This is a genomic window from Azoarcus sp. Soil_N_20 (assembly GCF_057656155.1).
This window is the reverse complement of sequence record NZ_JBDGKX010000008.1, coordinates 1-56,190: the sequence shown is the minus strand read 5'-3', so window position 1 is coordinate 56,190 and position 56,190 is coordinate 1. Positions and strand designations below refer to the sequence as shown.

At 64.9% G+C, this 56,190-nt stretch carries 55 protein-coding genes, 2 tRNA genes and 1 rRNA gene (1 of these 58 only partly in view); 37 read left to right on the top strand and 21 right to left on the bottom strand.

The window, feature by feature from the left end; translation table 11 throughout:
- The 7 genes in view from AC3A35_RS16705 to AC3A35_RS16675 are tightly spaced (at most 47 nt apart) and all read left to right on the top strand, a layout consistent with a single transcriptional unit that may run on beyond the window.
- Positions 1–938: the 3' portion of a type II secretion system F family protein gene (locus AC3A35_RS16705; protein ID WP_487437323.1), read on the top strand. Its footprint begins 271 nt before the window's first position; the window shows 938 of its 1,209 coding nt (coding positions 272–1,209); the start codon falls outside the window, past its left edge; its stop codon occupies positions 936–938.
- 12 nt (positions 939–950) lie between these two features.
- Positions 951–2,507, top strand: a complete 1,557-nt coding sequence (locus AC3A35_RS16700) for a hypothetical protein (RefSeq protein ID WP_487437322.1) — start codon at positions 951–953, stop codon at positions 2,505–2,507.
- The gene (locus AC3A35_RS16695) at positions 2,507–3,082 is read left to right on the top strand and encodes a hypothetical protein (protein WP_487437321.1); all 576 of its coding nucleotides are present in this window, start codon (positions 2,507–2,509) and stop codon (positions 3,080–3,082) included. The genes AC3A35_RS16700 and AC3A35_RS16695 overlap by 1 nt, the downstream gene beginning before the upstream one ends.
- The gene (locus AC3A35_RS16690; RefSeq protein WP_487437320.1) at positions 3,079–3,501 is read left to right on the top strand and encodes a hypothetical protein; all 423 of its coding nucleotides are present in this window, start codon (positions 3,079–3,081) and stop codon (positions 3,499–3,501) included. The genes AC3A35_RS16695 and AC3A35_RS16690 overlap by 4 nt, the downstream gene beginning before the upstream one ends.
- Complete coding sequence (locus AC3A35_RS16685; protein WP_487437319.1) at positions 3,498–4,751, top strand: hypothetical protein; 1,254 nt, start codon at positions 3,498–3,500, stop codon at positions 4,749–4,751. Before AC3A35_RS16690 ends, AC3A35_RS16685 begins: the two co-directional genes overlap by 4 nt.
- A 38-nt stretch (positions 4,752–4,789) precedes the next feature.
- Positions 4,790–5,443 carry a type II secretion system protein gene (locus AC3A35_RS16680; protein ID WP_487437318.1) on the top strand — a complete coding sequence of 218 codons (654 nt, stop codon included), beginning with the start codon at positions 4,790–4,792 and terminating at the stop codon, positions 5,441–5,443.
- Between the two features lie 47 nt (positions 5,444–5,490).
- Positions 5,491–6,147, top strand: coding sequence for a prepilin-type N-terminal cleavage/methylation domain-containing protein (locus AC3A35_RS16675; protein ID WP_487437317.1), 657 nt, complete (start codon positions 5,491–5,493; stop codon positions 6,145–6,147).
- Positions 6,148–6,153: 6 nt separating this feature from the next.
- Here the strand turns inward: AC3A35_RS16675 and AC3A35_RS16670 are convergent, their stop codons facing one another.
- A complete protein-coding gene (locus AC3A35_RS16670; RefSeq protein WP_487437316.1) occupies positions 6,154–8,121 on the bottom strand; it encodes a monovalent cation:proton antiporter family protein in 1,968 nt (655 codons plus the stop codon).
- Between the two features lie 137 nt (positions 8,122–8,258).
- On the opposite strand from AC3A35_RS16670, the gene AC3A35_RS16665 reads away from it, so the two are divergent.
- The 5 genes from AC3A35_RS16665 to AC3A35_RS16645 all read left to right on the top strand — a co-directional run bounded on the left by AC3A35_RS16665 (position 8,259) and on the right by AC3A35_RS16645 (position 12,248).
- Complete coding sequence (locus AC3A35_RS16665; RefSeq protein WP_487437315.1) at positions 8,259–9,254, top strand: KpsF/GutQ family sugar-phosphate isomerase; 996 nt, start codon at positions 8,259–8,261, stop codon at positions 9,252–9,254.
- A gap of 91 nt (positions 9,255–9,345) precedes the next feature.
- On the top strand, positions 9,346–9,924 hold the full coding sequence (lptC, locus tag AC3A35_RS16660; RefSeq protein WP_487437314.1) for an LPS export ABC transporter periplasmic protein LptC: 579 nt from the start codon (positions 9,346–9,348) through the stop codon (positions 9,922–9,924).
- A complete protein-coding gene (gene lptA, locus AC3A35_RS16655) occupies positions 9,921–10,481 on the top strand; it encodes a lipopolysaccharide transport periplasmic protein LptA (RefSeq protein ID WP_487437313.1) in 561 nt (186 codons plus the stop codon). Before lptC ends, lptA begins: the two co-directional genes overlap by 4 nt.
- A 33-nt stretch (positions 10,482–10,514) precedes the next feature.
- Positions 10,515–11,291 carry an enoyl-CoA hydratase gene (locus AC3A35_RS16650; RefSeq protein WP_487437312.1) on the top strand — a complete coding sequence of 259 codons (777 nt, stop codon included), beginning with the start codon at positions 10,515–10,517 and terminating at the stop codon, positions 11,289–11,291.
- Positions 11,292–11,681: 390 nt separating this feature from the next.
- Positions 11,682–12,248 carry a phasin family protein gene (locus AC3A35_RS16645; protein WP_487437311.1) on the top strand — a complete coding sequence of 189 codons (567 nt, stop codon included), beginning with the start codon at positions 11,682–11,684 and terminating at the stop codon, positions 12,246–12,248.
- A 126-nt stretch (positions 12,249–12,374) separates the two neighbouring features.
- Here AC3A35_RS16645 and AC3A35_RS16640 read toward each other — a convergent pair whose 3' ends face one another.
- The 10 genes from AC3A35_RS16640 to AC3A35_RS16595 form a co-directional block, all read right to left on the bottom strand.
- Complete coding sequence (locus AC3A35_RS16640) at positions 12,375–13,148, bottom strand: lysophospholipid acyltransferase family protein (RefSeq protein ID WP_487437310.1); 774 nt, start codon at positions 13,146–13,148, stop codon at positions 12,375–12,377.
- 30 nt (positions 13,149–13,178) lie between these two features.
- Positions 13,179–13,712 (bottom strand): D-glycero-beta-D-manno-heptose 1,7-bisphosphate 7-phosphatase, encoded by a 534-nt coding sequence (gmhB, locus tag AC3A35_RS16635; protein WP_487437309.1) that lies wholly within the window; start codon positions 13,710–13,712, stop codon positions 13,179–13,181.
- 57 nt (positions 13,713–13,769) lie between these two features.
- Complete coding sequence (gene glyS / locus AC3A35_RS16630; protein ID WP_487437308.1) at positions 13,770–15,872, bottom strand: glycine--tRNA ligase subunit beta; 2,103 nt, start codon at positions 15,870–15,872, stop codon at positions 13,770–13,772.
- A complete protein-coding gene (gene glyQ, locus AC3A35_RS16625; RefSeq protein ID WP_487437307.1) occupies positions 15,872–16,783 on the bottom strand; it encodes a glycine--tRNA ligase subunit alpha in 912 nt (303 codons plus the stop codon). Before glyQ ends, glyS begins: the two co-directional genes overlap by 1 nt.
- 77 nt (positions 16,784–16,860) lie before the next feature.
- On the bottom strand, positions 16,861–18,384 hold the full coding sequence (lnt, locus tag AC3A35_RS16620; protein ID WP_487437306.1) for an apolipoprotein N-acyltransferase: 1,524 nt from the start codon (positions 18,382–18,384) through the stop codon (positions 16,861–16,863).
- Positions 18,384–19,229 (bottom strand): CorC family transporter, encoded by an 846-nt coding sequence (locus AC3A35_RS16615; protein ID WP_487437305.1) that lies wholly within the window; start codon positions 19,227–19,229, stop codon positions 18,384–18,386. Before AC3A35_RS16615 ends, lnt begins: the two co-directional genes overlap by 1 nt.
- 98 nt (positions 19,230–19,327) lie before the next feature.
- Complete coding sequence (ybeY, locus tag AC3A35_RS16610) at positions 19,328–20,083, bottom strand: rRNA maturation RNase YbeY (protein ID WP_487437304.1); 756 nt, start codon at positions 20,081–20,083, stop codon at positions 19,328–19,330.
- Positions 20,064–21,056, bottom strand: a complete 993-nt coding sequence (locus AC3A35_RS16605) for a PhoH family protein (RefSeq protein WP_487437303.1) — start codon at positions 21,054–21,056, stop codon at positions 20,064–20,066. Before AC3A35_RS16605 ends, ybeY begins: the two co-directional genes overlap by 20 nt.
- Positions 21,056–22,405 (bottom strand): tRNA (N6-isopentenyl adenosine(37)-C2)-methylthiotransferase MiaB, encoded by a 1,350-nt coding sequence (gene miaB, locus AC3A35_RS16600; RefSeq protein ID WP_487437302.1) that lies wholly within the window; start codon positions 22,403–22,405, stop codon positions 21,056–21,058. The genes AC3A35_RS16605 and miaB overlap by 1 nt, the downstream gene beginning before the upstream one ends.
- Before the next feature lie 11 nt (positions 22,406–22,416).
- Positions 22,417–22,845: a hypothetical protein gene (locus tag AC3A35_RS16595; RefSeq protein ID WP_487437301.1), complete on the bottom strand. Its 429-nt coding sequence runs from the start codon at positions 22,843–22,845 to the stop codon at positions 22,417–22,419.
- 105 nt (positions 22,846–22,950) lie between these two features.
- Between AC3A35_RS16595 and AC3A35_RS16590 the strand changes: the two genes are divergently transcribed.
- A tRNA-Met gene (locus tag AC3A35_RS16590) sits at positions 22,951–23,027 on the top strand.
- 103 nt (positions 23,028–23,130) lie between these two features.
- On the opposite strand, the gene ahpF is transcribed toward AC3A35_RS16590, so the two are convergent.
- Entirely contained in the window at positions 23,131–24,684 is a 1,554-nt protein-coding gene (ahpF, locus tag AC3A35_RS16585; RefSeq protein WP_487437300.1) for an alkyl hydroperoxide reductase subunit F, read from the bottom strand.
- A gap of 123 nt (positions 24,685–24,807) precedes the next feature.
- Positions 24,808–25,371, bottom strand: coding sequence for an alkyl hydroperoxide reductase subunit C (gene ahpC / locus AC3A35_RS16580; RefSeq protein WP_487437299.1), 564 nt, complete (start codon positions 25,369–25,371; stop codon positions 24,808–24,810).
- A 218-nt stretch (positions 25,372–25,589) separates the two neighbouring features.
- Here ahpC and AC3A35_RS16575 point away from each other — a divergent pair, with 218 nt between their 5' ends.
- On the top strand, positions 25,590–26,372 hold the full coding sequence (locus AC3A35_RS16575) for an ion transporter (RefSeq protein WP_487437298.1): 783 nt from the start codon (positions 25,590–25,592) through the stop codon (positions 26,370–26,372).
- Between the two features lie 63 nt (positions 26,373–26,435).
- On the opposite strand, the gene ftsX is transcribed toward AC3A35_RS16575, so the two are convergent.
- From ftsX to ftsY, 3 genes are read right to left on the bottom strand one after another with little or no spacing between them, the layout of a single operon-like run.
- A complete protein-coding gene (ftsX, locus tag AC3A35_RS16570) occupies positions 26,436–27,332 on the bottom strand; it encodes a permease-like cell division protein FtsX (RefSeq protein WP_487437297.1) in 897 nt (298 codons plus the stop codon).
- Positions 27,329–27,988, bottom strand: coding sequence for a cell division ATP-binding protein FtsE (locus AC3A35_RS16565; protein WP_487437296.1), 660 nt, complete (start codon positions 27,986–27,988; stop codon positions 27,329–27,331). Before AC3A35_RS16565 ends, ftsX begins: the two co-directional genes overlap by 4 nt.
- A complete protein-coding gene (gene ftsY / locus AC3A35_RS16560) occupies positions 27,985–29,148 on the bottom strand; it encodes a signal recognition particle-docking protein FtsY (protein ID WP_487437295.1) in 1,164 nt (387 codons plus the stop codon). The genes AC3A35_RS16565 and ftsY overlap by 4 nt, the downstream gene beginning before the upstream one ends.
- A gap of 154 nt (positions 29,149–29,302) precedes the next feature.
- On the opposite strand from ftsY, the gene AC3A35_RS16555 reads away from it, so the two are divergent.
- From AC3A35_RS16555 to AC3A35_RS16535, 5 genes are read left to right on the top strand one after another with little or no spacing between them, the layout of a single operon-like run.
- Positions 29,303–30,673, top strand: a complete 1,371-nt coding sequence (locus AC3A35_RS16555; RefSeq protein ID WP_487437294.1) for a M16 family metallopeptidase — start codon at positions 29,303–29,305, stop codon at positions 30,671–30,673.
- 53 nt (positions 30,674–30,726) lie between these two features.
- Positions 30,727–32,067, top strand: coding sequence for a M16 family metallopeptidase (locus AC3A35_RS16550; RefSeq protein WP_487437487.1), 1,341 nt, complete (start codon positions 30,727–30,729; stop codon positions 32,065–32,067).
- Positions 32,064–32,603, top strand: coding sequence for a 16S rRNA (guanine(966)-N(2))-methyltransferase RsmD (gene rsmD, locus AC3A35_RS16545; protein ID WP_487437293.1), 540 nt, complete (start codon positions 32,064–32,066; stop codon positions 32,601–32,603). The genes AC3A35_RS16550 and rsmD overlap by 4 nt, the downstream gene beginning before the upstream one ends.
- The gene (coaD, locus tag AC3A35_RS16540; protein ID WP_487437292.1) at positions 32,600–33,091 is read left to right on the top strand and encodes a pantetheine-phosphate adenylyltransferase; all 492 of its coding nucleotides are present in this window, start codon (positions 32,600–32,602) and stop codon (positions 33,089–33,091) included. Before rsmD ends, coaD begins: the two co-directional genes overlap by 4 nt.
- Positions 33,092–33,107: 16 nt before the next feature.
- A complete protein-coding gene (locus tag AC3A35_RS16535) occupies positions 33,108–33,359 on the top strand; it encodes a YfhL family 4Fe-4S dicluster ferredoxin (RefSeq protein WP_487437291.1) in 252 nt (83 codons plus the stop codon).
- A 76-nt stretch (positions 33,360–33,435) separates the two neighbouring features.
- Here AC3A35_RS16535 and AC3A35_RS16530 read toward each other — a convergent pair whose 3' ends face one another.
- Positions 33,436–35,397: a dynamin family protein gene (locus AC3A35_RS16530; RefSeq protein WP_487437290.1), complete on the bottom strand. Its 1,962-nt coding sequence runs from the start codon at positions 35,395–35,397 to the stop codon at positions 33,436–33,438.
- 142 nt (positions 35,398–35,539) lie between these two features.
- Positions 35,540–36,361: a bifunctional DNA-formamidopyrimidine glycosylase/DNA-(apurinic or apyrimidinic site) lyase gene (gene mutM / locus AC3A35_RS16525; RefSeq protein WP_487437289.1), complete on the bottom strand. Its 822-nt coding sequence runs from the start codon at positions 36,359–36,361 to the stop codon at positions 35,540–35,542.
- Positions 36,362–36,544: 183 nt separating this feature from the next.
- Between mutM and AC3A35_RS16520 the strand changes: the two genes are divergently transcribed.
- From AC3A35_RS16520 to alkB, 9 genes are all read left to right on the top strand, one after another.
- On the top strand, positions 36,545–38,254 hold the full coding sequence (locus AC3A35_RS16520; RefSeq protein WP_487437288.1) for a tetratricopeptide repeat protein: 1,710 nt from the start codon (positions 36,545–36,547) through the stop codon (positions 38,252–38,254).
- A gap of 104 nt (positions 38,255–38,358) precedes the next feature.
- Positions 38,359–38,844, top strand: coding sequence for a lipoprotein insertase outer membrane protein LolB (lolB, locus tag AC3A35_RS16515; RefSeq protein WP_487437287.1), 486 nt, complete (start codon positions 38,359–38,361; stop codon positions 38,842–38,844).
- Positions 38,826–39,704 (top strand): 4-(cytidine 5'-diphospho)-2-C-methyl-D-erythritol kinase, encoded by an 879-nt coding sequence (gene ispE, locus AC3A35_RS16510; RefSeq protein ID WP_487437286.1) that lies wholly within the window; start codon positions 38,826–38,828, stop codon positions 39,702–39,704. Before lolB ends, ispE begins: the two co-directional genes overlap by 19 nt.
- Positions 39,705–39,715: 11 nt before the next feature.
- Positions 39,716–39,792 (top strand) — tRNA-Gln (locus tag AC3A35_RS16505).
- A gap of 79 nt (positions 39,793–39,871) precedes the next feature.
- Positions 39,872–40,822 (top strand): ribose-phosphate pyrophosphokinase, encoded by a 951-nt coding sequence (locus AC3A35_RS16500; protein ID WP_487437285.1) that lies wholly within the window; start codon positions 39,872–39,874, stop codon positions 40,820–40,822.
- 80 nt (positions 40,823–40,902) lie between these two features.
- Positions 40,903–41,514 (top strand): 50S ribosomal protein L25/general stress protein Ctc, encoded by a 612-nt coding sequence (locus tag AC3A35_RS16495; RefSeq protein WP_487437284.1) that lies wholly within the window; start codon positions 40,903–40,905, stop codon positions 41,512–41,514.
- 41 nt (positions 41,515–41,555) lie between these two features.
- Positions 41,556–42,227, top strand: a complete 672-nt coding sequence (gene pth, locus AC3A35_RS16490) for an aminoacyl-tRNA hydrolase (protein ID WP_487437283.1) — start codon at positions 41,556–41,558, stop codon at positions 42,225–42,227.
- Positions 42,224–43,315, top strand: a complete 1,092-nt coding sequence (gene ychF / locus AC3A35_RS16485; protein WP_487437282.1) for a redox-regulated ATPase YchF — start codon at positions 42,224–42,226, stop codon at positions 43,313–43,315. The genes pth and ychF overlap by 4 nt, the downstream gene beginning before the upstream one ends.
- Positions 43,316–43,697: 382 nt before the next feature.
- The gene (gene alkB, locus AC3A35_RS16480; RefSeq protein WP_487437281.1) at positions 43,698–44,351 is read left to right on the top strand and encodes a DNA oxidative demethylase AlkB; all 654 of its coding nucleotides are present in this window, start codon (positions 43,698–43,700) and stop codon (positions 44,349–44,351) included.
- Here alkB and AC3A35_RS16475 read toward each other — a convergent pair whose 3' ends face one another.
- Complete coding sequence (locus AC3A35_RS16475) at positions 44,352–45,239, bottom strand: DMT family transporter (RefSeq protein WP_487437280.1); 888 nt, start codon at positions 45,237–45,239, stop codon at positions 44,352–44,354.
- Between the two features lie 345 nt (positions 45,240–45,584).
- On the opposite strand from AC3A35_RS16475, the gene nosZ reads away from it, so the two are divergent.
- The 9 genes from nosZ to AC3A35_RS16430 all read left to right on the top strand — a co-directional run bounded on the left by nosZ (position 45,585) and on the right by AC3A35_RS16430 (position 54,631).
- Positions 45,585–47,528 (top strand): TAT-dependent nitrous-oxide reductase, encoded by a 1,944-nt coding sequence (gene nosZ, locus AC3A35_RS16470; RefSeq protein WP_487437279.1) that lies wholly within the window; start codon positions 45,585–45,587, stop codon positions 47,526–47,528.
- Positions 47,529–47,709: 181 nt separating this feature from the next.
- On the top strand, positions 47,710–49,872 hold the full coding sequence (locus AC3A35_RS16465) for a 4Fe-4S binding protein (protein WP_487437278.1): 2,163 nt from the start codon (positions 47,710–47,712) through the stop codon (positions 49,870–49,872).
- A gap of 33 nt (positions 49,873–49,905) precedes the next feature.
- Positions 49,906–50,334: a transcription regulator gene (locus AC3A35_RS16460; protein WP_487437277.1), complete on the top strand. Its 429-nt coding sequence runs from the start codon at positions 49,906–49,908 to the stop codon at positions 50,332–50,334.
- Between the two features lie 41 nt (positions 50,335–50,375).
- Entirely contained in the window at positions 50,376–51,641 is a 1,266-nt protein-coding gene (locus AC3A35_RS16455) for a nitrous oxide reductase family maturation protein NosD (protein ID WP_487437276.1), read from the top strand.
- Positions 51,613–52,566, top strand: coding sequence for an ABC transporter ATP-binding protein (locus AC3A35_RS16450; protein ID WP_487437275.1), 954 nt, complete (start codon positions 51,613–51,615; stop codon positions 52,564–52,566). The genes AC3A35_RS16455 and AC3A35_RS16450 overlap by 29 nt, the downstream gene beginning before the upstream one ends.
- A gap of 10 nt (positions 52,567–52,576) precedes the next feature.
- On the top strand, positions 52,577–53,404 hold the full coding sequence (locus AC3A35_RS16445; RefSeq protein ID WP_487437274.1) for an ABC transporter permease: 828 nt from the start codon (positions 52,577–52,579) through the stop codon (positions 53,402–53,404).
- A gap of 36 nt (positions 53,405–53,440) precedes the next feature.
- Positions 53,441–53,983, top strand: a complete 543-nt coding sequence (locus AC3A35_RS16440; RefSeq protein WP_487437273.1) for a nitrous oxide reductase accessory protein NosL — start codon at positions 53,441–53,443, stop codon at positions 53,981–53,983.
- Between the two features lie 4 nt (positions 53,984–53,987).
- Positions 53,988–54,260 carry a hypothetical protein gene (locus AC3A35_RS16435; protein WP_487437272.1) on the top strand — a complete coding sequence of 91 codons (273 nt, stop codon included), beginning with the start codon at positions 53,988–53,990 and terminating at the stop codon, positions 54,258–54,260.
- Positions 54,257–54,631 carry a toxin-antitoxin system TumE family protein gene (locus AC3A35_RS16430; protein ID WP_487437271.1) on the top strand — a complete coding sequence of 125 codons (375 nt, stop codon included), beginning with the start codon at positions 54,257–54,259 and terminating at the stop codon, positions 54,629–54,631. The genes AC3A35_RS16435 and AC3A35_RS16430 overlap by 4 nt, the downstream gene beginning before the upstream one ends.
- A 700-nt stretch (positions 54,632–55,331) precedes the next feature.
- Here the strand turns inward: AC3A35_RS16430 and AC3A35_RS16425 are convergent.
- Positions 55,332–55,763 carry a c-type cytochrome gene (locus tag AC3A35_RS16425; RefSeq protein WP_487437270.1) on the bottom strand — a complete coding sequence of 144 codons (432 nt, stop codon included), beginning with the start codon at positions 55,761–55,763 and terminating at the stop codon, positions 55,332–55,334.
- Between the two features lie 258 nt (positions 55,764–56,021).
- Positions 56,022–56,135, bottom strand: a 5S ribosomal RNA gene (gene rrf / locus AC3A35_RS16420).
- Positions 56,136–56,190: the final 55 nt, after the last annotated feature.

Genomic DNA, 56,190 nt, shown 5'->3' with positions numbered 1-56,190 from the left:
CCGCACACACCCGCATGCGCCAGATGGTCGCCAGCCTGCTCGAGGAGATCGAGGGCGGCCTCACGCTGTCGGACGCGGCGGCGCACCACCCCGCAGCATTCGACCCCGTGTTCTGCGGTCTGCTGCGCGCAGGCGAACATACGGGGCAGCTCGCCCCGGTGCTCCGCCAGCTGGCAGACGCCCTCTCCCGCGAGGACGAACTACGCGCTCATGCCCGCAAGCTGGCGATCTATCCGGTCATCGTCGGCTGCATCCTGTTCGCGGCCATCGCGGTCGCCCTCATTTTCGTCGTGCCACAACTGGCCAGCCTGTTCCGCAGCATCGGCCAGACGTTGCCCCTGCAGACCCGCATCCTGATCGGGACTTCGCACTGGCTGACCCACCATGGCTGGATGGTCATTGCCGCCGTGCCGCTGGTAGTGGGCGGCCTCTCCCTTGCGATCGCCGCCGATCCCGGCCTGCGCCTGAAGATCGATGCATTGCGACTGCGCCTGCCGCTCGTCGGCGCATTGCAGCACAAGATCGCGCTGGCCCGGGTGGCGAGCGTGTTCGCCATGCTCTACGCAGCCGGGATCACCGTGCTCGACGCGCTTCACAGCGCCGAAAGCTCGACCGCCAACCGGGCAGTCCAGAGCGCCCTGCGCGCTGCCGGCGCCCGCATTGCCGATGGTCATGGCATCGCCGTCGCGTTCGAGGATGCCGGCTTGTTCCCGCAACTGGTCACCCGCATGCTGCGCATCGGCGAACAGACCGGAAGCCTCGACACCGCGCTGGGCAACATCGTGTACTTCTACGAGCGCGACGTCCGGGAGTCGATCGAGCGGCTACAGACCGGCGTCGAGCCGATACTCACCCTGATCCTGGGTGCACTGATGCTGTGGATCGTGTTCGCGGTGCTCGGTCCGGTGTACGACATCATCACCCGGCTGCCGGTTTGAATGGAGCTCCTCATGTCCGCACAGACCCTGCTCGTCATCGATGCCCAAGGACTGAAGGCCTGGCAACACGCTGGCCGCACCGTCGAACGCTGCGCCCAGTTCGACGGATTCGACGAAAGCAGCGCGAACCACTTTCGCGAGTGGCTGCATTCCCGCGCCGGCCGCAGTCGCTATACGCTGCTCGCCGATCTGGCAGAGGAACGCTTCGCGCTGGAACGGCTGCCCCGGGCGGGCCTTGCCGACAGCCGCGCCATGATCCGGCGCAAACTCGGGCAACACTTCCCGGACACCGGCTTCACCACCAGTCTGCCCCTGGGCGGCCAGGACAGTGGCGCAGCACTGCGCCGCGTGCTGCTCGGTGCGCTGACGCGTCCGGCCCTGCTGACGCCGTGGATTGGCGCGCTGACCGCCGCGGGAGCGATCGTCACCCGGCTCACCAGCACTCCGCTGCTGCTCGATCAATGGAACCGTCGTCGACTTCGACAGACCGGGCAGTTCGTGCTGCTGATGCTTACCGCATCGGGCATGCGCCTGACCCTGTTCACCCAGGGGCGCTTGCGCTTCTCACGCGTCGTGCCGCCGCGCGGCGACTCACTGTCGGAATGCCAGCCTTCCTATGCCGCCGAACTGGCCCAGACGCGGTCGTATCTTGCGGCTCAGCACCTCATCGAACACGATGCGCCGCTGCCGGTCACGGTGCTCGCCGCCCCCTCCGACCTGCCGATCCTGAGCACGATCGTCGACGCCGAAAAAGGGCTCGAGGCGCGCTTTGTCGACCTCCGCACCCACCTGCTGCGCAGACCGCGGATGGCAACCACGTCGGGTTCGGACGCGACGCCGCTGATGGTGCAACAACTCATGCGCAGCCCGCCGTCCGCCCATTACACTCCGTCCGCGCTGCACCGCGAGCACACCGTGCGCCGCCTGCGCACCGGCATCATCGGCGCGGCCACCCTGGCGAGTGCCGCTTGCCTGCTTGCGGCGGGCGCAAACCTGCTCGAGTCTGCAAGCCTCGAGCGGAAGGCCGCCGCACTCGAGGAAGAGGAGCGGGCGCTGACACGGGAGATCGACGCACTCGTCCGTGAGCGGCCGTCGGTTCCCGTATCGGCGGCCGAGGTCGACGCGTGGCTGCTCAGCCTCGAGCGCCACACAGCGCGCGCCATTTCGCCAGTGGTCATGCTGCAGCGAATCAGCACCCTGCTCGAGGCATTTCCCGCACTGCGACTCGACAGCCTGCGCTGGCGCCCGGCGGAGCTGCCGCGCGATGGCCTGCTGCTTCCCCCGGAACCGACGGGCGGCACAAGCGCCTTCGTCGTTGTCGACCTCGGCGCAAGCCTCCCATCGGGCCCGGTCCACGATCCGGATGAAGCGTACCGGCGCAGCGCCACCCTGATCGACCGGTTGCAACACGACCTCGGTCCGCAACTGCAGGCACGCCAATTCCCTTCGACTGCGGGCGATCCGGCCCGGTCGCAAACCGCCCCCGCGCCGGCTGCCGTCGACGAGCGCCATCACCTCGCGCTGCGGTTTGCATTGCCCCTCCCGGGCATGGCGGTCGAGGCCAGGTGATGGACATGCGCCTCCCAGCTTCGCTACACCGCCCGGCGGCGATCTGCGGTGCGCTGCTGATGATCGGATTGGCATCGCTCTGGCTTTCGTTGCGGGCAGTGGACGATGGGCGCACCGCGCTTGCCCTCGCCGCGGCGAAGCGTCAACAGGCCACCGACCTGTTGCTGCGCACAAGAGCGGAAACCGACGCAATCCGGCAAGCGTTCGCGCACCTCTCGGCACTGCGCCTGACTGCCGGTACTGACGGCGCACAGGGATGGCATGGCGCATTGGCCAAACTGCAGGGCGACCCGCGTCTGTTCGCGGTCGCGATTCGCGAACGGGGCGGCGCCACCCGGATACCGGGTCCGGAGGCACTGCCGACCGGCCGCGTGCAAGGCCTGACCGCGGAAATCGAACTACTCCACGAAGAGGGCCTTCCCGCCATTCTGGAAGTCCTGTCCGAGACCCACGTTGCGACCGTCATCCCGCTCGGCTGCTCGATCGAGCGCCTTGTCTCGACCGCTCCGGCCCTGCGTGCCCACTGCGAGTTCGACTGGCTCACGGTGCACCCGGCGATTACACCCAGCTCATGAAGCACGGCAAGATTCTCCTTCTCCTCGCCTTGGTCCTGTCGGCACGGGGTGTCGCCGAAGCGGCCGACACGCTTCCCGGGCGACTGTTCTTCACCGCTGCAGAACGACGGATGCTCGAGCACGCCCGCCAGCATCCGGAGCCCGCGAACGCTCCCGCCGCGGACACACCGCCGGAGGCAATACGGTTCGACGGCATGGTGTGGCACAAGGACGGCCTGGTTGCGCTGTGGATCGACCGCAACCTCGTCCCCGCCGACAGGCATCTTCGCCCCGACCCGGAGACTGGCCAGCTTGAGGTCATCGGCCGTGGCGGTCAGGTCGCTCGACTGGACGCGGGCGAGCAATGGTCTCCGACCGGGGTTGCCGTTGATCGACCTCCCATCCGGATCACGCACAGCCGCCCGGAATCGGGCAGATGAAGCCCCCTGGTCAGCCCGCGGGTTCGCAACGCGGCACGGTCCTGATCGCCGTCCTGCTGACCGTCGTGCTCGGCGCGGCCGGCATCGTGTTCGTGTCCGGAGATCCCGCCGCACGGGCCCGGATCCGGGCGCAGGCGCGCAGCACCGTCGCGCTGGCGCAGGCGAGGACGGCCCTGCTCGGCTATGCGATCAGCTATGCCGAGCAACACCCGGGCCAGGGCTACGGCTACCTCCCCTGCCCGGACACCGCCAATACCGGCTCGGCACCGATCGGCGCCTGCCATGTACGTGACCACGGCGCGCTCGGCCGCTTCCCCTATCGCACCCTCGGACTCCCCGACCTGCGTGACGGCTGGGGAGATTGCCTCTGGTATGCGGTGGCCGGCAGCGTCAAGAACAATCCAAAGGCGCTCGTCCTCAACTGGGACAGCCCCGGCCAGTTCGAGGTCGTCGACAGCCGCGGCCAACACCTGATCCCGCAGCCAGCACGTGCCATCGCCGTACTGCTCGCCCCAGGCCCGCCGCGCACGACCCAGTCACGCCCCTCCGCCGGCGCCAAGCCGTGTCCGGGCAGCCCGTCAACCGCAACCGACATCACCGCCTTTCTCGACCAATCCTATCCAGACGACATCGTGGGCAACCGGACCTTTGTCCAGGGCCTGGCCGATGCCCACGACAACAACGACCTGATGACCTGGCTCACCATCGACGAACTGTTCGATGCCCTGCGCCGGCGCAGCGATTTCCCCGATTTCGTGAACGCAATGCTCGATCGTGGAAGCGCCGCCTTCGCGACCTGGAGCACCGACCCGAGCGTACTGCCGACCCATGCCGAGCGGATCGACGGCAACCGGATCGCGGGAAGTCTTCCCGATGCCGCGACGCTGGGCATCCCTTCGCCGTTTGCCGACCCTCACGACAACTGGCGCGATCAACTGCGCTTTGTGGCCTGTGCCGACGGCGGTGCCTGCCTTGCCGCCGACCTGACCGACTCGGCCGGCAACCCGCTCAATCCGGCCCACGAAACCTGCCGCGCCGTGCTGCTGTTCGGCGGCGAACGCATCCGCCACGGGAATGAGCGGCAGTCGCGGGCCACACCGGCGGAGCGGGCCGATCCCGCACAGTATGTCGAAGGCGCGAACCGGTCGAGCCTCGCCACCGGGAGCGGCAGCTTCAGCGGTCACCGCCGGTTCTCGGTGCCCGACCCGTCCACGCCGGCCTCGGCTGATGTCGTCCGATGCATCCCGTGACGCGCCGCCCCGTCCCGGCTCAGCCCCGACGCCGCTCCGTGCGCGGCTTCACCCTTGCCGAAGTGGCCATCGTGCTGGTGATCCTGACCCTGCTCACCGGGACCCTGCTCGCCCCGATCGGCGCACGCATGGAGGAAAGGTCCCGGCGCGAGACCGCGACGCGATTGCTCGACATCGAACAGGCCCTGATCGGCTTCGCCATCCTGCACGGTCGCCTGCCCTGCCCGACCACCGAGCCCGACCCGGCCAGCCCCGGCTACGGGCTGGAACAAAATCCCCCCTGCAACCACGCGATCGAAGGCTATCTGCCCTGGCGCACGCTGGGCACCCACCCCGTCGACGCCTGGGGCAGCGTCCGCGACAGTGCCTCGGCCCCGTGGACCGGTCACTGGCGCTATCGCCCCGACACCGGTTTCACCAATGCCATCATCACCCCCGCGACCACCACCCAGAGCAACATCCAGTTGCGCGATCACGCCGGCAACGCGCTCACCACGGTCAGTAGCTCGCGTGCCGCCGTCGTGTTCTATTCCACCGGCGCAAACCGAACCGCGGACGGCCTCAACGCGAGCCACTCCGCGAGCTCCCCGGCATACCAGGCCGGCGAGCTTGCCAGCGGTTTCGACGACCAGGTGCACTGGATCGGGCACCCCTTTCTCGTTGCCCGCCTGGCACAGGCCGGGAGACTGTGAGCAGCGACCGAAACGCGTTTTTCCATCACCAAGGAAGGAGCAACACCGTGAAAGCTAGAAACACCGGGTTCACCCTGGTCGAGATCGCCATCGTGCTGGTCATCATCGGCCTGCTGCTGGGCGGGGTACTGAAAGGGCAGGAATTGATCAACAGCGCCAAGGTAAAGAATCTTGCTCAGGATTTCCGCACCGTTCCGCTCTTCATCTACGGCTACCAGGACAAGTTTCGCGCCCTGCCGGGAGATGACTCGCGTGCGCAGACCCACGTCTGCCCCAGTTCGGGCACCGGGTGCACCGCCAATGGCAACGGCAACGGTCGCATCGACGGCGGATGGGACGACACGGTCACCGCAACACCCAGTGAGGCGGTGCTGTTCTGGCAGCAGACACGGCTGGCCAACCTGGCCGGCGGACCCACTGCGACGACCGACCCCAACTACCTCCCATTGAACACCGACGGCGGCAGGATCGGCGTGCAAGGCGGCGGAACAGGTGCACCGCTGGGCGTTCCCGGCAGCTACGTGGTGTGCTCGGCCGGCATCCTCGGCAAGTATGTCCGCCAGCTCGACGCCACACTGGACGATGGCGACCCGGCGACCGGCGCGATGCGTGCCGGCACGACAGGCGCCGCCACCCTCGCTCCGATCAGCGCCACCAATCCGCTGAACGAAGCTACCGCCTATGTCGCCTGCCTCGGCGTCTGAGCGCTCTCAAAAGCCCTTGAGCAGACGCTGCTCGGCCGCCTCCAGCCCCGCCGGGAGGCCGAGCAGCACGATCACATCGCCTTCCACGACCCGGGTCTCCGGCCCCGGCGAAAGCCCCCGAATGCCGCGCCGACGCACCGCCGGCACCGTGACCGCGATCTCGTCGAAGCGGAGATCGCCGATCGTGCGGCCGATCGCGGCGGCACCCGGCGGGACCGACACCGAATGCAGGCGAGCCAGACTGGCGTCCGGCTCGCCGATATCGGTGGCACCATGGAAGAAACCGCGCATCAGCGTGTAGCGCTGGTTGCGGATGTCGCGGATCCTCCGTACCACCCGATTCAGCGGCACCCCGATCAGCGCGAGCGCATGGGATGCCAGCATGATGCTGCCCTCGAAGGCCTCGGGCACCACCTCGGCCGCCCCGCCGCGCGAAAGCTTGTCCATGTCCGCTTCGTCGGTCGCGCGCACGACGATCGGCAGATCCGGGCGCAGCGCATGCGCGTGATGCATGACCCGCAAGGCCGCCTCGGCTTCGCCAAACGAGATCACCAGCACGCTCGCGCGCATGATGCCGGCCGCCATCAATGTCTCGCGCCGGGCGGCATCGCCGTACACCACGGTGTCGCCTGCCGCGCCGGCCTCGCGCACGCGCTCCGGATCGAGATCGAGCGCGACGTAGCTGACATTCTCCTGCTCCATGAAACGCGCCATGTACTGCCCGCTGCGACCGTAGCCGCAGACGATGATGTGCTTGTCGCTGGTCAGCGACTGCGCCGCGACCCGGGTCAGCTCCATCGATCGCATCAGCCACTCCGAGGCGACAAAGCGCAACACCAGTTTGTCGCTGATCTGCACGATCAGCGGCGCAAGCAACATCGACAACACCAGGGCTGCCACGGTGGTCTGCAGCAAATCGGCGGGCATCAGATCCAGACCGACAATCTGCGACAACAGCACGAAACCGAATTCGCCTCCGGCACATAGCCACAGTCCCGAGCGCATTGCCGTGCCCGGCGGCGAACCGAACGCCTTGGACGCGGTGAACACGATGCCGAACTTGCCCACCAGCAAGGCCGCAACCAGCCCGATCACGGCCGGCAGATGCTGCAGGATGGCCACCACGTCGAGAAACATGCCCACGGTGACAAAGAACAGCCCCAGCAGCACATCGCGAAAGGGCTTGATGTCCTCCTCCACCTGATAGCGGTACTCGGTCTCGGAGATCAGCATGCCGGCAAGAAAGGCCCCCAGCGCGAGCGACAGCCCGACCAGCTCCGACAACCATGCCAGGCCGAGCGTGATCAGCAACACGTTCAGCATGAAGAGCTCGCTGGAACGCCGCTTCGCCACCACCGTAAACCACCAGTGCATCAGGCGCTGACCGAACACCAGCACCAGTGCCAGCAACGCCGCCGCCTTGAGGGCTGCCAGCCCGAGGGTGAATGCCAGCTCCTCGGGCGGACGCGACAGCGCCGGCAGCAGGATCAGCAAGGGCACCACCGCGATGTCCTGAAACAGCAGCACACCGATGGTTTCGCGCCCGTGACGGCTATCGAGTTCGAGTCGATCGGTCAGCAGTTTCGACAGGATGGCGGTCGACGACATGGCCAGCGTCCCGCCCAGGGCAAAACTCGCCACCCATCCCAGACCGAACAGACGCCCGGCAAACGTGGTCAGCACGATGCTGGCCACCACCTGCGTCGCCCCCAGGCCGAACACGATGCGCTTCATCGCAAACAGCCGTGGCAGCGAAAACTCGAGACCGATCGAGAACATCAGGAACACCACGCCGAACTCGGCGAGATGGCGGGCTCCGGCCGATTCCTGGACCAGGTTCAGCGCATGCGGCCCCACCATTGCGCCGACCAGCAGATAGCCCAGCACCGGGGGCAGGTTGATGCTGCGAAAGACGCCCACCAGCACTACCGCAGCGGCCAGCAGCAGCAAGACGAGTTCCAGCGTATTGAGCATGGGGGCCCGATCGAGTTTGACGCCTGAACCCGGCGAGAGGTCCGGCTGTTATACAATCGCGGCCAGTTCCACCCGCAGGCGCTGTCGTTGGCCGGCGAGTGCCGCATTTTTCATATCAGTTTAACCGCTTCGTCCTCATGAACCCAATCGTTCCGGATTCCGCATCGCTTGCGCGTGCCACCAGCCTTGGCCGGCGGGTGCTGGAGATCGAGGCTGCCGCAGTGGCAGCGCTGGCTGGTCGTCTCGGCGCCGAATTCGAGCAGGCGATTGCGCTCATCCTGCAACGCCAGGGCCGCGTCATCGTCAGCGGCATCGGCAAGTCGGGGCACATCGCGCGCAAGCTCGCGGCAACCCTCGCCAGCACCGGAACACCGGCCTATTTCGTGCATGCTGCAGAGGCCGCGCACGGCGACCTGGGCATGATCACGCCCGACGACATCGTCATCGCACTGTCGAACTCGGGCGCCAGCGAAGAGTTGCTGATGATCGTTCCGCAGGTCAAGCGGCGCGGCGCAAAGTTGATCGCGATGACCGGCAATCCCGACTCGCCCCTCGCCCGCGAAGCCGATGTCCATCTGGACGCCGCGGTCAGCGAGGAGGCCTGTCCGCTCAATCTGGCCCCGACCGCGAGCACCACCGCTGCGCTGGCGCTCAGCGATGCACTGGCGGTTGCGCTGCTCGACGCACGCGGATTCGGAGCAGACGATTTTGCCCGCTCGCACCCGGGCGGCAGCCTTGGCCGGCGCCTGCTGACCCATGTCCGCGACGTCATGCGCCCTGCCGATCGGGTGCCGGTCGTCGACGCTCAGGCCACCCTGAGTGACGCCTTGTTGGCGATGACGCGCGGTGGAATGGGGATGACGGTCGTCGCCTCGGCCACTGGCCAACCGGAAGGCATCTTCACCGATGGCGACCTGCGTCGGGCGCTCGAGCGCGGGATCGATTTCCGTCACGCCAGGCTGGCCGAGGTCATCAACCGCAACCCGCGCTCGATTGGTCCCGACGCCCTCGCCGTCGAGGCAGCCGAAATGATGGAACGGCTGCGCATCAGCCAGCTCCTGGTGGTCGATGCCGACGGCAGGCTCAGCGGCGCCCTGACCACCCACGACCTGATGCTGGCCAGGGTGATCTGATGCAGACGCCAACCGCGCCCGCCAACAATCGCCCGCTCCGGACCGCGATCGACATCCGGGTGTGGCACCCTGTCCGGCAGGGCTGAACAGCATGCAGGCAACTTACCGCCTTTACCCGATCGTCGCCGTCGCCCTCCTCGCCGCGGGATCGATCTGGCTCGAACGGCTGACCCGGGAACCGGAAACGAGAGCTGACAAAAGCGATCGCCGCGGCCCCGACTTCATCGCCGACCAGACCCGCATCGTCGGCTTTGGCAAGGACGGCAGCCGACGCTACGCCCTGGTCGCCGAGCGCATGACCCACTTTCCGGACACCGACGTGACCAAGGTCGAGCACCCCCGACTCGAGATCGCCTCCGGCCAGCGCCTGTTGAAGATCCGCGCCGACCAGGGCGAAGTTTCCGCCGGGGGCGAGCGGGTCGACTTCTCCGGCGCCGTCGACGCCCAGCGCGAAGGCAGTTCCGGCGAACCGGCAATGACCTTCGCATCGGAGCGGCTCGCGGTGTGGCCGGACGAACATCGTGCCGAAACGACGGCCCCGGTCAGGCTGACCCAAGGGCTCACCACCGCCCACGCCAACGGTCTGCAAGCGGACAACCTGTTTGGCACCCTGGACCTGATCGGCCAGGCCCGGGTGAACATCCCCCGCCGCCAAGGGAACACCCCATGAGAACCATACTGCGCATCAGCCTGCTGACCTTTGCCCTGAGCTGTCAGCCGGCTCTGGCCGAACGGGCCGACCGCGACAAACCGGTCAACATCGAAGCCGATCGCGTGACCGTAGACGACCGCAGCAAGGTGCATATTTTCGAGGGAGCCGTCATCCTCACGCAGGGAACGCTGATGATCAAGGGTGACAAACTGGTCGTGACGCAGGGCGCGGACGGCTTCCAGAACGGCGTGGCCACGGCTTCCGCCGGACGCCTTGCCTCCTTCCGCCAGAAGCGCGACGGCAGCGACGAATACATCGACGGCGAGGCTGAACGGATCGAATACGACAGTCGCGCCGAAAAGGCAAAGTTGTTCAACCGCGCGTATGTGCGCAGTGGCGGGGACGAAGTGCGCGGCAACTACATCGAATACGATGCGGTCAGCGAGAACTATCTTGTCGCCAACGTCCCGGGCAGTACCCCGAGCACCGCCACCCCTGGCCGGGTGAAGGCCACGATTCAACCGAAGGGCGACAACAAGCCCGAAACCGGCGGCGCCAGTCCGGCCGCCCAATAACAAGCAACAAGCCTCAATCCCGAAGGAGAATACATGGCTTACGAACTGATCATTGTCGAGACCCGCGGGCGCGTGGGTCTGATCACCCTCAACCGCCCGAAGGCACTGAATGCGCTGAACGACAGTCTGGTCGACGAGGTCGGTCAGGCACTGGACGGCTTCGAGGCCGACGACAACATCGGCGCCATCCTGATCACCGGCTCAGAAAAGGCTTTCGCGGCAGGCGCCGACATCGGTGCAATGGCGACCTTCTCCTACATGGACGCGTACAAGACCGATTACATCACGCGCAACTGGGAGCGGGTCAAAACCTGCCGCAAGCCGGTGATCGCGGCGGTGGCCGGCTTTGCCCTCGGCGGCGGTTGCGAACTGGCGATGATGTGCGACTTCATCATCGCCGCCGACACCGCAAAATTCGGCCAGCCCGAGGTCAAGCTCGGCATCCTGCCGGGCGCCGGCGGCACCCAGCGCCTGCCGCGCGCAGTGGGCAAGGCGAAGGCGATGGACATGTGCCTGACCGCCCGTTTCATGGATGCCACGGAAGCGGAGCGTGCCGGCCTGGTGTCGCGCATCGTTCCCGCCGACAAACTGGTCGACGAGGCGCTGGCCGCGGCCGAAACCATCGCCGGCTACTCGCTGCCGGTGGTGATGATGATCAAGGAATCGGTCAATCGCGCATTCGAGAGCAGCCTCAACGAAGGCCTGCTGTTCGAGCGCCGGGTATTCCACTCGGCCTTCGCCCTCAATGACCAGAAGGAAGGCATGGCGGCCTTCGTCGCCAAGCGCAAAGCTGTTTTCAGGCACGACTGACATGCGGGCCGGCCTGCGCGCCGGCCTGCCTCGTGATTTCCGCTCAAGGGAAGATCACGCCATGCCAAACCGACTCCGTGCCCCGCCGGTTTCGTCCTCCGCCCATTTTCATCTCCATGCAACATCGGGGCAACATCCTGATGACTGCGTCCAGGGCACACGCACCGTCGCCTGACGCAACGCACCTTGTCGGCTGCAAAGAGCACATCATCGAACCGTAAAGCACTGAATATCAAGTCAGAATCATTCTTGTGCAACGCACCAAAAAAGTGTTGACACGGCGATTCTTCTGCCTATAATTCAGTCCATGCTGCAACGCAACATCGCGGCAAGCAAGAACCCCCGATGCCTTTGCAAAACCCGTTTGACGCAATCACCAAGGAGATGACCATGTCCGTATTCACCACCCCCGAGCAGTTCGCCGAGACCAACAAGGCCAACATCGAAACCCTGCTGAGCCTGGCCAACAGCGCCTTCGCCAACGTCGAGCGCCTGGCTGCCCTGAACCTGAACACCGCCCGTTCGGTCCTGGAAGACAGCGTCGCCAGCACCAAGGCCGTGCTGGCCGTCAAGGACGTGCAGGAACTGCTCGCCCTGCAAAGCTCGCTGACCCAGCCGCTGGTCGAGAAGGCCGTTGCCTACGCCCGCAGCGTCTACGAGATCGCTTCGCAGAGCCAGGAAGAACTGTCCAAGGTGCTGGAAGGCCAAGTCGCCGAAGTGAACAAGGGCGTTGCCGCTGCCCTCGACAAGGCCGCCAAGTCCGCTCCGGCCGGTTCCGACGTTGCCGTCGCCGCCGTCAAGTCGGCGATCGCCGCTGCCAACAGCGCCTACGACAGCTTCAACAAGGCTGCCAAGCAGGCCGCCGAGATCACCGAAGCCAACGTGGCTGCCGCCACCAGCGCGACCGTCAAGGCCGTGAGCACCACCACCAAGGCTGCTTCCAAGAAGGCTGCCTGATCGGTTTCAGCTTCGCTGAACGAGAATGGCCCCGCACTGCGGGGCCATTTTTTTGTCTGCCGATTCTGCCTGCCCGAGCGCACGACCCATCGTCGTCGCGCCCGCGCTCGTCACGGCACCGGGGGTTCAGCGTGCGTGAGGCTCCTCGCTGGTTTCCGGCGCAGGTTCGGCAGTGGTCTCCGCGGCATAGTGATGCGGAAAGAGCCGACGCATCTCGGCTTCGACCCAGGCCTCCGCGCGGGCATTGATCTCGTCCACCTTGACCCCCTTGACCTCGATCACCGGGCCGATGCTGACCACGATTTCGCCCGGACGCTTGAGGAAGGCATTGCGTCGCCAGAATTCGCCGGCATTGTGTGCCACCGGCACCACCGGCACGCCGGCGCGCTTGGCCAGGATCGCCCCGCCGGGCTTGTAGCGCAGCGTAGCGCCCGGCGCCACACGTGTCCCTTCCGGAAAAACGACGACCCACAGGCCTTCCTTCAGTCGCTCGCGGCCCTGCTCCACCACCTGCGACAGCGCATCCTTGCCCGCCGCACGGTCGATCGCAATCCCGGGGATCTGTGCCAGGCCCCAGCCGAAGAAGGGCACGCGCAGCAACTCGCGCTTGAGCACGAAACACAGCGGCGGAAAGATCTGCTGCAGGGCGATGGTCTCCCATGCCGACTGGTGCTTCGACAGGATCACCGCTGGCCCAGGAGGCATGTTCTCGCGTCCGACCACTCGGTAGCGAATCCCCAGCACGACACGGATGACCCACATCATGATCGGCACCCACGACGTGATCATGCGGTGCCGGGTCATCGGCGGGAGCCAGAAGACGAGCATTCCGCAGGTGGCATACGGTACGGTGACGATCGTCAGGACGATGGCGAACAGGACGGAACGAAGCAGGATCACAGGGCGCGCTCGAAAAAATGCGGGAGGAGCTCAGGCCGTCAGCTCGGCGACCACGGCTGCGAGGTCGGGAAAAACGCGGGTCGCGGCCGGCAGCTGCGGTTCGTGCTGAGTCTTCACGCCTTTTCCGGTCAGCACCAGATAGGGCTTGCAGCCGACCGCGGCACCCGCCTGCAGATCGCGCAGGCTGTCGCCCACCGCCGGCACGCCGGTCAGATCCACATTGAAGCGCTCACCGATCTGGACAAACATGCCGGGCTTGGGCTTACGGCAGTCACACGTCGAATCGGCCGCGTGCGGACAGAAAAAAATCGCATCGAGGCGGCCGCCGACCTGAGCCAGGCTCTTCACCATCTTGTCGTTGATCGCGTTGAGCGTATCCATGCCGAACAGGCCACGACCGATGCCGGACTGATTCGACGCCACCACGACCCGCCAACCCCACTGGTTGAGGCGGGCGATGGCTTCGAGCGAGCCCGGAATCGGCTTCCACTCGTCCGGCGACTTGATGAACTGGTCGGAGTCGAAGTTGATGACTCCATCGCGATCCAGAATGATCAGCTTCATGCGCACACACTCCGCATCGGGAAAAAGGCGATCCGGCCCGGCCGGATCGCCGGTCGCTCAGGCCGACAGCCGGGAAAGGTCGGCGACCTGGTTCATCAGCCCGGCAAGCTGGGCCAGCAGGGCCAACCGGTTGTGCCGGGTCAGCGGCTCCTCGGCCATCACCATCACCCCATCGAAGAAGGCATCGACCGCGGATCGCAAACCCGCCAGCACACACAGCGCCTCGGTGTAGTTTTCGTTCGCGACGTGCGATCGCACCACCGGAGCAATCTCGTTGAGCTGATGGAACAGCGCCTTTTCGGCGTCTTCCTGGAGCAAGGCGACGTCCGGCTCGCCGGGACGGGTCTCGGTCTTCTTCAGGATGTTCACGATGCGCTTGTTGGCGGCCGCGAGCGCCTCCGACTCGGGCAGCGCGCGGAAGGCCTCGACCGCATCGAGCTTGGGCGGCACCAGGTCGATACGCGCCGGACGCAGGGCCAGTACCGCCTCGGCCACCGCGGCATCGCGCTCACCGCCGCTTTCACGCAGCAGATTCTTGAGACGCTCGAGCATGAAGTCCTGCAACTGGGTCGCAAAGCCGTCGGCCGTGAGCACCCCTGGCCGGAACCCTGCAGCCGCAGTCTCGATCAGGTGCGGCAATTCCAGCGGGAGCGGCGTTTCCATCAGGATACGCAGCACCCCGAGTGCGGCACGACGCAAGGCGAACGGGTCGCGGTCGCCGGTCGGTACCATGCCGATACCGAAGAAACCGACCAGCGCATCGAGCTTGTCCGCCAGCGCCACCGCGCACGCCACGTTGCCTGCGGGCAGCGCGTCGCCCGCGAAACGGGGCAGGTAGTGGCCCTGCACCGCGTCCGCCACCAGCTCGCCCTCACCGTCATGAAGCGCGTAGTAGCGCCCCATGATGCCCTGCAGCTCGGGGAACTCGCCCACCATGTCGGTGACCAGATCGACCTTGGCCAGACGCGCTCCGCGTCTGGCCGCTGCCACGTCCGACGACAGCAGCGCCGCGATCCGGCCGGCCAGCACCTCGAGCCGGTCGACACGCTCGAGCTGGCTGCCGAGCTTGTTGTGGTACACGACGGCGGCCAGTCGCGGCAAACGGGCGGCGAGCTTCTGTTTTTTGTCCTGTTCAAAGAAGAAGCGTGCGTCCGACAAGCGCGGGCGCACCACACGCTGATTACCGGTGACGATGTTGGACGGGTCCTTCAGGTGCATGTTGGACACGATCAGGAAGCGGTTCAGCAGCTTGCCGGCAGGGTCGAACAGCGGGAAGTACTTCTGATTGGCGCGCATGGTCAGGATCAGACATTCCTGCGGTACGGCGAGAAATTCGGCCTCGAACTCACCCACGTACACGGTCGGATGCTCGACCAGCGCGGCCACCTCGTCGAGGAGGTCGGCGTAGTCGCCGATCGACGCCTGCTGACGTGCGGCTTCGGCGACCAGCTGACGCTCGATCTCGGCGCGCCGCTCGGCAAACGCCGGGATCACCTTGCCCTCGGCAAGCAGGGTGGGCTCGTAGGCGTCGGCCGAGGCAATGTCGATTTCGCCACGGCTCATGAAACGGTGACCGCGGGTGGTACGGCCGGACTCCAGGTCGAGCACCCGGCCCGGCACGACATCGGCGCCATGCAGCATGACGAGCTTGTGCACCGGACGCACGAAGGTCGCGTCGCCATCCCCCCAGCGCATCACCTTGGGAATCGGCAACGCCTTGACCGCATCGTGCACGATGCCCGCCAGCACGTCGGCCAGCCTGGCCCCCGGCACCACGGCGGTGTGGAACAGGGTTTCGGCCTTGCCGTCGATGCGTCGCTCGAAGCCCTCCACTGCAGCGACCGGAATCGCCCTCGCCTCCATCTTCTTGAGCAGCGCAGGCGTCGGCCTACCCTCGGCATCGAGTGCGACCGACACCGGCATCAGCTTCTCGGTGACTTCCTTCGGCGCCGCGGCGGCGCTGACCCCCGCCACGGTCACGGCCAATCGGCGCGGGCTGGCAAAACTGCGCACGACGGCGGCGGCCGGGGCAAGCCCGCGCGCCCGCAGACCCTCTGCGATCTTGCCGGCAAAGGTCTCGCCCAGGCGAGGCAGCGCCCTCGGCGGCAATTCTTCGGTCAGGAGCTCGACGAGCAGCGTATGAGTGGCAAAGCTGGTCATCACGCGGCCTCCTTGTTGTTCAGCATCGGGAAGCCGAGCGCCTCGCGGGACTCGAAATAGGCCTGCGCCACCGCGCGTGACAGATTGCGAATGCGGCCGATATAGGCGGCCCGCTCGGTCACCGAAATCGCGCCACGAGCGTCGAGCATGTTGAAGTTATGCGCGGCCTTGAGCACCATTTCATAGGCCGGCAACGCCAAGCCGACTGCCATCAGCCGCTTGGCCTCGGACTCGTAGTTGGCAAACAGCGAGAACAGGAAGTCGACGTTCGAATGCTCGAAATTGTAGGTCGATTGCTCGACCTCGTTCTGGTGATAGACGTCGCCGTAGGTCACCTTCGAACCGTCCGGATAGACCGACCAGACCAGGTCATAGACGTTCTCGACCCCCTGCAAATACATCGCCAGCCGCTCGAGCCCGTAGGTGATCTCGCCCAGCACCGGTTTGCAGTCGATACCCCCGACCTGCTGGAAGTAGGTGAACTGCGTCACCTCCATGCCGTCGAGCCACACCTCCCAGCCCAGTCCCCAGGCGCCGAGCGTGGGGTTCTCCCAGTCGTCTTCGACGAAGCGGATGTCGTGCGCATTGGGATCGATGCCGAGTGCGCGCAGCGAATCCAGATAGAGTTCCTGGATGTCCAGTGGCGACGGCTTGAGGACGACCTGATACTGGTAGTAGTGCTGCAGCCGGTTCGGGTTGTCGCCATAACGCCCGTCCTTGGGCCGGCGCGAAGGCTGAACATAGGCGGCATTCCACGGCTCTGGGCCGATCGCACGCAGGAAGGTGGCGGTGTGCGAGGTGCCCGCACCCACTTCGAGGTCATAGGGTTGCAGCAGCACGCAGCCGCGATCGCCCCAGAATTGCTGGAGCGTCATGATGACTTGCTGGAAGGTCGGTTTCTTGAGGGACATGGTCTCGGGCGGCAAGGCCGCGCATCGAACGCAAAGCGTGGGATTTTACTGGCATTCGCGCTCGCGCGGGCGGGCGATCACAAGCCCGACGGCGAGCATCGGCGCAGATGTTCGGGACGCCGCCGCACCATGACCAGGATCAACCAACCCGTTGCCAGCATCAGCACCGGCCAGTTACCCCCGCGCGCATACGGGGTCAGCCCGCGATAGCCATGGATCTCCAGCTCCAGCACACCACGCTCGAATGCGGGCAGCGAGCCTTCAACCGATCCGTCGGGCTGAACCACCGCAGTCATGCCGGTGTTGGTGGCGCGCAGCATCGGGCGCCCGGTTTCGAGCGCGCGCACGCGGGCGATCTGCAAGTGCTGTGGCTGCGCCAGCGAATCGCCGTACCAGGCGAGATTCGACAGATTGAGCATCAGCGAGGCCTCCGGGAGGCTGCGGATGATCTCCGCGCCAAACAGGTCCTCGTAGCAGATGTTCACCGCGATGCGCTGGCCGAGGAGCGCCATCGGCAACTGCCGGGGGTCGCCACCGGTCTGGTCCGACATCGGAATGTCGGCGAGCCGATAGAACCAGCCGAAAAGCGGTGGCGAATACTCGCCGAAAGGCACCAGGTGCTGCTTGGCGTAATGCTGCCGCGGCCCGTCTCCGATACTGATCGCGGCGTTGTAGATCCGCCCCTGCGGATCACCGGTGAACGCCCCGAGCACCAGCGCCCCGCCACGCGCACGCACCGAATCGCCGAGGAGCTCGAGGTAGCCCTCGGGCAGGCGCTCGACCAGCGTCGGCAAGGTGGTCTCGGGGAGCACCACAAGATCGGCCCGACTCTCTTGCACCAGCCTGAGGTTGGTCTGCAGCACTGCGGCAAACTGATCGGGGCGCCACTTCAACCCTTGCTCGACGTTGGTCTGGATCAGCGCCACCGACAGCGGCTCGCCCTCGGCCTCGGTCCAGGCCATTCGCCCCAACCCGGCACCGAGCAGCCCCACTCCGACCACCACGGCAACCGCTCGCCACGCACCACGCCACTGCCGCAAGGATGACAGTGCCAGCAGTGCGGCGATGAAAGCGAGCACGGCACCAACCCCATATACACCGATCACGGGCAGGAAGCCGGCCAGCGGACTGGGAGGCGTCTGTGAATAGCCGCTCGCAAGCCAGGGAAAACCGGTGAACACCACCCCTCGCAGCCACTCGGCGATCGCCCACAATGCGGCAAAAAGCAGCGCCCGGTACGCGACGCCCCCCGACCGCAGGCGCACATACAGCCCCCCCACCAACGCCGGGTAGAGCGCCAGGTAGAGACATAGGAGCAGGATCGCAGCTCCGGCCACCGGCATCGGCATGCCGCCGTAGCGATTGAGCGCCACATAGAGCCAGGAAACCCCGCCCAGGAACGCCCCCAGCCCCCAGCCGAGTCCGAGGATGAAGCCGGATCGCACCGACGGCGCCCGGTCCAGCACGCTCGCAAGCAGCGCGAGACTCAACAATGCAACCGGAAAAAAGTCGAAGGGCGCAAAAGCCAGTACCGCAGCGGCGCCGGCCGCGATCGACAACAGCAGGGCGGGAGGCGACCACCGCCCCGGACGTGCCGCCATCAGTTCCCGATGACCTCGGGTGCAAGCGGCACGCGCTCGACCAGCAAGGTATGGACGCGCCGGCTGTCGGCACGCAACACCTGGATCTTGAGGCCCTCGAGCACCACCGCCTCGCCGCGTTTGGGCAGGCGCCCAAGCTGGCGAATCACCAGTCCGCCAACGGTATCGACTTCCTCGTCGCTGAAGCGGGTGGCGAAGGCGGTATTGAAATCCTCGATCTCGGTGGTGGCCTTGACCCGATACCGGCCGCTGTGATCAAGCCGGATGTTGTCACCGATCTCGTCGAAATCGTATTCATCCTCGATGTCGCCGACGATCTGCTCGAGCACATCCTCGATCGTGACCAGCCCGGCCACGCCGCCATATTCGTCCACCACGATCGCCATGTGGTTGCGGCTCACGCGGAACTCGCGCAACAGCACGTTGAGGCGCTTCGACTCGGGCACGAAGACCGCTGGACGAAGCATGTCGCGCAGGTCGAACTCGCGCCCGGCGAAGTAGCGCAGCAGATCCTTGGCCAGCAGGATGCCGGCGACATCGTCCTTGCTCTCCCCCACCGCAGGAAACCGGGAGTGGGCCGTATCAACGACGAAGTCCGCGATCTTGTCCATCGGATCGTCGATGTGGATGACATCCATCTGGGCGCGGGGAATCATCACGTCCCGCACCTGCATGTCGGACATCTGCAGGGCGCCCTCGATGATCGACAGCGCATCAGCATCGAGCAGACTGCGCTCGAAGGCCGAGTGGAGCAGCGCGAGGAGTTCATCGCGATCTTCCGGTTCGCGCGAGAGAAGGGCCGAAAGTCGCTCGAGCAATGAAGGCTTACTAGGGGTGCTGTCCATGTTGACGCTGGGTAAGGAATAAGGTGTGAGCACTCACTAGCATGAATCGTGCATGGAGTCGCTCACACCTTGGACCTCACCCGTCGCTTGCTCCGGTTTCATGCATAGGGATCAGCATAGCCCAGGGTACGCAGGATGTCCCGTTCGCGTGCTTCCATGAGCACCGCCTCGGCCTCGACTTCGTGCTCGTGGCCCTGCAGATGCAACATGCCATGAACCACCAGATGGGCAAAATGCGCATCGACGGGCTTGCCCTGCTCCGCCGCCTCGCGCACCACCACCGGCACGCACAGCACCAGATCACCCGTCAGCGGTGCGCCCTCGACGCCCGGCACGCCATCCTCGTCCGCGTAGACGAAGGTCAACACGTTGGTTGCATAGTCCTTGCCGCGGTAGTTTCGATTGAGCTCACGCCCTTCGGCCTCGCCCACCAGGCGCACCGTCACCGCGACATCGCCCAACAATGCAGCCTGAGCCCAGCGCCGAATCTGATGCTTCTTCGGAGCGCTGAGCTTGTCACCGCCATCGAGCACCTTCTGCACGACGAGATTGAGTATCGGCGGCGCCTCGGTCTGCGCTAGATCGAGTTCATCGGCGGGCAGCATGTCGTGGTGCACATCGACGCGCAGCGTCAGCACATTACATCCGCCGGGTTGCACACTGATGACGGGCACCTCGGATTCGCTCGCGGTATCGGCCTCGATCTCCAGGTCGCCCCAGCCCGGCTCGGGGAAGGACAGCGATAGCCGCCGGCCGTCACCGAGATCGATCTCGATGCGCTCGGCCCTGACCCTGCTCGCCTTGCCCTCGGCATCGAAGGCGACGATCTTCGGGCTAGCTTCCTGCCTTGGCATTGTCCTTCTTCCTTGCGGCTTCGGCGCGCGCCACGCGCGCCGTCTGATTGTCATAGGCTTCGACGATGCGCGCCACCAGCGGGTGGCGTACCACGTCTTCCTTGAGAAACTCGATGAACGCCAGCCCACGCACCTTGCCGAGGATCTCGCGCGCCTCGAGCAAGCCACTGCGACTGCCGCGTGGCAGGTCGACCTGGGTCAGGTCACCGGTGACCACCGCCTTGGCCCCGAAACCGATCCGGGTAAGAAACATCTTCATCTGCTCGGGCGTGGTGTTCTGCGCCTCGTCAAGGATGATGAAGGCATTGTTCAGGGTGCGCCCGCGCATGAACGCGAGCGGCGCGATCTCGATGCTGCCGCGCTCGAACATCTTGGTGACGCGCTCGAAGCCCATCAGGTCGTAGAGCGCATCGTACAGCGGCCGCAGATAGGGATCGACCTTCTGCGCCAGGTCGCCGGGCAGAAAACCCAGGCGCTCGCCCGCCTCGACCGCCGGCCGGGTGAGAATGATTCGCTCGACCAGATCGCGCTCCAGCGCATCGACCGCGCTCGCCACCGCGAGATAGGTCTTGCCGGTACCGGCCGGGCCGATGCCGAAGGTGATGTCGTGATCCTGGATCCGGTGCAGATACTCGATCTGACGCGGCGTGCGACCATGCAGATCGTGCTTGCGCGTCATCAGCGCCGGTGCCGGCGGCGCCACTGCCGCCCGGGTACCGATCTCGATCAGGGCCAGCTGTACATCGGCCAACGCCAGATGCTCGCTCGCCTGGACATAGAACTCCTTCAGCGCCTGCTCGGCCAGACGCGATTTTGCAATCGGGCCGGTGAGGGTGAAATGTTCGCCGCGACGCGCGATGGTGATGTCGAACGCGGTTTCGATCTGGCGCAGGTTCTCGTCCAGCGTCCCGCACAGATTGGCCAGTCGCTGGTTATCGACCGGCTCGAACGCAAACTCGAGGCTGCGCGCCATCAGGACTCCCTGGTCACGATCTCTCCACGCAGGCTGTGCGGGAGCGCGGCGGTGATCCGGACATCGATGAACTCTCCGACCAGGCGGGCACGGTTCGGTGACGCGGCGACGAAGTTCACCACCCGGTTGTTGTCGGTACGGCCGGCGAGTTCGTCCGCATTCTTCTTCGACGCCCCTTCGACCAGGATGCGCTGCACGCTGCCCACCATCGCCTGGCTGATCACCTGCGCCTGCTCGTCGATCCGCCTCTGCAGGCGCGCCAGCCAGCGCAGCTTGGTTGCCTGCGGCACCGGATCGTCCAGGTCCGCTGCCGGCGTCCCGGGGCGCGCACTATAGATGAAGCTGAAGGACGAGTCGAAGCCGACCTCGTCGATCAGCTTCATGGTCTTCTCGAACTCTTCCTCGGTCTCGCCCGGGAAGCCGACGATGAAGTCCGACGACAGCGACAGGTCCGGTCGCGCCGCGCGCAGCTTCTTCACCACCGACTTGAACTCGAGCACGGTATAGCCGCGCTTCATCGCCGCCAGCACCCGGTCCGAGCCGGACTGCACCGGCAGATGAAGGTGCGACACCAACTTGGGGAGCCTGGCGTAGGCGTCGAACACGCGCTGCGTCATCTCGCGCGGATGCGACGTGGTGTAGCGAATGCGCTCGATCCCGGGGAGCTCCGCCACGCATTCGAGCAGGAAGGCGAAATCGCCCTCGTCGCCTTCCGAGCGCACCAGCTCGCCCCGCCACGCATTGACGTTCTGGCCCAGCAGGGTGACTTCCTTCACCCCCTGCGCCGCCAGCCCTGCCACTTCGGCGAGGATGTCGTCGAGTGGCCGGGAAACCTCTTCGCCCCGGGTATAGGGCACCACGCAGAAGGTGCAGTACTTGGAACACCCTTCCATGATCGACACGAAGGCGCTCGAACCCTCGACCCGCGCCGGGGGCATGGCATCGAATTTCTCGATCTCGGGGAAGGAGATATCGACCTGTGCACGCCCGCTTTTCTTGCGCGCCGCGATCAGCGCCGGCAGTCGATGCAGGGTTTGCGGACCAAACACCACGTCGACGTAGGGCGCGCGCCTGACGATCGCCTCGCCCTCCTGGCTGGCGACACAGCCGCCCACGCCGATGATCAGGTCGGGATTCCGCTGCTTGAGCAGCCGCACCCGGCCCAGATCATGAAACACCCGCTCCTGCGCGTTCTCGCGCACCGAACAGGTGTTGTACAGGATGATGTCCGCCTCTTCCGGATTGTCGGTCTTGGTCAGGGCCTCATCGGCACCGAGCACGTCCGCCATCTTGTCGGAGTCGTACTCGTTCATCTGGCACCCGAAGGTGCGGATGTAGAGTTTCTTCATTGGGGGGGGCTTCACTGCTTGGGGTCGGGCGCAGCGATTTCCTCGGGGGTCAGAATCCACACCCGATGAATCTGGCCATTGTTGTCGCTCAGCGCCCGCACCTTGTACTCCCCGGCCACATGCGAGGGCAGGACGATGCGGTTCTCCGAATCGCGAATCTGGGCGCCAGGGCTGAGCAATCTGGCGTCGCTGCCAAGCTTGACCTGAGTGGTTCCGGAAAAGCTCATCACCACCCTTTTCGCCCCTGCGGGGAAGGGGCGGGACATGGAAGCAAGCGCCTGCTGGACACTCAGGCAACCCAGGACAAAACACAAGACGAGGCGAAAGACGCGCACGATTTCCCGGCCGGACCGATGGGACATATCAAGGCTGCGAATGATCACCGATCGCCTGCCCGATGTCAATGCAAAATCCTTATAAATCAAGCCTTCCAGCCCCACTCCCGTGCACCGGAGCGGCCCATCCCCATGTATTGGCGACAGAAGTTCCTGATCCCTGCTTATTGACGACCCACCCTCGCAGCAGCTATAGTCGCGCGCTCTGTTGGTGATGTAGCTCAGACGGTTAGAGCGATGGATTCATAACCCATAGGTCGGCGGTTCGATTCCGCCCATCACCACCACCAAATTAAAAGGCCTGCAGCAATGCAGGCCTTTTCGTTTGCGCACTCCAACTAAGTCGGCCGGAACTGACTTCCATACCGCCCGCGGACAGTCCGACGTCGACTATGCCACGACCGAAGTCCGGATCAGGTGATCGAAAGCGGTCAGCGCAGCCTTCGAGCCTTCCCCCATGGCGATGATGATCTGCTTGTAAGGCACCGTGGTGCAGTCACCGGCGGCGAACACACCCGGCACCGAGGTATGGCATTTGTCATCGACGATGACTTCGCCGAAGCGGCTCAGTTCGATCGTACCCTTGAGGAAATCGGTGTTCGGCAGTAGGCCGATCTGCACGAAGATACCCTCGAGCTCGATCCAGTGCGTATCGCCCGATACCCGATCCTTGTACATCAGACCGTTCACCTTCTCGGTGCCGGTCACCTCGGTCGTCTGCGCGCTCTTGATCACGGTGACATTGGGCAGGCTGTAGAGCTTCTTCTGCAGCACGGCGTCGGCACGCAAATCCTCGGCAAACTCGAGCAGGGTGACCTGCGCAACAATGCCAGCGAGGTCGATCGCGGCCTCCACACCGGAGTTGCCACCGCCGATCACCGCCACCCGCTTGCCCTTGAACAGCGGGCCGTCGCAGTGCGGGCAGTAGGCCACACCCTTGCCGCGGAACTCGTGCTCGCCCGGCACGTTCATCTCGCGCCAGCGCGCGCCGGTGGCGAGGATCACCGTCTTCGCCCTGAGCGAAGCGCCGTTTTCAAGCTGCACTTCGGTCAGCTCGCCAGGCACGAGCTTGGCGGCACGCTGCAGGTTCATGACGTCGACTTCGTACTGCTTGACGTGCTCCTCGAGCGCGGCAACCAGCTTCGGTCCCTGGGTCTCCTTGACCGAGATGAAGTTCTCGATACCGAGGGTGTCCATCACCTGGCCGCCGAAGCGCTCGGCGACGATGCCGGTACGGATGCCCTTGCGCGCCGCGTAGATGGCGGCCGCCGCGCCGGCCGGGCCACCCCCGACGACGAGCACGTCGAACGGCTCCTTGGCCGAAAGCTTTTCCGCCACGCGCTTCCCGGCACCGGTATCGATCTTGGCGAGGATCTCGGCCAGTTCGAGACGGCCCTGCCCGAAATGCTCACCATTCAGGAACACCATGGGCACGGCCATGATCTTGCGCGCGTCGACTTCGTCCTGGAACAGCGCGCCGTCGATCATGGTGTGACGGATATTGGGATTGATCACCGCCATCAGATTGAGTGCCTGCACCACGTCCGGACAGTTGTGGCAGGACAGCGAGATGAGGGTCTCGAATTCGAAACTGCCCTCGATGTTGCGGATCTGCTCGATGACCTCGGCTTCGGCCTTGGGCGGATGACCACCGACCTGCAGCAGCGCGAGAATCAGCGAGGTGAATTCGTGGCCCATGGGCAGGCCGGCAAAGCGCACGCCCATGTTGGCACCCTTGCGGTTGAGCGAGAACGAGGGCTTGCGCTCGGCATCGTCACGCACTTCGGTGACCGAGATCTTGTCGGAAAGGCTCTTGATATCATTGAGCAAAGCCTGCATTTCACGAGACTTGTCGCCATCGTCCAGCGAGGCCACGATCTCGATCGGCTGGGTGACTTTTTCCAGGTAGGCTTTCAACTGAGTCTTGATGTTGGCGTCGAGCATGGTGATTTCATCCGTGAAAGTGAGCTGTATCCGCGGTAGCGGCGTACATAAAACACAGCCGGCACGAGGCCGGCTGTCGAGCAGCAAGCCCGGACGGGGTACGCCCGGGTGTGCACCAGCGGCTTAGATCTTGCCGACGAGGTCCAGCGACGGAGCCAGGGTGGCTTCGCCCGGCGTCCACTTGGCGGGGCACACTTCGCCCGGGTGGGAAGCCACGTACTGGGCGGCCTGCACCTTGCGCAGCAGTTCCTTGGCGTCGCGACCGATACCCAGGTCATGGATTTCGGCAACCTTGATCTCGCCTTCCGGGTTGATCACGAAGGTACCGCGCAGCGCGAGGCCCTCTTCCTCGATCATGACGTCGAAGCTGCGGCTGATCGCGCCGGTAGGGTCGCCGAGCATCGGGTACTGGATCTTCTTGATCGTGTCCGACGCGTCGTGCCAGGCCTTGTGGGTAAAGTGGGTGTCGGTGGAAACCGAGTAGCACTCCACACCCAGCTTCTGGAATTCGGGATAGACGTCGGCCAGGTCGCCGAGTTCGGTCGGGCAGACAAAAGTGAAGTCGGCCGGGTAGAAGAAGACGACAGACCACTTGCCCTTCAGGTCTTCGCTGGAGACCGGAACGAACTTGCCATTGTGATAGGCGGTGGTCTTGAACGGCTGGATAACGCTGTTGATCAGGGGCATCGATGAATCCTCCGTGGGTTGATGAAAGTACGACGATCAAATGATAGCCCTTCGAGCAAAATTGCTCTAATTGATAATAGAGATAAGGTCGATCGTTTTTCGCTATCGATCATAGAGGCTTTATAATTTTCGTGGATACCCTGTCCGACCGGAACCCCGGCCGCACACGACGCATCCAAGGCAGCGCCTCATCCCGTCAAACATCGATAGCAGAACTCATGACCGCACTGCGCACCTTCCTCGAAACCCGTCGCTTCCAGGGTTTCATCATCACCGTGATCATCATCAATGCGATCACCCTCGGCCTGGAAACGTCCACCACGGTGATGGGCGCAGCCGGCGGCGTGATGCTTGCACTGGACCGGATCGCGCTTGCCATCTTCGTGATCGAAATCGTGCTCAAGCTGATTGCGTACCGGCACCGCTTCTTCAACAGCGGATGGAATCTGTTCGACTTCACCATCGTGGCGATCACCCTCGCCCCGACCGGTGACGGCATGTCCGTGCTGCGCGCGCTGCGTATTCTGCGCGCCCTGCGCCTGGTGTCGGTGGTACCGTCGATGCGCAAGGTGGTCAATGCCCTGCTCCGCGCGATCCCGGGCATGACCTCGGTGCTGACCCTCCTGCTGCTGGTGTTCTACGTGTCGTCCGTGATGAGCACCAAACTGTTCGGCGCGGACTTCCCGGCGTGGTTCGGCACCATCGGGGCGTCGTTCTACACCCTGTTCCAGGTGATGACGCTCGAGTCATGGTCGATGGGCATCGTGCGCCCGGTGATGGAAGTGCATCCCCTGGCATGGATCTTCTTCGTGCTGTTCATTTTGCTGACGACGTTTGCCGTGCTCAATCTGTTCATCGCGATCGTGGTCGATGCGATGACCGTGGTGGAACACACGGAACAGGAAGAGACCCGGGAGTTGGTCAATATCGACCACGACGAGTTGATGCGCGAGATGCGAGCGCTCAGGGCGGAGATCGCCGCGCTGCGAAAGGGCACATGAATTCACAATCGCGTCTGCCGCCGCAGTGCGCGCTTCAGCCTGCCGCTGGCAACCGCCGCCCCCTCAGTCCGTGGCCAGATGCCGCCTGACCGAGATCTCGGCACCCAGCCAGCCCAGAAATGCGGCAAACAGCACGATGGCCACAGACTCCGGCCAGCGCGGGCCGGACAGCAAAAATATCGCACCGTACGACTCGGCGAGCGTTGCCACCGGCGCCTCGAGCGCCTTCACTCCGATCCATACCGCGCCGAGCGCAACCAACCCGCCGAGCATGCCCTGCAAGCCCCCGAACCAGTAGAACGGGCGGCGGATGAACGGATCGGTTGCACCGAGCAGACGGCTGACCTGGATCTCGGTACGCTGGGTGAGAATCTGCAGGCGGATCGTATTGAAGGTCACGATCACCAGCGCAAATCCGAGCAGGCCGGCGAGCATCAGCACCGCCGAACGGCCGAGACCGAGCAGCGCATGTAGACGCTTGACCCAGCCCGAATCGAGCTGTACATGCGCCACCCGCGGCCACGTCATCATCTGTGCCGACAAGGCGTCGAACTCGGCGGGATCCTCGGTGCGCAGGGTGACGACGAAGGCATCGGGCAGCGGATTGGCGGTGAGCCCCCCCAGCACGTCACCCAGACCGGTACGCTCGAGTTGATGCAGCGCCTGATCGCGCGATACGAACCGGAAGCTCGCCAGCCGGGGTTCGGCCTTCAGCCGTGTCTCGATCGCGCCGGCGTCGGCCTGACCTGCGTCGTTGTCGAGAAACACGCTGATCTCCGGCGTTCCGGACACGCCGCGCGCCAGCGAGGCGATGTTGTCCAGCAGCAGGTAACCGCCGGCCGGCAGCGACAGCGCAATGCCCATCACCAGGGCCGACAGCAGCGTACCGAGCGGCTGGCCCGCCAGCCGTCGTATCGCCAGGGCGATCGCGCGCCCGTGCAGATAGAACCAGTTGCTCATGCGGCCTCCGTGAGCAGCCCTTTGGCCAGGGTCAGGCGCCGCGGCGCCGATTCGGCGAACAGGGATGCGTCGTGGGTCGACACCAGCACCGTGACGCCGGCCCGGTTGAACGACTTGAACAACGCCGCGATCTCGGCCGCATAAGCCGGGTCGAGATGCGCGGTGGGTTCGTCGGCGATCAGGATCGACGGGCGATTGACGATCGCGCGCGCAATTGCCACCCGCTGCTGCTCGCCACCGGACAGGCCGACCGGCATTTCCTTGCCGCGACCGCCGAGACCGACCTTGTCGAGCGCCGCGGCCACCCGCTTTGCGGCGTCGCCCTGCGGATGCCCGGTAATCACCAGCGGCAGCAGGACGTTGTCGAACACGGTGCGATCGAACAACAGGCGGTTCTCCTGCAGCACCAGCCCGAGGTTCCGGCGCAGATACGGAACCGCCCGCCTGGGCAGGCGTGACACGTCCTGGCCGTTGATCCGCACCGTACCCGCGGTCGGCCGCTCGATCGCCGGAATCAGCTTGAGCAGCGTGCTCTTGCCCGCACCCGAATGGCCCGACAGCACGACCAGCTCGCCATGGCGAATCTCGAAACTGACCCCGGCCAGCGCGGTGTAACCACCGGCATAGCGCTTGGCAACATCCTCAAAAACGATCATGCGCGCTCGCTGGCAGCGCCACCTGCGGCACCGGGGATGGGCTCGAACAGGGCATCGACGAATTCGCGCGAGTTGAACGGCTGCAGATCGTCGATCCCCTCGCCCACGCCGATGAAGCGCAAGGGCTTGGGGCACTGGCGGGCGATGGCGGCGATCACGCCGCCCTTGGCGGTACCGTCGAGCTTGGTCACCACCAGACCGGTCACCCCGATCGCGGTATCGAAGGCCCTGACCTGAGCGAGTGCGTTCTGGCCGATGTTGGCGTCGAGCACCAGGATGACCTCATGCGGTCCGGTGGGATCGGCCTTAACGATCACCCGACGGACCTTGGCGATCTCTTCCATCAGGTGCAACTGGGTGGGTAAACGCCCGGCGGTGTCGGCCAGCACCACGTCGATCCCGCGCGCGCGCGCCGCGTTGATCGCATCGAAGATCACCGCCGCCGCGTCCCCGCCATCCTGCGCGATCACGGTGACATTGTTGCGCTCGCCCCAGGTCGTCAGCTGCTCGCGCGCCGCAGCGCGGAAGGTGTCGCCGGCGGCCAGCAGCACGCTCTTGCCCTGCTGCTGGAAGTACTTGGCGAGCTTGCCGATCGAGGTCGTCTTGCCCGAGCCGTTGATCCCCGCAATCATGATGATGTAAGGCTTGTGGCCGGAAACATCGAGCGGCTGTTCGAGCGGCGCGATGATCCGATGCAGACCATCGGCCAGCGCCTGCTGCAGCTGATCGGCAGTTTCCAGCCGGTCGCGCTTCCAGCGCAGGCGCAACTCGTCGATCAGGTGCTGCGTGGCATCGACCCCGCAATCCGCCATCAGCAGCGTGGACTCGAGCTCCTCGAGCAGATCCTCGTCGATCTTGCGGCGGCCGAACAGGCTGGCCAACCCGCCACCGAACTGCTGCCGGGTACGTGCAAGGCCGTCCTTCAGGCGCTCCGCCCACGAGCGTTTCGACACCGACGCGGCGGCAGGCGAGTTCACGGCTGCCGGAATGCTGTCCATGAATGCCTGCTGGTGCAGTTCCGCCACCGGTTCCGTCACTGCCGCGGCGGGCACAGCGGCTATGGATTCGGATTCTACCTGCGCGGGGGCTGGCGGCTCGGCTGCGGAAGGCGTTGCCGCCGGTGTATCGGTCTTGCCGGACTTCTTGAAGAAACCAAACATGGGCACTCGGGTCTGAGGGGTCGTTCGGAAGGGCGCCATCGCAGTGCACGGGCGCTGCGATCCGGATAAGGCTAAGATGCGGCTCCGCGTCGATCCGGCTGAGTTGCCGAAACGCGCATGGCGTCGCGAATTCTATCAGATGCAGGACATCCCCATGTTTCACCAGACCTTTCTACGCATGTTGTTTGCCGTCGCCGGGGTCCTACCGGCAATTGCCGCCCACGCCGGCACTTACGAAACCGCGCTCGCCAACGGCATGCGGGTGATCGTCAAGGAAGACCGCCGGGCGCCCTCGGTGGTCCATATGGTGTGGTATCGCACCGGCTCGATGGATGAGCCGGAAGGCGTTTCCGGCGTGGCTCACGTGCTCGAGCACATGATGTTCAAGGGCACCGAGAAGGTCGGCCCCGGCGAGTTCAACAAGCGGGTTGCGGCCATCGGTGGCCGTGACAACGCCTTCACCAGCAAGGACTACACCGCCTACTTCCAGCAGGTTCCGCCGACCCACTTGGGCGCGATGATGGCGCTGGAGGCCGACCGCATGCGGAACCTGATCATCACCGATACCGAGTTCGCGCGCGAGATCGAGGTGGTAAAGGAAGAACGCCGGCTGCGCACCGACGACCAGCCGCGATCGCTCGTCTATGAGCAACTGATGGCAACCGCCTTCCAGGCTCACACCTATCGTCGCCCGGTGATCGGCTGGATGACCGATCTCGACGCGATGAAGGCGGCCGACACCCGCGAGTGGTACCAACGCTGGTATCGGCCCAACAATGCCTATCTGGTGGTGGTCGGCGACGTCGACCATCAGTCCGTGTTCGGCCTCGCCCGCCAGCACTACGGCAAGCTCAAACCGACGACGCTGCCGGAACGCCGGATCAGCAACGAGCCCGAGCAGCGCGGCACGCGCAAGACCGTGGTCAGAGCCCCGGCCGAGCTGCCCTACCTCGCGATGGCCTGGCAAGTTCCCGCACTGCGCGACCCGGCCGGCGACCGCGACGCCTATGCGCTGCAGGTGCTTGCGGCCATCCTCGACGGCTACGACGGCGCCAGACTCAATCGCCGGCTGGTACGCGACAGCCGGATCGCGACATCGGCAGGCGCCGGCTACGACGGAACCGGCCGCGGCCCTTCGCTGTTCCTCCTTGACGGCGTGCCCGCGGCCGGCCACACCGTCGAGGCGCTCGAAGCCGCATTGCGCGCCGAGTTGCAGCGCATCCGCGACGAGGGGGTGAGCGAGGCCGAATTGAACCGGGTCAAGACCCAGGCGCTTGCGTCCGAGGTGTATAAGCGCGATTCGCTGATGGGCCAGGCGATGGAGATCGGCTACCTCGAGGCCGCCGGGCTTTCGTGGCGCGACGACGAGCGCTTGCTCGACGGCTTGCGCCGGGTCACCGCCGACGAGGTCCGTGCCGTGGCTCAACGCTACTTCGGTGACGACGCCCTCACCATCGCCCGGCTGGATCCGCAGCCGGTCGGCGAAAAGCGCGCACGCTCGCCGTTCGCCCCCACTCGGCACTGAACACACCAGGACGACAGCCCGCCATGACTGCACGCTTTCCCATTGCAACAGCAATGCTGCTGCGCAACGGCCTTGCCATGCTCGCAGGCCTCCTCGTGCTCGCAACCCCGGCTCATGCCGGCCCGCTGATCCAGCAATGGACCGCCTCGACCGGCGCACGCGTCCATTTTGTCGAAAGCCGTGCCCTGCCGCTCGTCGACATCCAGATCGACTTTGCTGCCGGAAGCGCGGCCGACCCCGCCGGCAAGGCCGGGCTTGCCGGGCTGACCAGCGCCCTGCTCGACGCGGGCGCGGGCGACCTCGACGAACAGGCCATTTCCGACCGAACCGCCGATATCGGCGCCCAGATCGGTGGCGGCACCGACAACGATCGCACCAGCCTGTCGATCCGCAGCCTGTCCTCGGCCGCGGAGCGCGACGCTGCCGTCGAACTCGCCGCCACCCTGCTCGGCCAGCCGAGCTTTCCGGCGGCCATCCTGGAGCGCGAGCGCGGGCGGGCGATCGCCGGGCTGCGCGAGTCCCTGACCAAGCCGGCCACCCTGGCCGCGCGCAGTTTCAACCAGACCGTCTATGCCGGCCACGCCTACGGCAACAACGCCACGCCCGAGTCGCTGGGCGCGATCGGTCGCGACGACCTGGCGGCGTTCCACCGCGACCACTTCGCGGCCCGCCATGCCTCGGTCACCATCGTCGGCGACGTCGACCGCGAGACGGCAGAGCAGATCGCCATCCGGCTGACCCGGACACTGCCCGCGGGCCGCGATATTCCGCCGACGCCCCCGCCTGCGCTCGGCGCGGCTCGGACCGTGCGCATCCCCCACCCGTCGGCCCAGGCTCACATCCTCATCGGGCAACCCGGCCTCGCACGCGAGGACCCCGACTACTTTCCGCTGCTGGTCGGCAACTATGTGCTCGGCGGCGGTGGATTCGTCTCCCGGCTGACCCATGAGGTCAGGGAGAAACGCGGCTTCGCCTACAGCGTATACAGCTATTTCGCCCCCCAGCGGGTTGCCGGGCCGTTCCAGATCGGCCTGCAGACCCGGGGCGGCCAGACCGAGGATGCGCTCGAGGTCGTGAATGCGACCCTGACCGCCTTCATTGCCGACGGCCCGACCGATAAAGAGCTGCAGGCGGCCAAGGACAACCTGATCAACGGTTTCGGCCTCCGTCTCGACTCCAACCGCAAGATCCTCGACCATGTCGCCATGATCGGCTTCTACGGCCTCCCACCCGACTGGCTCGACCGCTATCCGCGCGCGGTCGCCGCGGTGACCCGCGAACAGGTGCGCGATGCATTCACCCGCCGCATCCGTCCCGAGCATCTGATCACCGTCATCGCCGGTGGCGATGGCGACAGCACCGCAGCCGGGGCCGCGGGCGCACCCTCCCGATGAGCCGGGTCCGCATCGTCGGCGGCGCGTGGCGTTCGCGCCTGCTCGACGTCACCCGCGTACCCGGGCTGCGCCCCACCCCTGACCGGGTGCGGGAAACCCTGTTCAACTGGCTGGGCCAGGATCTGGACGGGCTGTCCTGTCTGGATCTGTTTGCCGGCACCGGCATTCTCGGCTTCGAAGCGGCTTCCCGCGGCGCAGCGAGCGTGGTGATGGTGGAGCAGAATCCACGCGCACTGGATGCGCTGCATCATGCCGCAGAAACCCTGCACGCGTCGCAGGTAGAGATCATTCGCGGCGATGCGGTAAAATTCCTGACATCCACCACCCGGAAGTTCGATGTGGTGTTTCTCGACCCGCCGTACCGACAGGGCTGGCTCGAGCGTGTGGCGCCTCTGATCGGCGGCGTGATGCAGCCGGAAGGATGGCTCTACGCCGAGTCGGAAGCGCCGCTGACCGATCTGGGCGGGTGGCACGCAGTGAAGCGGGGCCACGCCGGACAGGTTCATTTCCATCTCTTGCAAGGGACGCAGGAATGAAGGATACGCTGGCGGTATACCCGGGCACGTTCGACCCGTTCACCCGTGGCCACGAGGATCTCGTGCGACGGGCGGCGTTGTTGTTCGACCGGGTCGTGGTGGCGGTGGCCCAGAGTCACGGCAAGGGCCCGATCTTCAGTCTCGATGAGCGGGTGGAGATCGCACGGGACAGCCTGAAGGCATTCCCGAACGTGACCGTGACGGGGTTCGACGGCTTGCTGATGGATTTCCTGCAGGTGCAGAACGCCAGGGTCATCCTGCGCGGCCTGCGTGCCGTGTCCGACTTCGAGTACGAGTTTCAGATGGCCGGAATGAACCGCAAGATGTACCCGGACGTCGAAACCGTATTCCTGACCCCTGCCGAGGAATACATGTTCATCTCTGCCACCATGGTGCGAGAGATCGCCCGACTGGGCGGAGATGTAAGCAAGTTCGTACAACCCACCGTGCTTGCACGATTGCAGCAGAAAGTGAATTCAAAGCGATAGCGAGGAAGCAACCAATATGTCATTGATTATTACCGACGAATGCATCAATTGCGACGTCTGCGAACCGGAATGCCCGAATGGCGCGATCTATCAGGGGGAAGAGATCTATGAGATCGACCCCAACAAGTGCACCGAATGCGTCGGCCACTTCGACGAACCGCAGTGCCAGCAGGTCTGCCCGGTCGACTGTATTCCGCTCGACCCGGACCACGTCGAGACCAAGGATCAGCTGATGGAAAAATTCATCAAATTGACGGCCAAGAGCTGACGCCTCCGCGGCGGACAGCGGTGCAGAAAAAAGGCGAGTCGCAAGACCCGCCTTTTTCGTTCCCGCCCGACACGACTCACGCAGCCATGCCTACCGGCACCGGATCGATCAGCGCAGCGCCACCGAGCGCGGCGGCGATGTCTCCTTCGAGCCCGCGCAACTCGTCGAGCAGCGCAAGCACGCCAGCCTCCGCCTGCTTCAGTTCCTCGACCCGGTCTTCGAGGGTATCGGTCGCCTGATGGATGCGCTTGACGCTTTCGAGCCGGCGCTTCAGCTGTAGCTGATACTCGCGCACCTGGGTTTCCAGCGGCGACATCACCGCGCGCAGCCACTGCTCCACATCACGGTTGGCCAACTCGAAGGTGCGACGCGCCTGGACCGCAATGGTCTCGAAAAACTTCTGGGTCAGGGTGTGCTTCTCGGTGGTCACCAGGGTCAGCGTGGTATTGATCTGACGGTTGAACGCCTTTTCCAGCCGATCGAGCTCGGCCTCGTAGCGCTGCGTAGAGAACCCCTCGGGCGAAGTCAGCTTGAGCCCGTGCTCGACGCTGAAACGCCGGTACATCGAATCGAGCATCCGGGTGATCTCGGCGATCTCGGTGGTCGACTGGTTCAGATTGCTGCGCAGGTGTTCGAAAAAACCTTCCATGGCGTGGCGCAATCCCTTGCTGAAGGTCGACTCGAGCATCGCCTCGCGCGTGCGGCGGGTTTCGTCGCGCAGCGCATCCATGCCGAGATGGGCGAGCAGGTTATTGGTCAGGTTCGAGAACACCGAGCGGACCGCGTAGTACTTCTGCAGCCCCTCCTCGAACTCCTCCTTCTCGATCCGGATCTTGCGCATCATGTATTCGATGACGTTCTGATTCTTGCCGCGCAGGTCGGTCAGTTCCTGCAGTTGTTCGCGCACGCCGGACAACCTTGCCTGCAACAGCGAAGTGGTCTGAAGTACCAGATCCCCGGTCTCGCCAAGGGTGTTGTGGCGCACGATCTCCTGCTTGGTCGGCAACAGGTCTTCGGTGAGGGCACGCTCCAGTTCGGGCAGACGACTGCGCGCGAGCAAGGATGCATCGCCATTGATTCGCCCGACCAGGCCTTTCTGCGCCGACACCGGGAACACCACCTCGGGCTCGATCTCGAGCATGTCGGCGACGGACCGGACCTGACGGTCGATCTCGGTTTCGATCCGCGCCTCATCGCGCAAACCATCCCACAAGCCGTCAATCTTGTTGAGTACGACCAGGCGGCCCTTCTGCCTGCCCTGCCCGGTACTGACGTAGTCCCGCCATACTGCAAGGTCGCTCTGGGTCACACCGGTATCGGCCGCCAGGATGAACAGCACCGCATGCGCATTGGGCAACAACGACAGCGTGAGCTCGGGCTCCGCGCCGATGGCGTTGAGACCCGGAGTATCGAGCACCACCAGCCCCTGCTCCAGCAACGGATGCGGAAACTGGATGACCGCGTGACGCCAGCTCGGCACCTCCACCAGCCCGTCGCTGCCCGGCTTCAGTCCCTCTTCCCCCTTGGGGTCGACCTTGAACCCGAGGCGGGCGGCCTCGGTCTGGGACACCCGCTCGACCTCGCCCACGCGCGCGAGCGCGCGCTGGAGCTCGATCGCAGATCCGGTCTGCAGCGGCACCACCGTCCATTCGTCCACCGTGCGCTTGAGTTCGCTCACCGGCGCCTGCAGTGCACGCGTGCCGATCGGCAACAGCCGCAGCTCCGGTACCGCCCCGGCCGACCACTGCAGTTCGGTCGGGCACATCGTGGTTCGCCCGGCGCTGGATGGCAGGATGCGGTCGCCGTAGTCGGAAAAGAAGATCGCGTTGATCAGTTCGGACTTGCCACGCGAGAACTCGGCCACGAAGGCGATGGTGAGCTTGTCTTCGCGCAGGCGATCGACCAGATACTGGAGGCGCAGGTCGGCCTGCGCATCGCCGACGTCATTGCGCGACAGCCAGTTGCGCAGTCGCACCACCGATTCCACCGCCGTTCCGCGCCAGCGGCTGTAGGCGGAAAACTGTTCAGCCAGAGTCATGATTTCATCATCCGTTCTTCCGGTACGTTCGGAAGTTTCAGTCTTAACGCTATCAGCATAGCGCCGATCGAAGACGCTTGCCACGGCATCGCGCCGATACCGGACAGCCGGCCGGTAGCGGGCGACGGACGCTGCAGGCCCTTCAGCGGCCGCGGCGCTGGCATTGTGGACAATAGAAAGTGGCGCGCTGCGCGCTGACAATTCGCCGGATCGGCGTACCGCACACCCGGCACGCCTCATCGTCGCGGCCATAGACGAAGTACTGTTGCTGAAAATACCCGGGCTGGCCATCCCCGCCGACAAAATCGCGCAATGTGCTGCCGCCGGCCTCGATCGCGGCAGCCAGCGTTGCCCGCACTTCGCAGGCCAGTCGCCGATAGCGCTCCAGGCCGATGCGCCCGGCCGCCTCGAGCGGATGGATTCGTGCCCTGAACAAGCTCTCCGACGCGTAGATGTTGCCGACCCCCACCACTCTCTTGCCATCCATCAGCACATGTTTGACCGGAGCACGCAAGCCGCGACTGACCCGATACAGCCAGTCGCCGTCGAACAGCTCGCCCAGCGGCTCCGGACCCAGCCCGGCGAGCAAAGGATGCGCCACGGCCGGTCCCTGCTGCCACACGACCAGACCAAAGCGGCGCGGGTCGCGCAGGCGCAGGGCGCGATCGCCGAACACGAAATCGACGTGGTCATGCACACCTGCCGGCTCGGCCGGATCGATCACCCGCAGGCTGCCGGACATGCCCAGATGCACGATGACGCTGCCGGCACCGAAATCGAACAGCAAATACTTGGCACGCCGGGACACCCGGTCGAGAATAGTTCCGCACAGCATCTCGCCCAGGGTCGGAGGTACCGGCAGGCGCAGATGCGAATTGCGCACGACCAGCGCGCTCAGCGCCCGCCCTTCGACATGAGGACGGACGCCGCGGCAGGTCGTTTCGACTTCGGGCAGTTCAGGCATGAGTGCTCCATCCAGATCGATCCGCGCATGGGCAGCTTGCCGGTGCGGGGTCAAAGTGCCTACCATGAGGCGAACCGAATTCCAGGTCAGTCATCCAATACATTACATTTGCAGCGCGATGCCGGCCACCGGACCGCACTGCAAAGCCGCTCAGCCGATCCACGGAACCCGCCGGACAGCCCTATGAATCGCACCATCGCCCGCCAGATCGCCCGCCTGGGCATGACCCTTGCCCTCGGTCTGTCGCCGGGCGCGCTGGTCCTTGCCAACGAGTCGCCGGCGGTAGCAGAACTACCGGGACAGGAGCTCACGCCGCAGACACTTTACCGCTTCCTGCTCGCAGAGGTCGCCGCTGCGCGTGGCCAGCTCGACGTCGCCGCGCAGCTTTATCTCGACCTTGCACGCAGCACCCGCGACCCGCGCATCGCCCGCCGCGCCACCGAAATGGCCCTGTTTGCCCGCGACAGCGAGTTGGCGGCCGAAAGCGCACGCGTATGGGTCGAAACCGACCCCGGCTCCGAAGAGGCCAAGCGTCTGCTGGCCGGCGTGATCAGCGGTCATGGCGGCCGCCTGGAAGACGTCCAGATCCAGCTGGCACGGGCGCTTGCCCAAGCCCCCGGCAGCCTCGCCGCCAACCTGATGGGACTCAACCGGGCACTGACGCGGCTAGCGGACAAGGCCGCCGCGCAGACGATGGTCAATCGCCTCACCGAACCCTATCTGGAGCACCCCGAAGCGCATTTTGCCCGCGCTCAGGCCGCAGCCATCGCCGAGCGTCAGATGGAGTCGCTGGCCGCGATCGACACCGCACTGTCGCTGCGCGCCGACTGGGAGCCCGCCTTGGTGTTCAAGGCCCAGTTGCTGATGCAGGCGGGCGCCAACGCCGAAGCCAGCCGACTCCTCCAGGAGGCGAGCGCGCGGCAGCCCGACAACCGCAACCTGCGGCTCGCCCATGCGCGCAGCCTGGTCGGCGCAAAACAGTTCGAAGCGGCCCGCGCCGAATTCCGCAGCCTGCTTGCCAGCACACCCGACGACCGTGACTTGCTCTACGCCGTGGCCCTGCTGTCGCTGCAGCTCGACGAACCGGACACGGCCGAGCCGCTGCTGGTGCAGGCGCTCGAGGCAGGGCATCCCGACGCCGACACCATCCGCCTGCATCTCGGCCAGATCGCCGAGAAGCGCAAGGATGGCGCGGCCGCACGGAAATGGTTCGATTCGGTCGGCGCCGGCAAACAGCAGGCCGAAGCGCGCATTCGCAGCGCGCAGAGCCTGGCCGCCGAAGGACGGATCGAAGATGCCCGCCACGTGCTGCAAGCGGCGACCGACGAGGACGGAAGCCGGCGGCGCTTCCTGCTCGCCGAAGCCCAACTGTTGCGCGAAGCCAATCGCGCGCCGGAGGCGTTCGACATCATCGACGCGGCACTGCAGCAGGCTCCGGACGATACCGACCTGCTCTACGAATCGGCGATGCTGGCCGAGCGCCTCAACCGTCTGGAGGTCATGGAAGGCCGCCTGCGCAAGGTGATCGCCCTGGCTCCCGATCATGCTCATGCGTTCAACGCTCTCGGCTACTCCCTGGCCGACCGCGGCCAGCGCCTGGAGGAAGCCGAGACCCTCATCTCCCGTGCCCATGAACTGTCGCCGGATGATGCATTCATCATTGACAGCCTGGGCTGGGTGCGGTTCCGCCGTGGCGACAACCGGGGCGCCCTGACCCACCTCGAGCGGGCTTACGCCATGCGCCCCGATCCCGAGATTGCGGCCCACCTAGGCGAAGTCCTGTGGCAGCTCGACCGTCGTGCCGACGCCGAACGACTGTTCGACAGCGCGCTTGCCGCCCATCCCGACAACGAGACCCTGCGCGGCACCGCCCAGCGCCTGCGCAATCCGTGACGGCGCACGCGATCCGCCCGCCGCTCCGTCGCTTCCACGCGCTCGTTTGGACCATGCTGCTCGGAGCGTGTGCGCCCCTGCAACCATTATCCGAAACGGTGGCCGTGGCACGTCCGACCCATGTTCAGTTCGAACTCGAGGGACGTCTTTCGGCCACCGATGGCGAACGTGCGGCGAACGGCCAGATCGAGTGGCAACATGCCCCCATGGCCGACCGGTGGACCGCCCTCAGCCCGCTCGGTCAGATCGTTGCGCGTCTCGACAGTACGCCCGCGGGCGCCGAACTCGTGCTCGCCGATGGCCAGCGCCATCGGGCGGAGAACGCCTCGACGCTCCTGCCCGCACTGCTCGGCACCGAGGTTCCGCTCGCGCCGCTCGCGGGCTGGCTGCAGGCCAGCCCGCGAGCGGGCGCCGAGGTACGCGTCACTGACCAGCACGGTCGCCCCGCCCTCGTGATCGACCAGGGCTGGCGCATCGACTATGCCGAGTACCACGACGCCAGCCCCGGCGCCCTCCCCCGCCGACTGGAAATCTCCCGCGGTGAAACCCGTATCCGTCTCGTGATCGACCGATGGACCCTGACCCCCTGAACGCCGTGCCGCCCACCGCCAATCGCAAGCTGACCGGCTGCCTCGCACCCGCCAAACTCAACCTGTTTCTGCATGTGACCGGCCGCCGGCCCGACGGCTATCATCTGCTGCAGACCGCCTTTCGCCTGTTGGAATGGGGCGACAGTCTCGACTTCGCACGCCGCGACGACGGACTGATCCGCCGCGTGTCCGACCTTGCGGGGGTTCCCGCAGAGACCGATCTGGTGGTCCGAGCCGCGCGCCGGCTGCAGCATGCAACGGGCTGCTCAGCAGGCGCCGACATCGCCGTCACCAAGCGCCTGCCGATGGGCGGCGGGCTCGGCGGGGGCAGCTCCGATGCCGCCACCACCCTGATCGCACTCAACCACTTGTGGGGCACCGGGCTGAACCGCGAGCAGTTGCAGGCACTGGGGCTCGAACTCGGCGCCGACGTGCCGTTCTTCATCTACGGACAGGATGCATTTGCCGAAGGGGTGGGCGAAAAATTGCAGCCCCTGACGCTCGCGCCGGCCTGGTACGTTGTTCTTTCACCCCGGACCAATGTGCCGACCGCCGAAATTTTTTCGGCGAGGGACTTGACGAGAGATAGCGCCCCCATCAAAATAGCGGACTTCACAGCGAGCTCTACCCGGAACGACTTGCAGGAAACTGCATGCAAACGCTACCCGGAAGTGAGAAAAGCAATCGATTGGCTGGCGCAATTTGCACCGGCCCGGATGACTGGCTCGGGCGCCTGTGTGTTTGCGGAAGTCGATTCGGAAGCGGAAGCTCAGCGTATCGTCGATCGATGTCCGCCGCACTGGAAAGCCTGGAAGGCTTCTAGCCTGGCACGGCATCCGATGCATTGCCTGATCGGGTGAACAGGTTTTATTGGGGAGTCGCCAAGTTGGTCAAGGCACCGGATTTTGATTCCGGCATTCGAAGGTTCGAATCCTTCTTCCCCAGCCACATAACGACGGGCAGGCCTCTGGCCTGCCCGAGTCGTTTTTGAAGACGGCTTCATTCTATCGGCATCGGAGATTCGGTCATGCCCTACGGCAGCCTGATGGTCTTCACTGGCAACGCCAACCCCAAGCTCGCAGCGGATGTGGTTCGGCGACTGGGCATTTCCATCGGTTCGGCTACCGTTGGCCGCTTTTCCGACGGCGAAGTCAATGTGGAATTGCTCGAAAACGTACGCGGCAAGGATGTCTTCATCCTCCAGCCGACCTGTGCGCCCACCAACGAGAACCTGATGGAGTTGCTGGTCCTGGTCGATGCGCTCAAGCGTGCCTCCGCCGGCCGCATTACCGCAGCAATCCCCTACTTCGGCTATGCCCGTCAGGATCGCCGGCCGCGTTCGGCCCGGGTCCCGATCACGGCCAAGGTGGTGGCCAACATGCTCCAGGCGGTCGGCGTCCAGCGCCTGCTGACCATGGACCTCCATGCCGACCAGATCCAGGGCTTCTTCGACATCGCGGTGGACAATGTCTATGCCGCGCCGGTGCTGTTGGCCGACCTCGACAAGCAGAAATACGACAACCTGATGGTGGTCTCCCCCGACGTCGGCGGCGTGGTCCGCGCCCGCGCCTTCGCCAAGCGCATGGAGTGTGATCTCGCGATCATCGACAAACGCCGGCCCAAGGCCAACGTGTCCGAGGTGATGAACATCATTGGCGAAGTCGAAGGCCGCACCTGCGTGATCATGGACGACATCGTCGACACCGCCGGCACCCTGTGCAAGGCCGCCGGCGCACTCAAGGCCAACGGCGCCAAACGCGTGCTGGCTTACTGTACCCATGCCGTGCTGTCGGGCGCGGCGGTGTCGCGCATCAACGACTCCGAACTGGACGAACTGGTCGTCACCGACACCATCCCGCTGCGCGAGGATGCCAAGGCCAGTACCCGCATTCGCCAGGTTTCGGTGGCCTCGTTGCTGGCCGACACCATGCTGCGGATCAGCAACGAGGAATCGGTTTCCTCGCTGTTCATGGACTAAAGTTCTGCCCGCGGCGTGCCGCGGGCTTTTTCATCTCCGCCTGGTCGCGGGCGGAGACTTCATCAACTGGAGTAGCAAACATGCAAATCACTTTCAAGGCCACCAAGCGCGAACTGCAGGGATCGAGTGCGAGCCGCCGCCTGCGTCGTGCCGGCCAATTGCCGGGTATCGTCTACGGCGGCGACAAGCCTGCCCAACCGGTGCTGATGAACCACAACGAGCTGTTCCACCTGCTCAAGAAGGAAGCTTTCCACGCGTCCGTACTGAGCATCGACATCGACGGGGCCAAGGAAGCGGTGCTGCTGCGTGACACCCAATGGCACGCCTTCAAGCAGCAGGCCATGCACCTCGACTTCCAGCGTGTCGATGCCGGCCAGGCGATCCACATCAAGGTGCCGCTGCACTTCATCAATGGCGAGGCCAGCCCGGCGGTCAAGCTCGGCGGCTGCATCATCTCCCACGTCCTGACCGAACTCGACGTGAAGTGCCTGCCGGCCGACCTGCCCGAGTTCATCACCGTCGACCTGTCGGCGCTCGAAGTCGGCCAGTCGATCCACGTCTCCCAGCTGTCCCTGCCGGAAGGCGTGGAAGCGGTGCCGCACGGCGAAGGCGACGGCGTCGTGGCCAGTGCCCAGCAAACCCGTGGCAGCCTGTCTGCCGAAGGCGAAGAAGAAGAGGAAGCCGCGTCCTGATGCCGGCTTCTTCCTGCCGGGATGCCCGGGCGTAGACAGCGATGACGAAAGCGGCCCTGCGCGCGCCCCGTCTCATTGTCGGCCTCGGCAATCCCGGTGCCGAATATTCCGAAACCCGGCACAACGCCGGGTTTTGGTTTTGTGAGCGCCTCGCCGCCCAGCTCGGCGTGCGCTTCACGTACGAATCGCGCTTTCACGGCTGCGTCGCCAACGCCCGCGAGGCGGGAATCTGGCTACTGATGCCGCAGAATTTCATGAATCGCTCCGGTCAGGCCATCGGCGCGCTGGCCCGCTTCTACCGCATCGAGCCGGCCGATATCCTCGTCGTCCATGACGAGCTCGACATCCCCCCGGGGCAGCTGCGGCTGAAGTTCGGCGGCGGCCTCGGCGGCCACAACGGCCTGAAGGACACCTCCGCCCACCTCAACACCAACGACTACTGGCGCCTGCGCATCGGCATCGGCCATCCGGGCGACCGCAACGAGGTGGTCAACTACGTGCTCAAGCCCGCCCGCCGCGAGGAGCAGACACTGATCGACGAAGCCATCGATCGCGCCCTCCTGGCCTGGCCGATCGTGGCCCGCGGCGACTGGAACACCGCCACCCAACGACTGAACGCCCGGCCTGCCGCGCCCAAGCCTTCCAAGCCGCCTCGGCCCGCCGCGGCCCCGACCGGCGCGCCCGACCACTCCAAGGACGAATCCCAGCCATGAGCCTGAAATGCGGAATCGTCGGCCTGCCCAACGTCGGCAAGTCGACCCTGTTCAATGCCCTTACCAAGGCCGGCATCGATGCGGCCAACTACCCGTTCTGCACGATCGAGCCCAACGTCGGCATCGTCGAGGTGCCGGACCCGCGCCTCGCCGCGCTGTCCGCGATCGTCAAGCCGCAGAAGATCCAGCCCGCCATCGTCGAGTTCGTCGACATCGCCGGCCTGGTCGCGGGGGCGTCCAAGGGCGAGGGCCTGGGCAACCAGTTTCTGGCCAACATCCGCGAAACCGATGCCATCGTGCATGTGGTGCGCTGCTTCGCCGACGACAACGTGGTCCACGTCGCGGGCAGTGTCGACCCGCTCCGCGACATCGAGATCATCGACACCGAACTTGCGCTCGCCGACATGGCCACGGTGGAAAAGGCCGTCAACCGCTACAAACGCCCCGCCGCTGCGGGCGACAAGGAAGCCCGGGCCCTGGTCGCGGTGCTCGAGAAGTGTTTGCCGCAACTCAACGAAGCGCGTCCGATCCGCGCGCTCGACCTGGCCAGGGAAGAGTGGGCCCTGCTCAAGCCCTTCTGCCTGATCACCGCCAAGCCGGTGCTCTATGCCGCCAACGTCGCCGAAGACGGCTTCCAGGACAATCCGCATCTCGACGCCGTTCGCGCCCATGCCGCGCAGGAGGGCGCCCAGGTCGTTCCGCTGTGCGCCGCGATCGAAGCCGAGATCGCCGATCTCGAAGATGCCGACAAGAAGGATTTCCTCGAGTCCATGGGCCTCGAGGAGCCCGGCCTCGACCGACTGATCCGCGCCGGCTACCAGTTGCTCGGTCTGCAGACCTACTTCACCGCCGGGGTCAAGGAAGTACGTGCGTGGACCATCCACGTCGGCGACACCGCCCCGCAGGCCGCGGGCGTGATCCATACCGACTTCGAGCGCGGCTTCATCCGCGCCCAGACCATCGCCTTCGACGATTTCATCCAGTACAAGGGTGAAGCCGGCGCCAAGGAAGCGGGCAAGATGCGCGCCGAAGGCAAGGAGTATGTGGTCAAGGATGGCGACGTGCTGAATTTCCTGTTCAACGTCTGACCCGAGGTCCGCCGCCGAATGAAAGGCCCTGTTGTACAGGGCCTTTTCCATTTCAGCACGGTGCCCATCGTCGTTATCACCGCCAGCGTGCCGTCACGACACCGGAACGCCGGCCTTCAGACGACCGCTGCACTGCACCCGCGCCCGAGTTCGATACCGCGAACCGAGGTGCCAGGTCGCGCGCCCCCGGCTAAAGTGTGAGCATCAATCCTTAACATGCGCCCGAGCAGCCCGCAGCCATGAGCGAAGATACAGGACGAAGGACCACGACGCGCATTCCACACCACGCCGCCGTGCCGAAACGCAATTCGGCGGACGGCACCATGATGCATGCAGACGTCGCCGGACGCATCGGTGCCCTCCGAGCGCGTGAGGCGCAGCAATGACTGCCGATCTGTTCGCCGGACTCGAAGACACGGCACAGCGCGAACAGATGCTGGCACCGGGCGCCGTGTTGCTGCGCGCGTTCGCTGCGCCGGCGGCGCAAACGCTGCTCGCCGCGGTCGCGAGCGTTACCGCCCGGGCCCCGTATCGCAATATGGAGACGCCAGGCGGACTCCGCATGTCGGTAGCGATGAGCAATTGTGGCACGCTCGGCTGGGTAAGCGACCGGCGCGGCTATCGGTACACGGCACTCGATCCGGACAGCGGCCTTCCGTGGCCGCCGATCCCGGCGTGCCTGCTGCGTCTGGCTGGCGACGCTGCCGCGCAGGCCGGGTTTCCCGGCTTCGTGGCCGACGCGTGCCTGATCAACCGCTACGCGCCGGGCACCCGCCTGTCCCTGCACCAGGACCGTGACGAGCGCGATTTCGATGCGCCCATCGTTTCCGTCTCGCTCGGCATCCCGGCGATCTTTCTGTTCGGCGGCCTGCGGCGCACCGACCGCGCGCTACGCGTGCCCTTGCTCCACGGTGACGTGGTGGTGTGGGGCGGACCGGCACGGCTGCGCTTTCACGGCGTCTTGCCGCTCAAGGAAGCCACTCACCCCGTGCTCGGCGCGCATCGCATCAACCTGACCCTGCGCAAGGCCGGTTGATCAGAACATCGCCTTCAGCGCCCCCCGGATCCAGTTCCAGCGGCTCATCACCAGCGCCAGCGAGATCAGCCCGCAACCGGCAAACTGGATCCCGCTCATGGTTTCACCAAACCACCATGCGGCCACCAGTGCCGTCCACATCGGCTCCAGCATCAGGATGATGGCGGCGTGACTCGGCGTGGTCAGGCTCTGGCCGTGCAACTGGACGAGAAAGCGCAGGGTGGTGGCGATGATCGCGCTGGCGAGGAGCCAGAACAGAATCGGGGTCGGCACCGCTTTCGGCCAGGTTTCGACCAGGATCGAGGCCGGCAGGATCAGCACTCCGACCATCAGCACCTGGATCGCACTCAAGGCCAACACCGGCACCCCGCGCACGACGCGCGAATTGAGGTTGAACAGGAAGGCGAAGATCAGTGCCGCGGCAAAGAAGAACCACTGCCCGGCCTCGACCCGAAAGCCGTGGGCGAGCGACAGGCAGGCGAACCCGGCGAGCGCCACCGGCAATGCGACCCAGGTGCTCGCCGGCGGGTGCTCACCGAAAAAGAGGCGGGCAAACACCGGCACCAGCACAATGCCGAGGCTGGCAATGAAGGCGCCCTCGCCGACGTGCGATGCATGCTGCAAGCCCATGATCCACAACGCCATCGCCGCGGCGAAAAACACCCCGACCAGCGCCGCACGACCCAGCGCATTGCGATTGAGCGCCCGCAACTGAGTCCAGCTGAAGGCCGCCAGCACCACGCCCGCGAGCAGAAAGCGCGTGCCCACGAACTGTAGTGGCGCCAGGCCCGCCAGCGCTTCCTTGGAGAATACCCACCCGGCCGCGGCCAACAGGGTGGCGGCGAGCAGCAGGAGGTCGGCCCTGAGCGGGTGCGGGGGAGAAGTCATCGAGGTCGAGAACGAGCCTGTCATGAAAAAAATGGGCCATGCATGCTATCCCATCCGCGCCGACCGCACTGAAATGACGCCAAGGCCGACCATCGTATCCGGTCCTTCGGCGCCTTCCCGGCGCGAAACGGCCCGAAATGGCCTCGGTCACCATTTCTCGTCCTTGTTGCAAATCAAGGATTTCGACCCTGCACACCCCTAGAGTGCACCTGCGACAAAACCTCACGAAAGGCGCTGGTCACAGGCAATCCAGGCATATGGCCAGAGCCATGCAGGAGCCATGTACCCAGCGGCAGGATGACTTGACGAAACACCGATCACACGAGAAACGGGAGCGACAGAATCATGAACGAAGCCAAGATGAACCCGGTCGATGAAATGCCCGACCCGAGCCGCCGCAAGTTCCTCAACAGCGCAGCATTTGTCGGCCTGGCCGGCGCGGGCCTGTCGGTCGGGCTGTCGGCCTGCAACAAGGAATCGTCTTCGACCCCCGCCGCTGCGACCGCCCCGACGGCCAGTGCAGAGCATTCCGAAGTGGGCAAGTATGAAGTCGCCCCGGGTCAGCTCGACGAGTACTATTCCTTTTCCAGCGGCGGCCATTCCGGTGAGGTGCGCATCTACGGCCTGCCCTCCGGCCGTGAACTGAAGCGTATTCCGGTGTTCAACATGGACTGCCTGGTGGGCTGGGGTGTCACCAACGAATCCAAGGCGATTCTCGGCACCAAGCCCAACGGCACGCCCAAGTACACCACTGGCGACACCCACCACGTTCATCCCTCGTACACCGACGGCACTTACGACGGCAAGTACATGTTCGTAAACGACAAGATTCACGGTCGTCTGGCGCGTATCCGCATGGATACCATGGAATGCGACAAGATCACCGAGTTGCCCAATATCCAGGGCTTCCACGGCACCTTCCCGGACAAGCGCGACCCTGTCGATGCTGCCATCAACCACACCACCCGCGTATTCTGCGGTGCCGAGTTCTCGATTCCGCTGCCCAACGACGGCCGCGACATGGAAGACGGCAGCAAGTACAAGTCGCTATTCACCTGCGTGGATGCCGAATCGATGGAGGTGCGCTGGCAGGCCCTGATCGACGGCAACTGCGATCTGGTCGCGACCTCGTACGACGGCAAGCTGGCAGCGACCAACCAGTACAACACCGAGATGGGCATTCACTACGAAGGCATGATGAGCGCTGAAATGGACGCCTGCCTGTTCTTCAACGTCGCCCGCATCGAAGAGGCGGTCAAGGCCGGCAAGGTCACCTACATCGCCGATTCCAAGGTGCCGGTGGTTGACTGCACCCGGGCCTCGAACGCGGACCCGAAGACGGCGCTGACCTGCTACGTGCCGATCCCGAAGAACCCGCACGGCGTCAATCTCAGCCCGGACGGCAAGTACTACGCGTGCTCGGGCAAGCTGTCGCCGACCGCCACGGTGATCGAGCACGCCCTGGTGCTGAAGTGGTTCGACGGCGAACTGGCCGCAGCACGCGACACGGTCGTGGCCGAACCCGAAATCGGCCTCGGCCCGTTGCACACCGGGTTCGACAACAAGGGCAATGCCTACACCACGCTCTTTCTCGACAGCCAGATCGTGAAGTGGAACGTGGACGCCGCAATCCGCTCGTTCAAGGGCGAGAAGGACGCCAAGGTGGTGCTCGACCGTATCGATGTGCACTACCAGCCCGGCCATGGCTTCACCTCGATGGGCGAGACCAAGGACTCGGACGGCCGCTTCTTCGTGTCGGACAACAAGTTCTCCAAGGACCGCTTCCTGCCGGTCGGCCCGCTGCACGCTGAAACGGCACAGCTGATCGACATCAGCGGCGACAAGATGAAACTGGTCGCCGACCACTCGGTATATTCCGAGCCGCACGACTCTATCATCATCCGTCGCGACATCGTCAAGACCCGGCAGATCTACAACCTCGACGAGTTCCCGCTGGCGGTGAAGGATCCGAAGGAATCCGGCGTGTTCCGCGAGGGAAAGAAGGTCACGGTCAAGCTCACCAGTCAGGCACCGGCCTTCAGTCTGCGCGAGTTCACGGTCAAGAAGGGTGACGAAGTCACCATCATCCTGACCAATCTCGACAAGGTGGAGGATCTGACCCACGCGATGGCGATCCCGAAGTACGACATCAACTTCATGGTCAATCCGCAACAGACCCAGTCCGTGACCTTCATCGCCGACAAACCGGGGGTCTACTGGTGCTACTGCACCAACTTCTGCCACGCCCTGCACCTCGAAATGCGCTCGCGCATGATCGTCGAGGCCTGACCCGGCACCATTGCGCTGCAGGCCAACCCTGCAGTTACCGGGCAATGACAGGAAGTCTTCGGGGGCCTTGGCCCCCGATTTTTTTTGCCCCTGCCTTGGCATCTTGATTCGAAACAAGTCGCCAACCGTGTCGGTACATTAGCATTCACGCATCAACCGCTTTCCCTCGAGGAGCCCCCGGATGTCTGTTCTCGCAGCATTATGCAATCTGATCCTGGTTCTTACGCTCGGCGTCGGAGCGGGATCGGCTTTCGCGAATGCCTATGAAGCACAGCTCCCCGCCGAGCTGGCGTCTTCGCCACGGATGTGCGACTACGTCCCCTGTGCCGACGTGATTCCCGGCGCCGACAGTTTTTCCGAACGCAAGGGCCAGCCGTCCTATGTCGAGGCCTATCGCAGCGCCGACGGCGACAAGCAGTTGATCGGCTACGTGATGCTGTCGACCGACATCACCGATATCCCGGCCTATTCGGGCAAGCCGGTGGTGACCCTGATCGGCATGGACACCACCGGGCACTTCACCGGGGTGAAGGTGCTCAAGCACTCCGAGCCCATCCTGCTGCTTGGTATCCCCGAAGAAGCACTGATCGAATTCAACAACCAGTATCTGGGCAAGTTCGTCGGCGACAACATCGAGATCGGGCGCTCGCGTCCGGAGAAGAGCATCATCGGCCTCGACGCCATCACCGGCGCCACGGTGACCGTGATCGCGCAGAATCAGGTGATGATGCTGTCCGGCGGCGAAGTGGCAAAGCAGGTCGGCATCCTCAAGCCGACCATCCGTCCGCAGGCGAAGTTCATTGCCACCGGAGCGTCGCCGAGCTGGCAGCAGCTGGTGGATGAAGGCAGCGTGCAGCGCATCATCGTGACCGCCGAGGAAGTCGGCCTGCCGCACCGCGGACAACCCTACATCGATCTGTGGTTCGGCTACCTCAACCACCCCTCCGTCGGCCGCGCAGTGCTCGGCGACGGTCCATACAACAGCCTGATGAGCCGCCTCAAGGAAGGCGACCACGCAATCTTCATCATCCGCAGTGCGGGCATCGAGTCGTTCAAGGGGTCGGGGTTCGTGCGCGGCGGCATCTACGACCGCGTGCAGGTGCGGCAGGAGCGCGACGCCTTCACCTTCCGCGATACCGACTACTATAACCTCTATGGCATCGCTGCGCCGGGTGCGCCCGCCTTCGACGAATCGGCGATCTTCATCGTGCGCTCGGGCGCGTTCTCGGCCGCTTATCCGTGGAAACTGGTGTTCCTTGCCAACAAGATGGACAGGGCCACCGGCGCCAAGACCTTTGCCAACTTCGACACCGAGTACTGGCTGCCCGCAGCCTACCTTGAGGGTGGCCGCCCCGAGATCGTCAAACCCGATCCGGTTTGGCTGAAGATCTGGAAGGAACGCATCGTCACCATCATCGCCTTCACCGCTTTCCTGGTTGCGATTGCCACCGTCTATGCGCGGCGCGACACCCTGGTGCGGCGCTCGACCCGCAAGAACAAGTGGCCGGTGAATGCCTTCAAGTATGTCGGCTGGGTGATCAGCGTCGGTTTTGTCGGTTTCGGCCTGCTGGCCCAGCCATCGATCACCCAGGTGCTCACGTGGTTCCACGCATTGCTGTTCCAGTGGCAGTGGGAGTTGTTCCTGTCCGATCCGTTCATCTTCATCTTCTGGTGGTTCATCATCATCACCGTGTTCCTGTGGGGCCGTGGCCTATTCTGCGGCTGGGCCTGCCCCTTCGGCTCGCTGTCGGAGTTGTTGTACAAGATTGGTGGCTGGGTCGGGCTCAAGCGCTACCAGTTCAAGCTGCCCAAGCCTTTGCATGACAAGCTGAAGTGGGTGAAATACGGCGTCTTCTTCGGCCTGCTGGCGGTCAGCGTGTTCTCCATCGGACTGGCCGAGAAGCTGGCCGAGGTGGAACCGTTCAAGACCACCTTCCTGGTCGGCCTGTTCAACCGCAGTTGGCCCTACACCCTGTTTGCAAGTGCGCTGCTGGGGCTATCGATCTTCACCGAACGGCCGTTCTGCAAGTATCTGTGCCCGCTCGGCGCCGGTCTGGCGATGCCTTCGACCTTCCGCTGGTTTGGCCTCAAGCGCAAGCAGGAGTGCGATTCGTGCAAGGCCTGCGCGGTGGGCTGCGGCTCGCAGGCGATCGACAAGGACGGTCGCATCGATCAGCGCGAATGCCTGCTGTGCATGGACTGCATGGTGTATTACTACGAGGACCATGCCTGCCCACCGCTGTCGCAGGAGCGCAAGCGCCGCACGAAGGCCGGCCTGACGCTGACGCCGATCGGTGCCGACGGCTACTACATTCCGATCAAGCCGGTGGCGACATCGAAATGATCGCCGACTTGACCACGATCATGGGAAGACGAGATGGTTAATCCAACAATGCCTACCGACCCGATCGATCCGCCCTACGCGGGCAAGACCGGTGTGGTCGGACGACTCGCCGCCGAAACGTGGGATCACCTGTGGCCGTGGAGCCGCAGCGGTTTCCAGCGTCAGCGCGCAATCCAGGGCGCCGGGTTGGCCCTCGGCCTCGCTGCCACCATCGTCTGGATTCTTGCCGCAATGGGACAACTAGACGCCGGTGCCGTGATTGGCTGGTGGTTTGGCTGGAGCGTATTCGAGGTCATCGTCCGCCTCGGCGCCAAACCCTATGTGAAGGAAGGACCGTGGTGGGGCGCACGCTATCGCGCCGCCACGCCGATGGACATGATCTGCTACGTCTCGTTCAAGAACCTGCTGATCGGCGCGGTGCTGTTCCTGTCGCTGAAGAGCCTGGGCTTGCTGAACGTCTGAGCGCCGTACTTGATCAGGAAAAGAGAAGGATCCGCCCCGCAATGAGCCGCCTTGCGCTCCCCGTCCTGGTGCTGTGCTTGTCTGCGTCGGCGCACGCCGCCACGTGGACGGTACGCCCGGGAGAGTCGATCCAGGCCGCCATCGAGCGTGCCGCGGACGATGACACGGTGATGGTCGAGCGCGCGCACTATCGGGAGAACGTCGTCATCGCCAAGCCCATCACCCTCAAGGGCATCGACCGCCCTACGCTGGACGGAGGGCTCCGGGGCGACACCATCCGTATTCGCAGCCCGAAAGTGACGATCGACGGGCTTATCGTGATCAACTCCGGCGCCGATCTGGAGAAGCAGAACGCGGGAATCTACCTCGAGCCCGGCTCCGACTCGGCGCGGATACTCAACTGCGACCTGGTCTACAACCTCTTCGGGCTGTGGATCGAGACGGTCAAGGATGTGGAAATCCGCGACAACCTGATCGCAGGCAAGCGCGACCTCATCTCGCCGCATCGCGGCAACGGCATCCAGCTCTACAACACCGAAGGCGCACAGATCGTCGGCAACAACATCAGTTTCGTCCGCGACGGCATCTATGTGGATGTGTCCCATCACGCGGTGTTCCGCAAGAACCGGATTCACCACGTACGCTATGGCACCCACTACATGAACTCCCACAACAACGTGTGGGAGGACAACGACTCCTATTACAACCGCGGCGGACTTGCGTTGATGATGACGCGCGGCCAAGTGATCCGGAACAACCGCGCATGGGGCAACTCCGATCATGGCATCATGCTGCGCACGATTCAGGACTCGCTGATCGAGAACAACGTGGTGGCCGGCAACGCGCGCGGCTTTTTCATCTATGACGCCGAATACAACACCCTGCGCGACAACCTGGTAGTGGACAACGATGTCGGCGTGCACCTGTGGGCAGGCTCGTATCGCAACCAGGCCGAGGGCAACGACTTCATCGCCAACCGCACCCAGATCAAGTACGTCGCGGCCCGCGACGAAATCTGGGGTAGCGGCACCGGCAACTACTGGAGCAACTATCTCGGCTGGGACCGCGACGGCGACGGCATCGGCGACCTGCAGTACGAGGCCAACGACCTGGTGGATCGCCTGTCGTGGCGCCACCCGATGATGAAACTGCTGCTCGCAAGCCCCGCCGTGCAAACCTTGCGCCTTGTGGGGCGGCAGTTTCCGCTGCTGCGCGCGCCGAGCATCGTCGACCCCAAGCCGCGGATGCAGCCGCACAACCCTGACTGGAGCCAATGGCGTGGCAGACACTTCCCCCGCTCCCCTTAGTACCGACGTCGATGCGCGCGCAACAGTGGTCATCGCCCGCGGCGTGCACAAACACTATGGGGCCATCCGTGCGGTCGACGGCGTCGATCTGGACATCCGTGCCGGCGAACTGTTCGGCCTTATCGGCCACAACGGCGCCGGCAAGAGCACGCTGTTCAAGATGCTGCTCGGGCTCACCCCCACCACCGCAGGCGAAATCCGCATCGGCGGCGCGCAGGTCGGCGGCGGCGGTTTCCGCGCAGTGCGGCGCACGGTGGGCTACCTGCCCGAGAACGTGGTGCTCTACGACAATCTTACCGGGCTCGAGACCTTGCACTTCTTCGCCCGCCTTAAGGGCATCCCGCCACGAGAGAGCGGCGCGGCGCTCGAACGCGTCGGCCTGACGCACGCCGCGAAACGGCGCGTACGAGAGTACTCCAAGGGCATGCGCCAGCGCCTCGGCTTTGCCCAGGCCCTGCTTGGCACCCCGCGCATCCTGTTCCTCGACGAACCCACCACCGGCCTCGACCCCGAAGCGATCCGCGGCTTCTACGCCATCCTGCGGCAACTCAAGAGCGAGGGCGTGACCATGGTGATCACCTCGCACATCCTGGCCGAGATCCAGGAACGTGTCGACCGCCTGGCGATCATGAGCGCCGGCAAGGTGCAGGCCAGCGGTACAGTGCAGGCCCTGCGCGAGCAGATGGATCTACCCCTGCGCTTCACCGTGCGCGTCGCACCTGACGATTTTGCAACCGTGCGTGCCGCACTCGGTCACCTGCCGGTGACAGCGATCGAGGCCGCTGACGAGCATGTGACGGTGCAGTGCCAGCGCGAGTCCAAGATGGCGGTCATCCAGGCATTGGCCCGGCTCGACGGCAGGGTGCTCGACGTCACGGTGCGTGAACCTTCGCTGGAAGACGTGTTCTTCGGCTTTTCGGACTAAGAGGACGATCATGGAAATCTCGCAGGTCGCCACCATCGCCGGCAAGGAATTCTGGGATCGGATCCGCAACCGCTGGGTGCTGGCAGTCGCCCTCATTTTCACTGTATTCGCATTGGTCATTGCCTACTTTGGCGCCGCGCAGCAAGGCGCCGTAGGTTTTCGCTCGATCGAGGTCACCATCGCCAGCTTGGTCAGCCTGGTGATCTACCTGATCCCGCTGATCGCACTGGTGCTCGGCTTCGACGCCATCGTCGGCGAGCGCGAACGCGGCTCCCTCGACCTGCTGCTGTCGATGCCCATCACCCGCGGCGAACTCTTGTTGGGCAAGTACCTCGGCCTGGCGGCCGCGCTCACCTTCTCCACCGTAGCCGGCTTCGGCCTGGTGGCACTGGTGCTCTCCGCCCAGCTCGATCTCAACGCGCTGTTCCACTACTTCGGCTTCATGGCCAGCTCGGTGCTGCTCGGCTGCGCCTTCCTCAGTCTCGCGGTGATGCTGTCGGTATTCGCCAGCGACCGCACCCGCGCGTCGGGACTGGCGATCGCGATGTGGTTCTTCTTCGTGCTGGTGTTCGATCTGTTGCTGCTCGGCGCACTGGTGGTAACGGGCGGAGAACTGGGCGGCAAGTGGGGGAGCGAGATATTTCCCTACCTGCTGCTGCTCAACCCAGCCGACGTCTTCCGCATCCTCAACATCTTCGCGCTCGAGGACGTCCGCACGCTGTATGGCCTCGCCACCGTGTTTCCGCCGGCACTGGCCAAACCGTGGCTGCTGGGCCTGGTGATGTTTGGCTGGATCGCCGCACCGCTGACGGTCGCCAGCTGGCGTTTCCGCAGGTAGGACGCGCAAGCGACACCCCGTTACAGGAGAGAACTCATGTGCACACATCACGCATGCATGAACCGGCGGCGCTTCCTGCTTGCCGGCGCCGCAGCCGGCCTGCTTGCGGCATGCGGCCGCGGTGACGGCAACGGAAAATTGGGAGTGACCGCGGTGGAAATCGACAACAGTACCAGTTGCGCGCTTGACGGCATGCTGCTCGCCGACTATCCCGGCCCCAAGGCTCAGGTCCACTACGACGGCGTGGCCGAGCCGGACTGGTTCTGCGACACGGTCGAGATGTTCTCGATCACGCTCAACCCGGAGCAGGCACGTCGGGTCGCCGCCCTCTACGTACAGGACATGGGCAAGGCCGACTGGGACCAGCCGCGGGGTCACTGGATCGACGCAAAGACGGCGACCTACGTTCATGGCTCCAAGCGTCACGGTTCCATGGGTCCCACCATCGCCTCGTTCGCGGCCGAATCCGACGCCCGCGCATTTGCCGCGGACCACGGCGGCAAAGTGTTGAAATTCGCTGAAATCACTGCCGACATGGTCGTGCTCGACGGCGGCGCTCTCCATGACCAAAGGATGTAAGCCAATGGACTCGCTCTACGATTCACTCCCTCCCGAAACCGCGATGGAAGTGCAGCAGCTCGCCCGCCTGATCTACGAGACCCGCGAGAACCGCCGCATGGTGCTCGACGCAAGCGGCGTCGCCGACGAAAACGAGTTGCTCGCGCGGATCGGCCGCGGCGAAGTCGCGGAGCACCCCGCCTACGAACACTACCTCGCGGCGCGCATCCTGGGCGACACCCACGAGATCACACGCATACTCATGGCCGACATGTTGCAGGAGATAAACCGCCGATGAACCTGCATGCCGAACTTCTCAAACACGTCGAGCACAACTTCGCCGCCCGCCTGCTGAAACCGCCACAGCTCACCCAGGACGCACTCACCCTGGCGCTGGACAACGGAGTGGTGCTCACCGTGCGCTATGCCACCGATGATGCCTACTCGCTGCGCTGGAACAACAGTGCCGACGCTACAGGCACCGGATCGGGCATCGACACTGCCCCCACTCACCCTGAGCTCGCCACCTACCCCAACCACCTTCACCTGGCGGACGGCCGTGTCGTCGCCGACCCGCTAACCCGTCCTGGAGCCCTCCCCGAAACAAACGTCGGCGCAGTGATCGAAGCCCTGCTGCAGGACCCGCAGCAAAAGGATTGGCTGGCATGATTGTCGCCGACACCACGCGCAGGGCGGTCAAGGGCTCGTCTCGGCACTGTCGCGGCGTGCGTCGCCGCAGCCGGTAGCATGTTTCTGCGGCAAGCGTTCGGCCAACTGCGGATTTCCACCCTCCCTCCGAAGACGGCTGCATTGTGCAGCTACCGGGGGGCGGCGCTTGCCCACGCTTGGGATCCAGCCTCCGGTTGGGCAAGGACGATGCCCACCCGATCCGCGCCACTGCCCGGTATGCGGCAGGTACCCCGCGCGTCTTCCGAGATGGGTGGCACAGATCAGCTTCGAAGGCGACACGGTGCATTTCTTCGACTCGGCGGTGGACCTGGTCATGTTCCTCGATGACCCCCAAGCCACTTCGATACGTCTCACGCCACAGCTGACGCGGCGGCGCCCTACTTAGCTGGATACGGGGGCGACGCCCGAAGCGCGACGCTGGTGATTGGCGCTGCCACCCGTGGCCCGATGCGTGGCCCCGCCTTCGGCAATGAAACCCTGGCCGTCACCTTCATCGCGGAACATGGTGGATCGCCCTGCATCTCGGAGCGATCGACCACCGCCGCGTCGCTACCCTGCGCGACGCCAACCACGGGAACCACACATTGAACTTGGGTCGGCGCCAAATTGTGCGAACTGGTCCAACAGATAAGAAATGGAGACCGTACAGGCCTCCCTCCACCGAGGTGGCAGCGGCCCCTTACTGCGACTTGGATACCATATAGTCGACCGCCGCTTTCACTTCGTCGTCGGTAAGCGAGGCACCACCACCACGCGCCGGCATCATGCCCTTGGCACCGGTAAATCCCTCGATCGCGTGCTTGTACAGCGTATCGTTACCCTGCGCGATACGCGGCCCCCAATCTGCCTTGTCACCAGGCTTGGGCGCGCCGGCAACGCCGGCCGCGTGACACAAGGCGCAGGTCTTCTTGTAGGTGCTCTCGCCTGCCGCATTCACTGCCGGAGCCGGCGCGGCAGCGACCGGAGCTGGGGCGGACGGAGCCGGAGCTGGCGCCTGCGCGGCCGGTTTCGGCGCGGTGGATGAATCGGTCCCTGGGGCGGATTCCTCCCCGCCACAGCCGGCAAGGAACACCGAAAGCACTGCAGCTACCATCAAAGGCGTCTTGTTCATCAGTTTTCTCCATATCTCGTTGGGATCCACCGGTTGGAGGAGTCTCCGCCGGCAATGAAGGAATGCTAGCGAACATGGCGAAAAATTGGATTGACCCCTGTCAATTATGACAACGCCGTTGCGAGGGAAGGCCACAAATCAATGGCGGGGACGCGATGCGCCCCGTTGCGGAGTGAACGCTGATTTCGTCTCGAGTTGTATGCCGGTAGACGTAAAAACCCCCTCAGCGTGGATTGCTGAGGGGGTTTTGAGGGGTTAGTCTGACGATGACCTACTTTCACGAGAGCGAATCTCACTATCATCGGCGCGTACCTGTTTCACGGTCCTGTTCGGGATGGGAAGGGGTGGTACCAGGAAGCTATGGTCGTCAGACTATGACTTGTTCCCTGCGTGGTTGTGCAGGGCAAAGACTGGAAGAAGTATGGGT

What these genes read in the sequence shown, in the direction of transcription:
- pth (WP_487437283.1), top strand. Translation starts at nt 41,556, where the DNA reads ATGACGAAAGCGGCCCTGCGCGCGCCCCGTCTCATTGTCGGCCTCGGC.
- ahpC (WP_487437299.1), bottom strand. Translation starts at nt 25,371, where the DNA reads ATGCCCCTGATCAACAGCGTTATCCAGCCGTTCAAGACCACCGCCTAT.
- AC3A35_RS16520 (WP_487437288.1), top strand. Translation starts at nt 36,545, where the DNA reads ATGAATCGCACCATCGCCCGCCAGATCGCCCGCCTGGGCATGACCCTT.
- glyS (WP_487437308.1), bottom strand. Translation starts at nt 15,872, where the DNA reads ATGACCAGCTTTGCCACTCATACGCTGCTCGTCGAGCTCCTGACCGAA.
- AC3A35_RS16550 (WP_487437487.1), top strand. Translation starts at nt 30,727, where the DNA reads ATGCTGCTGCGCAACGGCCTTGCCATGCTCGCAGGCCTCCTCGTGCTC.
- alkB (WP_487437281.1), top strand. Translation starts at nt 43,698, where the DNA reads ATGACTGCCGATCTGTTCGCCGGACTCGAAGACACGGCACAGCGCGAA.
- AC3A35_RS16495 (WP_487437284.1), top strand. Translation starts at nt 40,903, where the DNA reads ATGCAAATCACTTTCAAGGCCACCAAGCGCGAACTGCAGGGATCGAGT.
- rsmD (WP_487437293.1), top strand. Translation starts at nt 32,064, where the DNA reads ATGAGCCGGGTCCGCATCGTCGGCGGCGCGTGGCGTTCGCGCCTGCTC.
- coaD (WP_487437292.1), top strand. Translation starts at nt 32,600, where the DNA reads ATGAAGGATACGCTGGCGGTATACCCGGGCACGTTCGACCCGTTCACC.
- lnt (WP_487437306.1), bottom strand. Translation starts at nt 18,384, where the DNA reads ATGGCGGCACGTCCGGGGCGGTGGTCGCCTCCCGCCCTGCTGTTGTCG.
- AC3A35_RS16500 (WP_487437285.1), top strand. Translation starts at nt 39,872, where the DNA reads ATGCCCTACGGCAGCCTGATGGTCTTCACTGGCAACGCCAACCCCAAG.
- nosZ (WP_487437279.1), top strand. Translation starts at nt 45,585, where the DNA reads ATGAACGAAGCCAAGATGAACCCGGTCGATGAAATGCCCGACCCGAGC.
- AC3A35_RS16555 (WP_487437294.1), top strand. Translation starts at nt 29,303, where the DNA reads ATGTTTCACCAGACCTTTCTACGCATGTTGTTTGCCGTCGCCGGGGTC.
- ispE (WP_487437286.1), top strand. Translation starts at nt 38,826, where the DNA reads ATGGACCCTGACCCCCTGAACGCCGTGCCGCCCACCGCCAATCGCAAG.
- ftsX (WP_487437297.1), bottom strand. Translation starts at nt 27,332, where the DNA reads ATGAGCAACTGGTTCTATCTGCACGGGCGCGCGATCGCCCTGGCGATA.
- AC3A35_RS16665 (WP_487437315.1), top strand. Translation starts at nt 8,259, where the DNA reads ATGAACCCAATCGTTCCGGATTCCGCATCGCTTGCGCGTGCCACCAGC.
- AC3A35_RS16455 (WP_487437276.1), top strand. Translation starts at nt 50,376, where the DNA reads ATGAGCCGCCTTGCGCTCCCCGTCCTGGTGCTGTGCTTGTCTGCGTCG.
- AC3A35_RS16535 (WP_487437291.1), top strand. Translation starts at nt 33,108, where the DNA reads ATGTCATTGATTATTACCGACGAATGCATCAATTGCGACGTCTGCGAA.
- AC3A35_RS16615 (WP_487437305.1), bottom strand. Translation starts at nt 19,229, where the DNA reads ATGGACAGCACCCCTAGTAAGCCTTCATTGCTCGAGCGACTTTCGGCC.
- AC3A35_RS16435 (WP_487437272.1), top strand. Translation starts at nt 53,988, where the DNA reads ATGGACTCGCTCTACGATTCACTCCCTCCCGAAACCGCGATGGAAGTG.
- mutM (WP_487437289.1), bottom strand. Translation starts at nt 36,361, where the DNA reads ATGCCTGAACTGCCCGAAGTCGAAACGACCTGCCGCGGCGTCCGTCCT.
- AC3A35_RS16530 (WP_487437290.1), bottom strand. Translation starts at nt 35,397, where the DNA reads ATGACTCTGGCTGAACAGTTTTCCGCCTACAGCCGCTGGCGCGGAACG.
- AC3A35_RS16440 (WP_487437273.1), top strand. Translation starts at nt 53,441, where the DNA reads ATGTGCACACATCACGCATGCATGAACCGGCGGCGCTTCCTGCTTGCC.
- glyQ (WP_487437307.1), bottom strand. Translation starts at nt 16,783, where the DNA reads ATGTCCCTCAAGAAACCGACCTTCCAGCAAGTCATCATGACGCTCCAG.
- ahpF (WP_487437300.1), bottom strand. Translation starts at nt 24,684, where the DNA reads ATGCTCGACGCCAACATCAAGACTCAGTTGAAAGCCTACCTGGAAAAA.
- AC3A35_RS16670 (WP_487437316.1), bottom strand. Translation starts at nt 8,121, where the DNA reads ATGCTCAATACGCTGGAACTCGTCTTGCTGCTGCTGGCCGCTGCGGTA.
- gmhB (WP_487437309.1), bottom strand. Translation starts at nt 13,712, where the DNA reads ATGAAGCTGATCATTCTGGATCGCGATGGAGTCATCAACTTCGACTCC.
- AC3A35_RS16700 (WP_487437322.1), top strand. Translation starts at nt 951, where the DNA reads ATGTCCGCACAGACCCTGCTCGTCATCGATGCCCAAGGACTGAAGGCC.
- AC3A35_RS16575 (WP_487437298.1), top strand. Translation starts at nt 25,590, where the DNA reads ATGACCGCACTGCGCACCTTCCTCGAAACCCGTCGCTTCCAGGGTTTC.
- AC3A35_RS16565 (WP_487437296.1), bottom strand. Translation starts at nt 27,988, where the DNA reads ATGATCGTTTTTGAGGATGTTGCCAAGCGCTATGCCGGTGGTTACACC.
- lptA (WP_487437313.1), top strand. Translation starts at nt 9,921, where the DNA reads ATGAGAACCATACTGCGCATCAGCCTGCTGACCTTTGCCCTGAGCTGT.
- AC3A35_RS16445 (WP_487437274.1), top strand. Translation starts at nt 52,577, where the DNA reads ATGGAAATCTCGCAGGTCGCCACCATCGCCGGCAAGGAATTCTGGGAT.
- ybeY (WP_487437304.1), bottom strand. Translation starts at nt 20,083, where the DNA reads ATGCCAAGGCAGGAAGCTAGCCCGAAGATCGTCGCCTTCGATGCCGAG.
- miaB (WP_487437302.1), bottom strand. Translation starts at nt 22,405, where the DNA reads ATGAAGAAACTCTACATCCGCACCTTCGGGTGCCAGATGAACGAGTAC.
- AC3A35_RS16685 (WP_487437319.1), top strand. Translation starts at nt 3,498, where the DNA reads ATGAAGCCCCCTGGTCAGCCCGCGGGTTCGCAACGCGGCACGGTCCTG.
- AC3A35_RS16465 (WP_487437278.1), top strand. Translation starts at nt 47,710, where the DNA reads ATGTCTGTTCTCGCAGCATTATGCAATCTGATCCTGGTTCTTACGCTC.
- ychF (WP_487437282.1), top strand. Translation starts at nt 42,224, where the DNA reads ATGAGCCTGAAATGCGGAATCGTCGGCCTGCCCAACGTCGGCAAGTCG.
- AC3A35_RS16605 (WP_487437303.1), bottom strand. Translation starts at nt 21,056, where the DNA reads ATGGCGCGCAGCCTCGAGTTTGCGTTCGAGCCGGTCGATAACCAGCGA.
- AC3A35_RS16460 (WP_487437277.1), top strand. Translation starts at nt 49,906, where the DNA reads ATGGTTAATCCAACAATGCCTACCGACCCGATCGATCCGCCCTACGCG.
- AC3A35_RS16650 (WP_487437312.1), top strand. Translation starts at nt 10,515, where the DNA reads ATGGCTTACGAACTGATCATTGTCGAGACCCGCGGGCGCGTGGGTCTG.
- AC3A35_RS16430 (WP_487437271.1), top strand. Translation starts at nt 54,257, where the DNA reads ATGAACCTGCATGCCGAACTTCTCAAACACGTCGAGCACAACTTCGCC.
- AC3A35_RS16690 (WP_487437320.1), top strand. Translation starts at nt 3,079, where the DNA reads ATGAAGCACGGCAAGATTCTCCTTCTCCTCGCCTTGGTCCTGTCGGCA.
- AC3A35_RS16475 (WP_487437280.1), bottom strand. Translation starts at nt 45,239, where the DNA reads ATGACTTCTCCCCCGCACCCGCTCAGGGCCGACCTCCTGCTGCTCGCC.
- AC3A35_RS16425 (WP_487437270.1), bottom strand. Translation starts at nt 55,763, where the DNA reads ATGAACAAGACGCCTTTGATGGTAGCTGCAGTGCTTTCGGTGTTCCTT.
- lptC (WP_487437314.1), top strand. Translation starts at nt 9,346, where the DNA reads ATGCAGGCAACTTACCGCCTTTACCCGATCGTCGCCGTCGCCCTCCTC.
- ftsY (WP_487437295.1), bottom strand. Translation starts at nt 29,148, where the DNA reads ATGTTTGGTTTCTTCAAGAAGTCCGGCAAGACCGATACACCGGCGGCA.
- AC3A35_RS16645 (WP_487437311.1), top strand. Translation starts at nt 11,682, where the DNA reads ATGTCCGTATTCACCACCCCCGAGCAGTTCGCCGAGACCAACAAGGCC.
- AC3A35_RS16695 (WP_487437321.1), top strand. Translation starts at nt 2,507, where the DNA reads ATGGACATGCGCCTCCCAGCTTCGCTACACCGCCCGGCGGCGATCTGC.